We start from the raw sequence: 56126 nt of genomic DNA on the forward strand, positions 1-56126 counted from the left end.
GGCTGTTGAAGCATTACCTGCTGGTGTGTTTCAGCGACTGGCAATTCCCAAAAACGTCAGCATGGTTGGCGACATCTGTCCCATTTTGACCGCTTTGACGAAAGCTGATGATATTGGCGGTGACGGTGCATGGCTTACAGCATTCAAAAAGGCCTCTGGACTGGATGCCACGCTAACGTTATCGCCGATTGAGCTTGCGATGCAAGTCTATCGTGAGTCGCTCTTGCTCTCGCAAGTTGATTGAGGCGGAACATGGTCGTAATTGCTCAATCGCATAGATGTGGGAGGCCGGAATGTGATGTGTCGAAAACTGGGGTTTGCGTCGAAGGCCATACTCCTTCGGAGTCATGCCCCTTTTTTGGCCAAGCAACCGACGATACTCTGGACGATTTCGAAGATGAAGACAATGCAGAATCATCCGACGCTCAGCAATCCGTAGAGCCAACTCGCATTCCTTTGCATTCAGGCGAGGCGCTTACTCCGGCAGAAATAGATCAGTTTTTGCTTTGGAAACCGGCTCGATTTGTCACCATTGTTGGTGAATTCGATAGCGGCAAGACTACCTTGATTTGTTGTCTATATGACAGGTTCTTGCGGGGGAGTTTTGCTGGTCATCTTTTTGCTGGAAGTCGCACGCTGGTTGGGTTAGAGAAAAAGTCACATCACTCGCGAATCGATTCAGGTCGCGTGGCTCCTGATACTTTGCGAACGTCACTTTCAGATGGGCTAACGTATTTTCATTTTTCACTTGTGTCTAGCGAAGATCTGCAGGCGCGGGTTGAATTAATGCTTTCGGATAGAGCAGGTGAGCAATATCAAAAAGCTCGCAATAATTCGGATATCGTGTCCCAATTGATTGAAGTAAAGAAGGCGCAGCATGTTGTCTTGTTGATGGACGGCAGCCGCATCGCTGACCCCATCCATCGTTCTGGCGCAATGCAATCTGTCCGGCAAACCCTTCGTGCATTTCTTGATGGTGGGGCTCTCTTGGATGCTTCTCGAGTTCAGGTGGTTACGACGAAAGTCGACCTACTGGCAGCAGTCCCCGGCAAACAAGTGCTCGATACTCAGCTGGAGCAATTCCGTACCGGGCTCCAAAATGACTTTGGTGGACGCCTTGGCGAACTGTCTTTTTGGGAAATCGCTGCGCGTGACCCACATGGTGGATTTTCTCCCGCCCATGGGGTGGAGCAATTATTGGCAAGTTGGTGTGCTTCCATTACTACGGCCGTAACACGTGTCCCTCTTCGAATCCCCTTGAGTACCGAGTTTGATCGTTTGCTGTCGCGTACACCAATGGGAGACTTAATATGACATCGTTTCAGCATTCGATCATTGGGCTGCCCGGCTCAGGTAAGACCACCTTCTTGGCAGCACTCTGGCATTTGTTGGACGCAAATGAAGTGTCTAGTAAGTTTGTGCTGGATAAATTGGTTGGCGATCATACCCATCTCAATACCATTGTCGAAGCTTGGCGCAGATGCGAAGAGGTTCCGAGAACCTCCATGGCGGCTGAGGTCAAGGTTTCTATTCATGTGAAAGAAACTGCAAGCGGGAAAAAAGCTGTATTGCATTTCCCGGATCTGTCGGGCGAATCGTTTGAGCGTCAGCTGTCCACACGTTCATGCACACCCGATTACGTGGGAGGTTTTGAGGGTTCGGGTGGCATCTTGTTATTCGTTACGGCAGATGGCCCGTCGAATGGAATGACGATTCTCGATATCGCCCCCCTAGTGCCCGGAGAAGTGGTTATAGAAAAACCTGAAGAACATCGTGAGTGGACGCCAGAAATGGTCTCCACGCAGGTGAACCTGGTTGATCTTTTGCAATTTCTACAGCGTTTGCCGTTTCGACCTGGTATCCGTCGAGTTGCGATCGTAGTTTCAGCTTGGGATGTAATTCAAACACCTGATCTTGAACCAGCGTATTGGCTGCAAAGAGAGCTTCCGTTGCTGCATCAATTCCTGTACTCAAATCCCGGTAGTTTTGAATTCCGAATATATGGCGTTTCAGCTCAAGGCGGTGACGTTACCAGTGATCGGAAAAGCGATCTGGTTGTAAAAACGCCTAGTACGCGCATTCGTTGCGTTGGCCCCGAAACTGATCCTCACGATCTGACGAGCCCAATTGCTTGGTTGATGTCCAGTGAATGAGATTGTGAGTAAAACTGACTCCCACATCGAACTTCAACAGTGTCTATTTGGATATCAAGATGGACACCGTTTGCTCGCGTCTTCATTTCGACTGTCCGAAGATGCTGCCTCCATACTTTTGTTGTTGAGTGATCTGGCCCCTGGTCTTAGCTTGCCTGCGCATGGAGGTTACTGGACCGGAATTCCACTTCCCAGCGTGAAATCTTATGCTTTGATGCGTACTTGGCTGGCACCTGAGATGTCTCGGCCTGGATGCGTATGGACGCATGTACTGATTGTCGCCTTTGCAGACATAGCCAGGTTCCCTGATCTCTCCGTTCTTGTTGAGCATGTGACACGGCCACGCGGACCAAGTGGCTTCGATGGGTACAGTACGCCGATCTTACTGACTCCGCAATCAGGCGAATCCACGCCAAAGCGGGATGCTATCGGTTCTAATGCGAGAGATGCCAACCGAGTAATTCGTACGATTTATGGAGATCATGGAACGGGGAAAGTTGTAGCTCCGTTAGGTATTCTTGATGACATGATATTCGCGGTGTGGTCGCAGCAATGGCCACGATTGAGAAGATCTTTTTCATTCCGAACAGCGGCGAGTTCAAGCGATAGTCCGTCCACCACTAAAAGGTTTGATTTGACCGTTCTACTTGGATCTGATCGGGACCAGATCAGCTTGCTTGATGATGACGCCGATGCTATCGAGACATGGGAAATGGCCTGTATTGATGACCTTCTGTTTCCTCATAGCACTGAATTTCGACGATTTCTCTGGCGGTATGGATCGGACGTTCGTCTGGGGCGTAAGCGCTTCAAGTTCTTGGCTAGTGTCTATCTGTCAACGCGGTCCACTCAACTGAGTGGCAAGAACCTGCACAAAATCTTAGTAAACGTAACAAAAGAGTTTTCTTCACTGGAAGATGGAAAAGTGCTCAAAGAGGATCTGGTGGGGCGGAATCAGTATTCATTGCTGCCTTCGACAGATCCCATCGAAATGCTTGCGTTCTATGTGAGGGATCCAATAGCCAGCAAGCTGCCAACCCCATCAGCGGAGGCTTTCGATGCGATTTATTCCGACTGGCCGGATAGATCAGACGAAATTCTTTCTATTGCGGAGGCCGCTGTTGAGCGTGAAACTGAATTGGGGACTAAATTATTAGATCGATTGGCGGCTGTGACCGACACATCTACCTTTCTTTCCTCGACGGCGACTAGACCGAACCTTCGCAACAAGTTTTTGACTTCAAATCCCTCGCTGCTGGACAGCAACGACTTGGTCAAGGTTTCGGGCGCAGAACTATTGAGGCTTCTTGAGTATGTTCCGGATGACGATCACGTGTTGATCGATCGTATTCTTTTACGCTTGCTCGCAGTTGATGAAATTGATATTGCCAGGGAAATGGTTCGGCGTTTCCCAGATTCGGCGATTGGAGCAGTCATTACAGCAATGGAATTATTCCTGACGGGTAGTGGCACGAATGTGCCTCATTCATGGGTAAAAGCGATCAAGGAGAAATCCTCCGCTGTTCTGCATGGCGGCTTTATTGAACGCGCCCGAACGACTTCCGCCCTGTCTTTCTTTGCATCGATGCTTGGCTATGTCCAACCAGAGACATTGCAGGTCGGACCAATGCCCTGGGCGAACGGACTTAAGGTCGCCCATGATGATCTCCGAGGCTCTGACCGACAAAAATTGCTTGTTTTTCTGTTGGAGCTTGCTTTGCACAAACCTGCTCTCGGGTGCGAGTCGCTATTTGAGATTGCGTTTGATTCAATTCACAGCGATTTGCAATATTCAAAGCTCGGTTGGGACCAGACATCCCAATTGTTGCAATATCTACCGAATTTGGGTTGGTTGAAGAATTGGGATAATTGTTTAAGACTCAAAGTTGGAATCGTAGACGCTTACGTAACTTGCAATCTAAGTCTCAAAAGTTTTAAACAACTAACTGCAAATGCCGATCTGTACAAAGATCTCACGGAGTTGGTCAATCGGTCCAAAGATGGACGTAGGTTTTTGAAAAACCTGACTTGATTTGCCAGTTCACCATGACACAGTGCTACGCCCCGTTGGGCGGTACGTGCCTTGATCGAAGCGTTTACCGCCGAAGTTCGGAAGATGCATCAGACGGAACTGGCCAATTTTCTGGCACAAGGGCAGGCGGTTTGCTCCATGGCTGCTCAACCAACGCGTCTTGAAACCATTGGTCTCGAAGATTTGCGTGTTCCGTGACGATGATTTGAAAGCCCGGTACATCCTTCTGCGTGAATTCCAACAATAGTTCGAACAACCTGCGAACTGCCACTAGATCCGCGTCTGCTTCTGTTTTTTGAACGGAACCATCAGCTTCCTTATAGACTTTTTCAGATGGAAAATAAACTTGGGTCGGCTGATCTATGAGAAGGAACTGAGGAATTGGCCGATTGTTGCGTGCAGCAAAGTGATGCAGTGCAAGTAGGGCGGCAAGGTGGTAGGCCAAATGATTCTCGCCACCCCCGGTTCGACTCATTGGTACCGGACGATCAGGACGGTCGATCACCACTGTCAGGTGCGTGAGATCAAATCGGGAAGGAAACTCACTAAACTCCGCCTCAAAGGCGCGGATGTAGTGCGACATCTGCGCTGAAATATTGTTCAAAATGGAAGTCAACCGTTCGTTACTGTCGTCCGCACCGATTTTCTTTTCTAGCTCTTCGACCTTGAACTTCAGGCGCCGTTGCTCAGTTTCGCGGGCCGCCAGTTCCTCATTGGGAACCAAGTTCTCCAAGAATAAACTGATTCGACCCACAACGCGCGCCGCAGCGTTGTTGCGTGTTCCCATTTGCGCAATGACTTCATTTGTCGCAATCGCTGCGGAAAGCTCCATTTCTTTGCTTTTGATCGTGTCGACAAGAAGCTGAACTTTTCCCTGTTGTTCCCCTAAATATGCTTCAAGTTTGGGGCGCTGACCAGCGACGATGTCCATTTCTGCTTCAAGTGATGCCAATTCACTGATGAGAACTTGTGCAATGGGGGACGCCATGGCCAGGTTCACTTCACAGAACGGCCATTGCCATTCACCGGTCTGCGAGTTTTTAGGCAGGGCCTTGATGGAAGACAGTCGATCCTTCTGCTCGGCCGCTTCGCTTTGGAATCCCACCGCTCGCTTGGAAAACTGGCGGGCGGCATCTATTTTTGTTTGAATCGCCCGTCTTTCTTTTCGCATTTGGACCAGTTCTTCTTCCAGGCTCGAAATTCTGAAGCCATCATCTTCCGGAGTCGATGTAGGCTTCCATTGCAATGCAGTACGTAAGGCGTCCACTACGGAATCGGCGCCCACATTCTGATCCGCTTGAGTGATAATGCCGACGGTCTTGGCTTCCGAAAAAAGGCCGATGCCTTTCTGTTGAGATGTGTCAATCGCGTCCCGCGCTTGCTCCAGCAACTTTGCATTGAGCCTCAAGTCTCTCTGCGCCGTTCTGAGTTTTCCTTCCAGTTCGTATCGCAGGCTTGAGGAGACGCCGAGCAGAATAGGCAGTGTGTCGCGAATCGCCTGCGGCTGGAACTGTTCGTTCTGCCGATACAGGAGCTGATCTTTGTTTGCGACAATGCCTTGTTTTTGGAAAAGATAGTAGTACGTATGCTTGATGTTTGCATCGTAGCTAGCCCGGCTATGTTCTATTGCGACATCTGTTTTGTTTTCGGGAATTCCCAATAGCCGCGAAAGAAGGGCTACTACAGCATCGTCATCCGAACTGACCTTCAATTCCTCAAAGGTAGGCACAGCCAGTTGAGCACCCCTACGCAACATGACCGTGCTGCCGCTACTGTTTCCTGCGTTCGGCGTTGGCTTGGCGATGAGGACCTGTTCTTGGGAAAACTGATAAATCACGGCGAACCAGGCCACCTTGTCCCTGATGACTCCTTCAGGGACGTTGAACGTCGAACGACCCATGCAGTATTCAATGATCTCGGACAATGCTGACTTCCCGGTCGACGATCGACCGGTGATGATGTTGATGCCATCAAGTCTGAACTGAAGGTCTCTGCGCTGACCGTCATGGCTGTAGATGTGAATTGATTTTATTTTCATGGCCGTATCCCTAAAGTCGTATATATCGTCACGCGGTCCGCAATACGAGCAAACTCTTTCCCGACGATTCGGGCAACTCGCTGACAGGCAATAGATTCAGTTGTGCCAGTGACGGTCTTGCGAACGCGGCTCGGAACGGTCTTAAGTCGCCCGTCCTGGGTCACCTCAAAGCAGCCCAATTGCATCGAGAATCCAAGCGCCTCAAAGGCGTAGGGCAGTAGATCTTTGGTACGGTCCGCGAACCCAACGAGTAAATGAGGGTTGCTCTCTACTGTCTTGAGAAGATAACTGCGGGGGCTGCCTGATATGATTTCGCGAGAGTCTTTGTGCAGGCATAACGGCAGTACCAGTAGTGCCAAAGAAAAAGGCATGCCGTCTGGATTTTCTTCTTCGAAGCCCTGCAATGACCTGAACAGAACAAGGCCACAGAACGCGGGGTTAAAGAGATTTCTTACTTCGAATGGACGCTGATCCCATCGCTTCATTGGGATGCTCCAAGTAATTCGCCGACACGGTTCAGAAAACGTGGGTGCCAATAAATTCGAGGTAACGGGCGTGCGTTCGCAAGGATATGGAAGCCGCCACGCAGCACATACGATTCAGTTACACGCTCTCGTATTCTTAATGTGCTGATATTGCCGCTTTCCAGGTCTGCCCATCGATAGAGTGCCTTGCCTGCTTCGAGGAGGACCGCATCGGCGCTTTCCTCATCAAGGTCTTCAAAGATCACATCTTTATAGCGGCCCCATTCGTCTATGAGTCGATCTTCGTATTCTTCCATCTCGCCCCCCACGAGTAGGTTTTCGCGGGCCCAGGCCGACCTTTGTTCAAATGCGCGGTAGTAGTCCAGGATGGCATTACGGATTCTGTTGGATGCGACACCGATTTCTCTCAGTTGCACGACAAATAATCTGGGATCGTTTTCCGGATCGATTTCCCCCGTCGGTTCTTTTCCTCGATAAGTGATGGGAAGATTGTCGGATTTGTATTCTTCAGCGAACGCAGAAAGCTTGTCGGAAATTTCGTATCCAAACACGGGCTCTGCGCGTTTTCCCGAAAGCAGATTGATGACGACATCATTCCACCAACCTTCAAGGCGTTCAAATACAGCTGTTCTGAACTCGCGTCGGATGCTCCGCATGTGCTGATCCTTGATGATCCCGGGGACATCGACGATTCGAGGGCCATTGTGAAAAATGACGATGCGAGAAAGAAAATCTTCTTTCTCTCCGTCATTGAGTTTGTTGAACTCCTGGCCTATCGGTTCAATCAGCTTCGATTTGCTTTTCGCGAGTGTTTCTTCCGCGAGCGTCGAAAGGGATGTTATTTCTTCATCTTTTGGAGCGTCCGGAAGGAAATGTCGCAAGAATGAATTGTCCGCAACAGCATCTGTGGTGAATAGAAAAAAACGCAGATTGGATTCACTGCGGTCATCGCGGTTGTAGCGCGCGAGCCAGATTCGGACCGATTTCCAAAAATCGGTAGACAGGTCACTTAGTCGGTCACCAACAGCCTTGTGTTTGAGAGACGCGAGTGTTTTGATGCCACCTTGATCCATAAAATCGAGGTCATCATCTTTCTCGATCAGGATAGAGTTGCTCTCTGGCAACTGCAAAAGTTTGAGCAAGGCGAACCGCCCTTGGTAGATGTACCCAAGTCCCTGTTCACCGGCGGAATACGGATTGGAAGAAGACTCGGTCATTGTCAACCCTCCACAGGGCATATCTGCCAACAGAGCTTCATGCAGTGAGTGCCCATTAAGGTGGGCTCCTGCCGCGGCAATTCTTCACCGGTTTGCGAAAATTCCATCCATCCCCTCCGTTGTCATGAACAGCAAGCCGATCTATGTCGGTCGATTTTTTTCAAGAATAGTAACAAAGTATTTCATGCGTCTTGAAGAAGCGTGGATTCTTTCGGTGGGTTGGCGTTGTCGGAAGGAGCAATAGCCGCGCTCGATATTCTTTCAAGCACCATGGCCTTCAGACCCAGGACATGCATTGCGACATGCGTGCCGCCATGAAAAAGGGTAGATGGTGGGGCCGCAACCAGATCGCGCGCCAGGGTTAGTCGTGGTGCATGGAATGCCGACGGCCCTTGCTGCCGGGCATCACGTAGTTCAGTTAGCGGTCGATGACGTTCAAGCTGACAAACAGCTCCTGCAGTCAGAATGATGTACCACCTTGGGCTCCAGTCTCGGACTGGTTCTGAAAGAGTCTGAATCCCTGGGCCTTTTTCAGTGGCAATTCTCACTTCAAAGCATCTCACAAATCCGGCTGGTTGAAACTCTAAAAATGACGGGTACCCTGAGTTTTCAGGAGGCCTGTATGTGTAAATCTGTATTCGTATTCTTCATCCTGCTTGGCGCGGCGCTGGGCATGTTCGTTGCACTTAACGAGAGCATCGGTCTCAAGATTGTCCTGGGCAGTATTGGTGCCGTGGTGGGTACTGCCGTTGGTGGTTCGCTCGCAGGCATTGGTCGACGGCGTCACCGGCCCATGGTTCACTTCGACGACACGAATGGGTTCACGACTGAGCAGGAAAATCAAATCCGCAACTACTGGCTGGACCGCGGACGACTGACGGCATCGCCGGGCCTGCCTCACCCCGACGACAACGACCCCCACAGTCACGGGTCGTGACTACTTGTCGCGCTTGATCACGTTTTTTACCGCATCTTTGGCGGCGTCCAGCGTCACGTCGGCGTCGCCAATCACCTGCTTGCCGGTCTGCACGAACAGCGACTTTCTGGATTTGAGCGTGCCATCGGGCGTTTTGACGATCTCGGCCTTCGCATCGAAATTGCCAATGGCTCCTGTCGTCTGGCCTTGAAGGTGTTCGTGAGCGCGCTGAATTTCCGCCCTGACCGGTGATGGCCTTGCTGTGGGAGTCTTGCTCGTCGTGGTGCGGGACTTCTGTGCCGCTACCTGTCCGTCGTTGGCCTGACGGGCCGTGTCCAAGCCCGGTGCAAATTTGCCCTCTGCACGTTCCAGCTCGTAGGTCTCACGGATACTTCCAAACGAGGTGGGCAGTGCTGTCCCGTCAGAAAACACCCGTGTGGGCCGCAACCCCTGTCGCGCCAATTCAGACCCCATCATCGTGTGCGCCGCCGCGCTGGTGCCGCCATACTGTTCGGCGTAACGCATGAACATGTCCAGGTTGTGCGGGTCCTGGGCGATGTCGATGGACAAGGTCTCGCCACGCTCGTGCGCCGCGCTCATGCGCTCGGCCAGTCCCTGGCGCTGGACAAACACCGCGTCAGCACGTTCCGCCTGTGAGGTTGCCGTGGCCAGGCGGGACGACATGTCGCGTCCCTCCTTGCTGTCTGACGCAATCACGTTCATCACGCTGCTATCCCGCGAGACCCGGTCGCCAAACTGTTTGAAGGCGGCGAGCTGTTCGGTGGTCATGGTGTTGAGCACCTTCTGCTCATCGCTCAGGATGCCAGATTGGTAGTTTTTCCCGGCGCTGCCCTGGATTTTCGCGCTGAGGGCGGGTGTGGAGAGACCCAGTGAGCCACTGGCACCAAAGGCGATGTGGGCAACCTGGGACTGGGACAGCCCGGTCCGCTGCGATACGCTCTGGGCGATCTGATCGAGGTTGTTGAGGCTTTCGCCCAGTTGTTCAAAACTGCTGGACGCGGTGCCCGTGCTGTTGCGCGTTGAACGCAGCTTGCTGACACCGCGCGTGAAGGCTTCTGTGAGCGTGGCGGAACGTTGCTGCCCTGCGGAGACCGCTTCGCTGCGCGCCGTTTCCGCCTGGTGGCTGGCCTCGGTCAGGTCCTGTTCTGACACCCGCATCGACACCACGCGCGAAGCAAAGCCCTGGTTACGCAGCAGGCTGGCCGCAGTGCGTCCGGTCAGCACGTTGGAAGACAAGGTATTTCCGCTCAAGTCGTTCTGCAAGCTGCCCATGAAGGCCGAGGTGCGATTCGGTGCCAGTTGCAACTGGTCCATGCCCACATTGCCCAGGCTGACGTTGCCAGCTGCGGCGTTACTGGTCGCGCCGGACAACGTGCCCTGCAGTCCCGACAGGCCGCCCACCAGGGCCGTGCCCATGTTCTGCATTCCCTTGAGCGCCGCCCAGGCAATGAAAGGCACGCTGATCGCCAGGTAACCCACCACCGCTTCCCCCGAAATCGCGCGCGAATAAATGGTTGATGCCGTCTGAAGCGCCAGCGCCTTGGTGCCGGTACCGAGATCGGCGGCGGCGGCCAGGTCGTAGGCCGCGTAGATCGACGCCATGTAGTTCAGGATGGCATACAGCGGTGGCCAGAGCTGGATCCAGATCAGGATGGCGGCATAGCCCTTGAATGCCATCATGGTCTCCCTGCCACTGGTAAGCAGGAGCAGCAGCACAAACAGCGGAAACAGGGCGTAGGTCACGGCCTCGACCACATTGCGGAATACCGGCAGCGCCTGTTCAGCCACCTTGCCGTAATTGAGCCAGGACGCATTCTGCTGGGCGACCGCTTGGGCCCGTCCTACCGCCAGCACCATGGCGGCCGGGTCGTTGACTTTCTGACCAACAATCTTGCCCGTGTCCTCGATGGCATTGAGCACCGCGTTTTGCCGGATGATGTCGGCCGCTGTGGATGCGGCATTGGCAATGCTGTTCTTGAGGTAGGCTTGCTGCACCTGGCCCGCGATGGCAGCGGCGGCCGCAGCGCCCGGCAACGTCGGATTGAGCTGGAAGGCGAGGCGCCCCTGAATCCGCGTGATCTGGGCTGGCAGGCGACCATTGAGGTTCAGGTAGACATTCGGGCAGGTATCGATGCTGATGCCGCCAGCGCCTGTCAACGTGCTGAAACGCGCCGGATTGGGGGTTGCCATCAGCAGCCAGACATCGCCGGAACTGGAGAAGGTCGCAGGATCCAACGTGCCGTCGACCAGGTCGTAGGTCGTGCAGTTGTGGATGAAGTTGATGAGGTCGGTCCGAAAGCCCGGATCGGGGAACACCACATTGCCGGTCTCCCGGATCAGCCGGTTGCCGAACATCAGGCCGTTCTGCTGGTAGCTCAGTTCTGCCGGAAGTGCTCCCGGCCCCGGGATCACCTGGAAGGCGGTTTCAAACAATCCCGTCAGAGTGTGGCCGATGGTGCTAGTGAGGCTTCCCAGTACCGCGATGCCGAAGGGCACGTTGTCGACGATCTTGACCGCCGAGCCCCCGGTCTTGTCCACGATGCCTACCGTCACCTTGGGCACGATCAACACGGAGAACACCAGCACCACCGAGCCCAGCCACTTCCAGCCCTGCAGCTTCTCTGGCGCGAAGGCGTAGGCGATCAGGGCGGAGACGAAGCCGCAGAAGGCGACCGCGGCCACGGCAGACAGGTAATCGTTGGAGGCATGGATGGCGGCAGCGGCATTGAACACACCGAACAGGCTGTCCGAATTCTGGTAAGCGTAGATTTCCCACATGATGGTTCACCGGGGTCCATTACCGGGAAAGGTAAGCCGCCTGCTGGCCCAGCATGTCGATCACATGTTGCGGCATGCTGGAACGCAACTGGCGCTCCAACTGCTCCAGATGGCTGGAGACGGCGCGGAAAGATCCCACCTTCTGGTACAGCAGGTTCTTCTCCTGCGACAGCTGCAGCAACATGGCCTGTGCCCGCTGGCGGATATGGTTGGCTTGCTCACGTTGCGTCTGTTGCAAGGTGTAGTCCTTGTCCAGCGCCGCCATGCCGAGCCGCAGATTGCGTTCCAGGAAAACATAAGCGTAGTCGGCGGCGATGACATCCCGGTACTGGCCGATCAGACTGTCCGAGAGGCCGGAACCGGGGATCGTGGCGCCGATGGACAGCATCTTGTAGACCGGCTCGGTGGTCTGGTTGACGAAGCCAACCTCCGGCGAGTTGTTGGGGATGGCGGTGCGCGTGGCGATCTTGTTGGCAATGGACCGCATCATGGTTTCCACCTTCGCCGTGAACGGGGTGTGGGTGTAACCGGTGTTCAGGGTCACTGCATCGCAATTGGTGTAGTCATTGCAGCGCAGCAGGTGCTGCACGACATCGGTGCCGGTGCCAGCGGCCTGTCCGTAGAGCAACTGGCTGATGGATGTGAGGGTGGGCGCAATCGGTTCCGGGTCTCGGTTGGCGTCTTCCGGGTAAAAGATCACGGTGCCGACCAGGCTCATGATCAGTTCGCGCTCGGGGTCGTCCAGGTAGGCACCAGTGTACTGCAGGGCCTTCCAGGTCAGGTTGCCAACGAAGGGGGCCTTGTTGCGGACATTGGCGTCGCCGGAGGACCGGGCTGAGGCCAGGATGCTGGTCCGGTCGGTCGCACAGCGCCGCCGTGCCGCGTCCCGGTCGCTTTCCAGGCCCATCTCGATCGCCAGATCCGCACAGGTTTCCTGCGAGCTGTAGCCGCTCGCTTCAGCGGCAGTGCTGACGATGGCCTTGGCGGTTTCACAGGAATTGATGCGGGCATTGTTGATCCAGGTTTCCAGGCCCTTGGCCCACTTGGTCAGCCCGCCCAGCAGGGGCGATACCGCTTCCAGTGCCAACTGGAAGGCGATGCCCGGCAGCGCCGCCGTGATGTTTTTGAGCATGTTCTTGAACTCGGTGGCGGAGATGTGGCTGAAGCTGCCGCCAAACACGTCGATGCCGCCGCAACCGGCCTTGGCGCTGGGAAACTGGATGGCAGCCAGTTGGTAGACCTTGTTGGGGGAGCGCATCATCAGGTTGCCACCGGTGTAGGTGTTGAAGGTCTGACTGCGGAAAGCTCCCGGCGCGGTGTAGTTGCCGATGGCCCCGAGGTTGTTGAACATGGTGTTCACCTCGGCGTTGAGGTCGCCGGCCAATAGCGGATGCGGAACGATTGCTGTCACGGCCGCCAGGGTGAGGGCGATGGCAGAGGCGCTAGTTCTCTGGAACAGGGTACGGGTCATGGAAGACTCCTACGGAAAAACAGACTGACGGCCCATCTGGCGGGAGGCGCTGGGCAGCATGGCCTCGGCCTGGGGTGTGGCGACCAGAGCGATGCGCTCCAGCAACTGCGCTTCGGACAGCACGCCAAAGCCAATCGGCGTGATTTTTCCGGTGAAGGGCTGGGCCAGGAACACGGCCGGGACCTGAGTCACCTTCAGGGTCGTGGCAATGCCGTTGTCGGCACGCGCGTCCGGAAAACCCGGCATCGGTCCGCCATCCACCCCAATGGCCACGACTTTGATGCTATGACGCGCCTGGAAGGCCGCCAGTGTCGGTGCGAACGCGTGGCAGTAGGGGCAGTCGGCGCGGTAGAAAAAGAACAGCACATGATCCCGGCCCAAGTCGGCGATGGAACGGGAACGATCCGCCAGCTGCTGCTGCTCGAACACCTCCAGCGCCTTCGCCCCGACCGGGCGACCTTGCAGGGTGGGATCAAGCTCCGGCGTCGCCCATGCCACACGCTGGGCCACGTCCGCAAAATACGACGCCCGTTCAACCACCTGGGATTCGAGTTCCATGTAACGGCGCACATTGGCTTCGGTCGGGTGCATGATGGCGATGTTGCGGGTCTCCTCCACGGCTTTTTGCAGGCGTTCGAACGCTGCCAGTTCGGGGGCCTTGGGCGACACGGTTGGTACCGTCGGGGTCAGGGTTTTGGGTGACGTCGCGGGCTTGGCTTCAACGTCTGGTGACGGGTCTTCGTAGAAGTGCCAGCCCCGCCAGGTGTCCGACCAATAGCGCTGCGGGCCGTCCTGGGCGCTGGCGGTCAAGGTACCCAGCATGAGCAGGACCGTCAAAGTCATCAGCTTCAGCCGGGCAAGGGCTGGGTCAGTGTGCCGGTACGTCATGACGGTCCCTTCATAGCAGCGACTTCGGCGGCAAGCCGTCGCGGCAGTAGTTGATGCCAAATTCCATGCTCTGCTTACGCGGGTCCTTGGCACCGGGCAGCAGCACGCCGTCCTGCCAGAACAGCACCTTGAGGCGGCTGCAGCCCGGCTGCTGGTAGCGGCGTTCGGTGGTGACGTCGATGAAGATCGGTGAGGTGGCGCCAAAACGCTGGGTGATCGCATTGGCGACGTCCCCGGTCAGCATGCCGTGCGCTTCGCCGTTGCTGGCCTGGATCGCGGCCAGCAGCACCGGTCGGGCATCGGAGACGGGTGTGCGTGGGGGCATGCTGGGCGGTTCATCGGCAAACGCGGGTATTGCGAATGCTGGCACGGCGAAGGCGGCCATGGCAAGCAGGAACGTGGAGGACTTCATTGGCATTTCCCCTGACCGTAGTAGCAGTTGCTGGCCCGGCTGGCGTTGCCACTCTGGACGGCATTCACGTTGGGCAGCGTGGGCACGATGGACGCATAGAACTCGCTCAGGTCCATGCGTGAAAAATCCATGCTCTGCAACTGGACGATCGAGAAGCCGGAACACTCGGGGCCCTCGGCACTGCCCCAGCCCTTGCCGAACTGCTGGCGTCCCTGTTCATTGATGATGCGGGCCAGCTTGCTGTTGAAACAGCATTTGCCGGTGGTGTTTTCGATGCACGAGACGCAATGGCCGAAGATGCGGATGCAGGAAGAGCAGTAGCTGCCGATGCTGTGGCACAACCCCGCGCCTTCCTTCATCGCGAGTTTCACTTCCCCCCCATTACAGGACATCATTGACATCACGATGTAGATCACAACGGCGATGGCCAGCGACCAGGGATCGAAGGCGATCACCATGCTTTCGCCCGAATACATCACGGCGGAACCTGCGGGCAGGGCGGTGCCGTTGACGGCGACCGTGACGCCATAGCTGGTGAAGGAGCCGCTGAAACCCCCGCTGGTGAGCAGTGCTGAGAGGCCCTGATAGAGAAACTCTCGGTTCTCGGAATTCATCAGGACGTCGTATACCAATCGGGAGCCGGTGCCGAACAGGCTCTGGTTGCTCATGCCCGCGCCCGCTGAATCCGAAGCGCAGCAGTTCTTGAACAAGCGGTCCCGGCAGCTGTTGGCCTCGCCCTTGAACACTTGCATATTGTCGGTGTCCAGATACACGCCCGCTTCCCGCGCGGCTTCCATGAAGGACATGGAGCGGGCGAAGTCGCTGTCGTGCGTGTAGCTGGTGTTGAAGCAGCTCCCCGCGAGGCAGAACACGTTGGCCGGGCAGTTGCTTGCCGTCACGTTGGTGCCCGGTGCCACCGGGCAGGTGTAGCTATTCTCGGTGATCTCGCAGACCCCGGTGGACGCATTCATCTGACGGCAAGCCGTTCCAGCGAGGGTACATCCTGCCGCAATCAGTGGGCCGCACTCGCTCGATCCGGCGCTCTGCGGACAGGACAGCTGCGTTTCATAGCGCCAGCAGGCGCGTGTCACCGCAATGCCATCTACGCTTTTGGTGACCGGTCCGTCGACACAGCGCGCCGCACCGGCCACCGTGCAGCGGGACCCGGTGCCGCTTCCCTGGTTCAGGCTTGGGCATTGGTCATCCCACTGATCTGTTTCAGTCACAGAAGTCCGCGGCCGGTCGTAACTCAGGATCATCTGGGGAATGGCTCCGTAGGCGGGATTGACACGCCAGCCCACGACCGGACGCTGCGACTGGGCACGCCAGTAGACGCCCGCGAGGGTGCCCGTCACGTCATAGCCGTAGTCGGGTGAGTAGCTTGCCGATGGCGCATAGCAGGTGAGCTCGTCGAGATAGCTCACTGTGTAGCTCTCTCCGCTGCTGGTCCAGTTCTGGATATTGTTGCCGCTTTGCGTGCCGGTCGGACAGGCAGCGTAGACCTCCAGGAAGGGGCGTACTTGCGCGCAACTGTAGTCACCCCCGTCACCGCCACTGCCGGTGCAGATCGTCCGGTAGTCGTTGGCCACCATGGCCGTCAGGTGGCAGGCGTCACCGAGGCACTGGTTGTCGACGATCCAGACGCCATTCGGGCCGTCCGCCCAGCCGAAAAAGGTGTTCGGTAGTGCCGCCACTCGGCGCGGAAACACCAGGGGTGTTGTCATGTCGACGTCGAAGAAGGCCTGAGGGACACCGTTGCTGGTGCTGCGGAAATGCTGCTGGGCAATGGATCGGTCCGGCATGCACTGCACGTCCAGCCCGGTGCTGCCCGATCCGGCATGTGCGAACCAGTCGCCCGGTGTGCAGCTTTCGGTTCGTGCCACGGACACACTCAAGGTGCGTGCACACGACTGCTGGGCGCTGCCGCTGTACTGGCGGCAGACGCGGGTTTCCGCGGCGGGGGTGGCGACGCTGCTGACCTGGCAGCCGCTGTAGTAATTCGCGATGTCCTCCAGCGTGGTGGCCGGGTTGCCCGCGATGCGGCGTGCCGCCAGCACCGCCGGGTCATTGGGGGAGACACCATTGCGCGGCGTATTGGCCGAGGACAGCGCGCCGTGCTGAGCCTGACACACCGGGTCGTTGGGCGTCAAGGCGCAGGCGGCGAGCCGGGCGTTGGCTTGGGCCGCCAGGTTGGGCTGACCGTAATAGGTCGATTCAGGTGGCGCCGTCGTGTAGCCGGGCACGACCTCGGTGGCGCGGGGCGTGCTGATCTGGCTGCGCGTTGCCGCATTGGCAGCCTGGCCTGCAGCAGTTCCTTCATCATGCGCTTGGGCCAGTGCGGCGGTTTGCGTTGTGACGAAGCACAACAGGGTGAACCAGGTGACAACAATACGGATGGAGCGGCGCATGTCAGTTCCCCTGTCCCTTGATGCGTCGCAGGAATCCATCCACCACCTTGGCGAACTGCGGTGCCCTGCGTTGCATGTGTTCGAGCGCATAGTCAAGGCTGACATCACCGGTCGTTCGCAGGAAGCCTTCCGGCGGCGCGCAGGTGCCGCTGGCACAGGAGACCGGGCGCGTGCCGTCACGCACCAGCACGAAACTTGGCACCCGCTCGATGGTGAACCGGTCAAAGGCCTGCGGATCGATCTGGATGGCCACCTGGTTCTGGCCGATCAGGCCTTGTACCTGGGCCACGGTTGCGCGCAAGGAGCCGCCGGTAAAACCCCGGATGAATATGGAGGCTTGGGCACGCGCCGCTTGGTCGACCAAGCGCTGGAGTGTGGCCTGCGGCATGGACAGGCTGATGAACACGAACAGGCCCGGTCCGGTCGCGAACCCTTGTGCCTGCGCCATCGCATCCGACTGTGCGCTGTAGCCTTTCGCCAGAGCCTCCAGGTCGATGGGCGCATTGGTTTTGGGTTGGGGCAGGGCGTCGATGTTCGGCTGCGCTGGCACGGGTGCCGCGTTCAGTTCGGCCTCGCTCGGTGCACGGTATTTCTGCCGCGCTCGCGCCATGTCCTGGTCCGTGATGTTGGGCTGCTCGCGGCGGACGCGCTCGAGGTCTGCCTCCGTGATGACGGGCGCCGGTTGGGCCCAGGCGGTGCCGATGCTGACGGCGCTGCTCAGAAGCAGGGCAGTGAGGGCCAGGGAAAGGCGATTGAGAGGGCGGATGAAAAGATCAGAAGCCGACACAGCAGTTCCTTTTTCTGAACAACATGAAGGCGAAGTCTTCGCCCATGACCGGGTATTCCTTGCCGGCACCCCAAATGACCGTGGTGCGCCCAAAGGGCTGGCAGCAGCGCCCGCCTTCCTTCTCGGTGGCGGGAATGGGGTAGGTGAGCTGGGTCTTGTAGGCGGTCTTGTCCATGACCGGCAGAAAATACGGTCCGCACAGGCCCGCGCGCCCATGCCAGCCCCACGAGACCAGTTCGCGGTGCAGCTTGGCCGTCAGTCGTTGGGCCATCAACTCGGCGGTACGCACGCCACCCAGGTGGTAGGGCACATGGCCATCGAGTGGATACAGGCCGCCCTGGCAACCCGCGCACCAGAACATCTCGCGGATACCGAAACCCAAGGATGCCGCCACGCAGTCGGCGGCACAGGCGGCGATGGCGACCGGATTGGCAAACAGCACCGCATCGGGGTTCAGGATCAGCGTCAGCTCGTCGTCGTTCCAGAGTGGGTCGACCTCGGTGAGGTAGGCCAGATCAAACGATCCCCTCTCAAGGCACGGAAAATCCGCCACCACCTCCAGCCAGTACATGACGGGGTTGGTGTAGTAATGCGCCTGGTAAAAACTGCCGCCGTCGCCATCCCCTTCTGGCCGCGTGAACCGAGCGGCTTCGGGCGCCGGAATCCCCGGATCGAGGTTGATACCGCCCAGCGAGGTCAGGCAAAAGGGTTTGCGCACCGCCTCGACGTGCCGAGCCGGCTCCCAGAAACCGATGGACAGGCCGATCACCGGATTGACCCCGCAACTGCACACGGGGCTGCCGGGGTTGTCGATGTCTTCCTGGTCACCGAAGTTGGCGATGCGCGCGCTGCCGATGCTGATGGGCAGAATGCAGGACCAGCAGATGTCGGTGATGGGGTTGGGGAACTTGCCGGTGCAGGTGGCGACGCCTGCGGCCAGCGCGGGGATTGATAGCAGGCCCAAGATAAGGATGAGCAGGGGTACGAGAGCACCCGCGATCCGGTGAAGCAGCCGATTCATTTCGTGACCTCCAACTCGTCAATGCGCAGTCGCTGGCCTTCCTGAGAGACCAGGGCCGGCACTTGGTGGATGCCGAAGCGCCGGGTTAGCAAACCCTGCTGGTCGTAATAGACAGGGATACGCCAGGATTTCATGAGGTCCAGGTAGGAGCCACCGGTCAGGATGGGCTTGACCTTTCCTTGGTAGGTCGCCAGCAATTCACGCGCCCGGTTGACCTGCCGACGGTCGCGTGCGTCAAAGAACAGCAGGTGTTTGGACAGCGACACGATCTCCAGCGGGTTCTTGCGTGTGCCTGCGGGAAACAGCAGTCGGCCCTGGGCGTCCAGGATGTTGCGGTCCAGCGTGAAGCTCGGGTCCATATAGAAAGTCCGTGCGGCCTGTGTGGTCCGGATACCTGCGACGGGCTGCGGGTTGGTGACGGCATCAACGCCACGCGCTTTCGCCGCCTCCTCCAGGCGCTTGAGTTCACCGGTGCGCTCTTTCTCGCGCAGGCGTTGCTCAATCATCTTGAGCAGGTGCGGTTCGCTGATCTCGTAGGTTGGGCCGATGACGCCGAGGTCAGTGGCGTAGGCCCAGGACGTGCCGGTCAGCATGACAAGACCTGTCAACAGAAGGTTAAAAACAAGGCGTGGGCTCATCGCGGCCCCTTGTCCGGGCAGCGCAACTGCTGGACCCAATAGTCGCGTGCGGTGGAGTCTTTCAGATGGCTGGCACGGATCAAACCCATCAGCATAGGGTCTCCCTCGCCCTGCGTTATGGCTCGGCGCAATTCAACCGTGCTTAAGGTGCGCCCGCAACGCTGGTGGAAGGTGGCGAGATAGGCTTTTGTACCTTCTTCAGCGGCGGGCGCGATTTGCTGCAACAGGCCCAGGTAGTCGGCAAGGGGCATGTCGTTGGTGCTCTGCAGGCTGCCACGCGCCGGGCTGGTTTGCGCCCGTGTCGACGAATGGGCAATGAGGGTCAAGGCCGCGATGAGCGCAAGCGTCAAAGGGAGTTTCTGAACAGTGGATGGCATGATTTCTCCTCAGAACAGTGGAAGCACGGTGGCGATCACCTGGTCCGCGCGCACCAGGCCGCTGCTGCGGTAGCGTGAGTCGAAGGAGTCGGGACCCGTGCCCTGCACGTAGTAGTGCCCTGGCGGAATGACGGTGGCCGTGATCGGCGCCAGGGCTCGCTTATCAAAAGCCTGGGTCTTGGCAATACCTACGACTTCGCCGTTGAGCGCGACCGCGCGTCCTTCGACCGTCACCACGTCGCCGGGCAGTCCCCGCACTTGTTTGAAGAAGGGCTGTCCGCGCAGTCCGGGGTAGGTTTCTTGTGCTTGCCCGGAGAAGGAGAACACGATGTAGTCGCCGCGCACAAGGGTGTGCGGGCCGTAGCGGACGAGCGCGACGTGGTAGGGCAGACTGGCTGTCCAGTTGAAAAGCACTGGCAGGCGTGGCGTTGGATCGATGTAGAGCCGGGTGTAAGCCAGGCCCCAGATCACGGCTACCGGCAGGTACAGGTACCAGCGCCGACGCACATGACGCAGGAATTCCGCCGTGTGGCACCGCAGACCCGACCACCTGCTCGCAACAGATCCAGTCGGAAAGCGGGGCAGGGGTCGACGTGTGGATGAGGGTGTCATGGGGCGTCCACCTTCCGGCGCAGCAGGGGTGTCAAGTCAAGCGTGTGCGGCGTTGGCCCGGCGACGGCGCTCTTGAGAATCACCAGGCAGCTGCAATCACGTGGCAATTCCTCCAGCGCCACAGGCAGGCGCTGGGCAAAGGCGCGCGCCATCAGCAGCGCCTTTTGGCGGTCCTCCTCCAAGGTGGTCCTGGTCAGGAGCTGGGTGAACTCGGTTTCCTTGGCCCGGTAGATTTCGGCGACGTCAACCATGCCAATGACCAAGGCGGGGCGGATCACCGTGTGGTCATACAGTGCCAGGCCAGCAGCGACGATGAGTACCGACAGCACGGCACTCACAAGTATTTGGGCGATGGGGTTCTTCATACCGCATGCCCCCGGCGGCGCAGCAACTCGGTGATCGCCTCGTCCACGCTCAGGCCCTGCGCCCGCAACTCGTCAATGGGCGCGTTGTCCTCCAGTTTGTTGGAAAACAGCAGGTGCGTGGCCGGATCGAGGATGTTGCGTGCCACGCCTTCACCGACCGGCGACGAGATGTAAAGCTCGGAGAACACGCCCGCTTCGGTGCGCAGCGAGTTCAACAGGCGTTTCTTGGGCTCGTCCATGGTCAGGCGCCCCTTGCGGTCCAGCATTTCGATCGATTCCGGCTTCTGGCGCAACAGGAACACCCAGTCCGAGCAGTTGAAGGCCGCTTCCATCTGGGCCGAGCCATAGAAGTCATCGGCGCTTTGCGTCGCGGTACCGAGGGCACCGCCGTATTTGCGGGCACGCCGGGCTGCTTCCTCGATCACGGCGGCCTTGACCGGGTCGTCGGCGCCGATGTCACCGAGTTGTTGCTTGAGCTCGTCAATGAACAGCACTTTGCGCCGGTTGCGCGTCAGGTACATCTCGCCGGTGATCTGGTGCAGCAGCAGGATGTTGACCACGGCATGCAGGTCAGGCCGGCGTTTGAGTTCCTCGTTCTCGATGACGATGAAGTCGTTGGAGAAGTCGACGTTGTTGGGCCCTTCGAAGAAGCGCTCGTACTGCCCGCCCCTCGCATAGGGGTTGAGCATGATGGCCAGGTCCTTGATGCGCTGGTCATTGACCATGCCCAGTTCTTCGAGGGTGCCAGTCTTGAAGGCGTCACGCAGTGCCGTGATCCGAAGGTCACGGCCGTATTGCCGGAACAGCTTGAGCACCATCGCCGAGATCGCCTTGTACTGGACCTCCTCCAGCGTGTGCTGCATGGAAGCCATCTTGGCGATGCCGGGCACCAGCATGTCGATGTCTTCATTGATGTCCGTGATGTGGGTGAACGGGTTCAGGCAGATGTCCACGTCGGGTCGAAACTCGATGTAAGTGCCTTTGGCCTTGCGGCACAGCTTCTCGAAGGACCGTCCCAGGTCCAGCATCCAGACCTTGGCCCCAATGGCGCGGTAGGACCAGGCCATCTCGTTCATCAGCACCGACTTGCCGGAGCCCGGCGCGCCGATGATGGCGAAGTTGTAGTTGCCCAGGTCGTTGTCAAAGATGTCCAGCGTCATCAACTGGCCGCGCCGCCCACCAAATACCAGAGCCGGTGTGCGGGTGCCGCGCCATTCCGCGATCAGCGGCGCCATGTGGATGGCGTTGGCCATGGTCTTGCGCGTGACCCGGCGCATCTTGGCCAAATCCCTGTGGAATTTCTCGGTGAGTGTCATTGGCAGGCTGGCCAACAATGCCTGCCGATGCATGTAGGCGTCCGCATTGAGCTGGAAGCCGCGGCCGCGCCAGATGGCGTTCGCCGTTTCATGGGCGGACACGGCTTTCTCAGGTGACGAAAAGATCGCGAGCTGGTGGTACAGGCTGACCAGGCTGCCGCCGGTGTCGATGGCATCCGCCGCCGCGGTCCAGTCCTGCAGCTTCTTGTTGACGTCCGGCATGACGTCGGCCATCTTGCTTTTGGCGTTCTGGGTGGCGCGCACCACGTTGGCCGTGACCACTGACTTGGTGACGTTGGGATCCAGCACATGCACGCCCATGGTCAGCAGAAACGGCGCGCTGTACTGCAGTGCCGGCTGCATCAGGTCGCCAATCAGCGAGCCCATCTGCCACAACGCAAAGCGCTCCGGAAAACTCTTGATCGAGTAAAAGCGCGCCTCCAGCACGTCCGGGCTGTTCTGCTTCCACAGCGTCAGGCCGTTGGGGTGTGGATCCTGGATGGTGTCGAAGTCGACAATCTGGTCGCGGATTTCGCGCCCATCGTCGTAGCGCAGGTCGGGTCCGTCGGTCTGCGAGATGCGGTCCGGGTTGGTGAACAGCGCGCACCAGTTGATCAGGTCGGCGGCGTCACAGACGCGGTTTGGCAGCGAGGCAGAGCGCAGTGTCGAGGCCATCGAGTCGCGCAAGGCCATCAGTTCATCCCGTTTGTTCAGATCCTCGGCGTCGCCCGCGAAGGCGACGCTCAGCATCAAGCGGAAATCGCGGACCGTGTAATGAAAACCCGCTGTCAATGATTGCTGGGCCCCCTGCAGCAGATGGCCGACCCGCTGGCGTGCCAGTTTGCGAAACAGGTTGTCGTTGCGCGCGGGTCGACCCCACTGCTGGGCCTTCTCGGCCTGGTCTTCGTCCTCGACGCGCAGGTTGGCGTACTGGCGCAACTGCGCCCGGACATGGGGCGAGGCGAACAGGTGGAACTGGATGCCGGTGCCGGACGGGCAGTTGGCGTACAGAGAGACCAGCACCTCGGCCATGCGATCGTCGGCACCGGATTGCGGCATCACTTCCAGCATGAAACCCAGGCTGTCGCGGTTCACGAAAATCTTCTCGGCGGCGAGGTAGGCGGAGTAGGGCAGCCAGCTTGCAAACTGTTCGGCCGGGGTGTCGACGGGCTGGCCCAGGTTGAACAGGGGTGCGCGGGAGCGCGGTGACGGGGCGGCGGTCGAGGTTGGGATCATGACGGGTCTCACTGCGTGCGGTTTAAGGAGGATCCCGCGGGCGTGCCCAGCGCTGGGAATTGGCCGTTGCCGAACATGGGGCGAACGGGGGCAGATAGTTCTGCTGGGCTGCTAGATCCCTGAGTCGCATCACCACCGGAAGCGTTCCTTGCCGCCTTGGGTGGTTGGCGTAGCGGGGCATAGGTGTCGCGAATTTGGCGCTGCACGTGGTCGATTAGCCATTGGCCGCTATCGACTTGCACATAGACATAGCCCTGGTCATAGAGGTCCCCATCCGCGTCTTCCCAGGGTTTGGTCCACAGGCGCAGGACACGAGCCTGCGAGCGCAGTGGATTGGTCTCCAGGCTTGGGATCAGCGTGCCGGTGGTTGCGACGGCGGGCGCGGCTGCCAGGGGGGCGTGACGCGGCGCAGTCGATGGCGAGGGTACTGATGGTGTTGTCGAAGCGTCGACGGGCTGCTGCTGACGCTGGCTGGGCAAGTTGTTGTGGAGGGCGTTGGCATAGGTGCCGGACACCGAATCGCAGGCCACACCTTCGGGCGCCTTGCAGGCGTATTTGGCGCTGCCACCCATGCCCGACAGGTTGCTGCAGCCGCTCAGGGCTAGCATGCTTGCCAGTGCGATAGCCCTCAGGCCAGCGTCCCCACTCAGAAGTTGAAACCGTGTGTTCATGGTCGAACCTCTTTCGTGTTTTGCAGCAGGCGTGCCTCTAGCACGCTGCGGTCGACGTACCCTTCAGTGCGACTGCCATCGGCCCAGATCAGGGTCGGTGTGCCCTGCACGGCGAGTTGACGGGCCAGCGCCAGGTTGCGGGCAATGGGGTGGGGGCAGGCGGTGGCCGTGCTCAACAGCGTGCTGTCACCGCGCAGCATCAGGCGCTGCCAAGCTTGTTCACGGTCCGTGGCGCACCAGATCGCAATGGGCTTGGCCTCACCCTGGAACGGCACAAGGAAGGTGTAGACCGTCACGTTGTCAATGCTGGCGAGCTCGGGTTCCAACTGCTTGCAGAAGGCGCAGTTCGGGTCGCTGAAGATGGCAACTTTGCGTTGGCCGTTGCCGCGCACGGTCTTGATCGCGTCCGCCAGCGGCAGCTGATCAAACGACACCGCAGACGGCGAGACGCTGGGGCGAATGGCCTCGTCTGACGGGTTTGATGTTTGAGCCAACTTCGGCCCGGTAATGTCCCGCATCGTTTGCGTGTCAAAGACCCGTCCAAAGATGAAATAGCGCGGATTCCTGGCCGCCACATAGGCGACGTTGCCATTCATCCAGACCTCATAGATGCCCTCGACCGGGGAGCGCGAGATTTCGGTGAAGCGGGTGCCGGGGTGGGCCTTTTTGAGGGTGACCAGCAACCGCACTTCCTCTGCGGTCGAGGCGCGGGCCGGGGCGACGACGCAAAAGAGCGCGGTGGCCAAGACCGTCATGAATGCAGGGGCGAGCATAGAGGCGAGCTTGGGCGCGCGCCAGACATCAATAGTTGCCATCGTCAGGAACCTCCAGGTAGCGGGTTTCAGGGGAAGGGGATGTGTGCGACGGGGGTGTCGCGGCGCTGGCCGTCATGGGCACGTCGATGCGCACGCCCTTGGTGATGACCACGTCGATCTCGCGGCCGGCATCGACTTCGATGACGGGAAAGGTGTTTTCGGCCAGCTTGATGTAGTACTGGGCCAAGCGGTCCAATGCGCGACCGACGCCGGTGCCGACGCCCGCACGGTAGGCATCGGCCCCTTGTGCGCTGGCGACCGTGCCCAGCGCCGAGGTGCTGTACTCCGTGGAGGAGGTGGACAAGCCCTGGCCGATGCCGCTGACCACGCCGGCCAGCAGCGCATTGGCCAGCATCTGGCCTTGCTTGGTCACCAGACGCCCCCGCATGCCGACCTTGCCGTCCTCGCCATAGACGCTGCCCTGGATCTTGACCTCCAGCGTGGCGCCGTCGATGCGCACGCACGACAAACTCTCGGTGCGCAGGTAGGCCCGCTCCGAACTGATGTCACCGTAACCGGCAGCCACGACGAAGCAGTCTCGGTACTCGCCCCGGAAGCGGTTGGGCAGGATGCTGTTGTCCGACAGCCGGATCAAGACCGGGTGGGGATTGGATTGTGATTGCCCCCCGGTGGGTGCATCGAGTCCGCCGAGCAGCGTGCCGCGCATGAAGCTCACAGGCAGGAAGGTCGAGACGGTCCGGGCATCCTTGGGTGAGCTGGCATCCGGTCCCGCTCCGGTCGTGGCGCTGGTGGACTTGTTCCTTTCTGCCAGCGTGATGCGGGTGATACCGGGAGTCGCGGGCACCGCGTTAGGCGAAACCGGAAATGGGTTGCCCTGCATGCCGCCTGGCAGCGCTGCCGCCGGGGATGCCTTGGAGGGCGGTGGCAAAGGAGGCAGGCTCGCGGCCGGTGGCATACCCATAGAAGGTGTGGGCATCATGGGCAGAGCCGGGGGCAGTGAGGTCGGTGGATTGAGCGTCGCCTGCTGGGTCGAAGTCAGCTTCTGCTCCAGGTCGGCGAAGCGCTGCAGGGTCTTGGACTCAAAGGCCTGCCGGTCCTTGTTCAGCCGACCCTGTTCCTCACGCTCGTTCTCGTACTGCGCGAGCTTGCGTCCGGCGGTGCCCACCCATTGGTCGACCGGATTGACCTGGCCGCCGGGCGGCATGATGCCGATGTTGGTGACTGCGCTGGGCAGTCCGGTCGAAGCTTTAGCCTCGCCGCTCTTCGGACGCGATTCCGTGAATGAAAAAACCAGCCACAGCAGGCCGACGCCACCGACCAGAATGGTGGCGAGCATGGCGTACTGGCGCTGACGCGGAGACAGGCGCGACAGCAGGCTACGCAGAATCTGGGATGGGTGGCGTGATGGATTCATGGCGTACCCTCGCGTCGAATCACGTAGACGCTGGTGCTCTCACCGGGGCGCAGCTTGTGTTCCTCGATGGCGATACCGGCGACGTTGCCGCCTTCTCGGTCAAATTCCTGCTCGGCCAGCACCATGTCGTCCTGACTGACGTTTTGCAGCAGGTATTTTTCGCCCAGCAGGCCGCGCCCCTCGTACTGGCGCACCTGGGAAAACCGGGCTTCGACCCAAAGTTGAACGGAGCGATTGGTCTCTTCAACCCGGATGTCCGCCGGAACCCGGTCAGAAGCCATTGCAACCAGCAGAGCCTTCATGGCGCGGATGTGGTTGGGCGACGGGCCGGCCGGGCTCAGCGTGGCTGCGGTGGGTTTGAGCCACCTGGGTGTCTTGTCGCGGATGACGATGGTGTCGGCGGGCGTGTCCGAGCGGCGCAGCAGCAGGGTGTAGGTGGCGGTCGCGGAGGAGATGAACAGGTTGATGGGTTTGGTCGATTCACCTGCCGGACGGAGGTAGATCTCACCCTTGTCGCGGTCGCATTCCAGGACCACATCACCGGCCGGGTTGGCCACCGGGGTGATCGGGCCGCTTGGGCTTGTTCCGGCAGGCATGCCAGGCAATGCCGAAAGAACCTGAGTAGCGCCGCAATGGCTTGAATGGATGTTGCCAAACACGTCGGTGATGGGCGAGCCTTCGATGCGGATACGGGTGGGTTCCTTGAGCGACAGGATGGCTTCGACTGAAACACCATCACTGGCTTCGATGAGCTGCAGCGCTTGGGCGGGCGGAACGCCCCACGCCGCAGCGAGGGCCGCAGCAATGGCGGCTGAGGTCATCAGCCTGCGTGCGAGACGGACGGGACGTGGCGGCCGCTGGCCACGGCGGATGGCCGGGCTATGGATTTGCATGAGGGATCTCCTTGAAGGTCTTGAGGTGCATGCGTGCGCCCGAATAGCTGAACTCGACCAGGTAGGCCTTGGCCTCGTTGGCCGTCTCGAAACCATTGACGAGGGTGCGCAGGCGGCCCCGCACGACGACGTTTTGCGCGTCCTCGCTGGGCACCAACTGCTGGGGTGCAAAGACCGTGGTGGCATTGATGCGTTTGAGGCGTTCGGCTTCCACCTCTTGCCGGGTCTTGAGTGCACCGTACTGGTCCGATTCGACGTAGCCCAGCAGCATGTCTTTCTTCCAGTCGATGCTCGATGGCGTGACGTCCAGGACCAGCCAAGCCATGAAACTGGCCATCTGCTCCAGGTACTCGCTGCTGGCCTTGTCGCGGATGACCCAGAAGCTCTTGTTGATGGAGGGCGGCACGATCACCGTGCGTACCGTGCCCAGCAGGTTGAGGATGACCAGCAGGGCGATGATCTGACCAACGGCCAGTGCACCCACAGTCAGGCCCAGGCTGCGGTTGCGTCGGCGCATCTCCTTGATGTCGCTGTTGAGGCGTCCGAAATCCATGAGAGGTCTCCTTGCGCTTAGCCGACCATGCGGCGAATGTGGGACGGCGGCGTGGCGCGCATCGCCGTCACGGGATTGGCCGGCAGGTGCCAGTACAGCCAGTGGACGGCGAAGGCCGGATGGCGGTCGGCTTTGAGGCGCGCAATCCAGCGCGACAGGAAAATGCCCGCCGCCATGCAGGCGGCAAAGGACAGCTTGCTGCCGGACAGGTAGCCGACGAAGAAAAAAAACAGGACAGGGGCGGCGACATCGACGTCCCAGAATCCGATTTTCCATTGATCGTCGAGACGACGCGGGATGTAGGTGTTGGCTTGCATGCGGGCCTCCGTGGGGTGTCCAGCGGCTCAGATGACCGCGCCCATGATGGCCCCGGCGATCACCAGACCCACGGCTGCGAAGATCGCCAGCCCGACATAGAACAGGACGGGCCCAAAATTGCGCAAGGCCGAGAGCGAGATCAGCGCGACCACGAAACCGACAAAGCCAACAAGGGCCTTGATGCCGGGTCCCAGCGCAGAGATCTGGGTCAGGGCCGAGGTGAGCGGGCCGGTGATGCCGGTGAAGCCGACCAGGTCCAGGGCATAGCCCGGCAAGGCCAGGCCGAGCCCCAGGACGGTCAAGGCGAAGGCGAGCAGCATCGGCTTGCGGGCTGACGATGGAGGCGAAAATGATGAAACAGAAGCGGCGAGAGTGGCTGTAGTCATGAGAACCTCTAGAAATGTGTTAACTGAAAACGCTTGGTTTAAGAAAAGACGGGTGGCAAGGCGGGTGGGAGCGCAAGAGCTCTGCGGGTCGTTTGCAGGTGGAATCCGGAAACGAGGGTGGGTCGTTTCCTTGGGTCAGGGTTGCGGGTCATGGCGGTTGCTCCCCATCGCGGTTGAAGAAGACGTCGACGCGGCGGTTGAGGCTGCGGCCACTTTCCGTGTCGTTGGGCGCGACATAGCAGCAAGATCCCTGGGCATCGAGTTCTAAAACAGATGTCAGATCGGGATGTCGGGTACGCAGGTAGCTGTGGACGGTGCGCGCACGGACTGCAGCCAGCCACTCGTTGACGCTGGCAGGTCCAATGCTGTCGGTGCGGCCCGAGATGACGATGTGTTTGGCATCGGGTGCCGAAGCCACGGCATGGTCCAAAACGACCTTGTCTGCAGCGCTCAGTGACGCATCGCCGAACCTGAAATGCACGGTCACGGTCTTGCTGAGGGACGTCGCTGTTGGCCTGGTTGGAGAAGGCGATCCTGTCGTTGTGCCAAGAGACGCAGGCATGATTTCTTCTCCGGCGCTCAGGGTGGATGCCGCGGCGGTCGGTCGGGGTTCTGGCAGCGCTGCATGCGGAAGTAACGGTGCCAGCGTTTTGGGCGTCACAGTCGGACAGGCTGGAGGCGTGCACAGACCGAATTCGGCGTGGCGTCCGAAATTCATCTGGGCCAGGTGTGACGCGGGCTGGGCGGTTTGCGCGAGCGAACTTGTCTGCTGCTGGCGGTGCTGCATAAGACCGCAAGACGCAGCGAGCAGGGCGGCGCAGAGTGGCAGGACCCAGCGGACCGCGCTGGCGAAGGAACGGGAGGGGGATTGCTTCATGGGGACACCCGAACGGCAAGTTGCATGGGAATGGTGCTTGGTGTCTGTGTCGGCTGGCGGTGAGTCGCTGCAGTCGCAGCTGTGGTGAGCGGCTGTCGCGATGGCAGATGCCGATACACCCGCCACGCGTACTTGGCGCGTGCCTGGGTGCAGGCGTCACCCTTGAGTTGTGAACACGCTGCGTTGTAGGCACCGACCGCGTCCCACGACGCACCCCGACGAGAAAAACTGTCGGCCAGCAGCCAGGCGCCCACATGGAGGTTGGTGCAGGGGTCGTACAGATCGGGTTCCCGGATGCCGTAGCGGGAGAGCGTGCGCAGATGCCCGCTGTTGATTTGCATCAGACCGATGTCGTAGGAACCGGTACGTTGCAGGTGCGAGCGGTTGACCGCCTGGGGGTTCAGGTTCGATTCAGTCCGGGCAATGGCGTACAGCAGTTCGACTGGCACACCGTAGCGTTGTGATGCTTCACCCCAGCAGGCCAGTGCCCAGCTGGGCATAAATGCCAACCAAGCGGAAACAACCCATATCCCGAAAACCGACAAACGCATGAGGCCCCCTTTGACGAGGATTGATATAAGCCGCGGACAAGCGGGCCATAGGTCTGGGCTGCCTGTGGTGCTCAGGCGGTCTGGGTCGGGTTCGGGTCAGGCCGGGCATGGTGCCAGGCTGGGTACGGTAGAAGCGGGTTGAAAGCGGGTGGCCGTCAGTTGAGGCGGGTGGTGATCGATTCGGTCGGGAGCGATTCAGATTTCAGGCGAGCTAAACCGTTTCTCGTGTTGTGCGCGCTCAGCCATGTTGTGGCGCGCCTGCTGAAGGACGCTGGTGCCGGACTCGTCCTGTTCACGGCACAGGGCCACGCAGGCCGTCGTCAATTGATCGAGTTGAAACTTGGGGTTCGGATGGCGGTTGGCGGGTGAGCGCTGCACTGCAAGCAGGAGCGCGTACTGCTGACGCCACATGGATTCGCGCCGACGCGGGGTCTGGGGTGCGCGCAGCACCAGTTGGGTGCCCAGGAAGCGGAAGATGTGTACGGGTGCCTCCTCGTGCGTGAAGACCAGCGACACGCAGGCGGCGATCAGGTCGGGGAAGCGGAAGGTCGGCGAGACGTTGTTTTCGCTGCGCAGAAGTTGATAGAGCCAGACATGTTCCTCGAGCCATAGGCGCGTCTCGATGGTGTTCTGGTGGTCGTGTGCCGATGGCGTTGACATCGTTGCACGTTCGCGAGTCGTTGGCAGGGTGGAGAGCATGGCGTCCTATCTCGGTTCAGATGCTGCGGGTTGCTCTTGCGAGCGCATGACTGAAGAGTAAGGCGCGTTGGCGGGAATGTCGCCGGGGAATGATGGCTATGTGAGGGGGATTTCGGGATCGCAAGGGTGGAGATGACTACCCGGCAGTGCGGGCATCACTCAACATCTCAACATCTCAACATCTCAGCAACTCAAAGAAGCGGCAGCATCCCCTTCACCGCGGACCCCGAACGCCCACCGAGTTCGGGGCAGCGCTGCTTTATGCAGCCACGGGTGGCTGAACATCCGCCAGTTTGAAGCTGCCGGTCGGCCCAGCCACGATGCGACCCGTATCAAGCAACTTTTTGATCGCCGCGGTCATGGACCCCAAAGGAATGCCCGTCTCATTGGCCGCCGTCGTTTGGTTCAACTCCGTGAATTCATTGGAATTGAGCAGGCTTGCCAAATGGGTCATCAGTTTGGCAGCATTACCAACCAGTTCTTGCGAATTTGTAGAGAGGCTGGCGACCTTAGCTGCCTTGACTGGCTTCACCACTTTTTTTGTTTTGACCGTTTTGACTGTTGCGGCCACGATGGGGCTCTGCGTCGATTTTGCTGCGCTGGTCTTTGGCGTCTTCTTCTTTGACTTGATCACCACGTCAGTGGGTGCCAGGTCACTTGGTGCGGCCACACTGGGTTCCGTGGAACGGGTGGGCGCTGCTGACACAGGCGTCACTGGTTTGGATTTTTGCTTGGCTTTTTTAGCTGGGGCCGTGGCGGCTGTCGGTGTCACCGCTTCTGGGCTGACCGCCACTTTCTTGGCAGCACGTGTCGGTGTGGCGAGGGCCGGGGTTCGTACCACGCTGGGTTGGTCTTCGCCGGTCAGTTCAATGGCGACTTGAAAAATCTTTTTGATCTCTGCTTCGATCCCGGCCATGGTTTTCGACAGGCGTGCCACCGTCTTCCAGTCTTCAATCAAAGCGTCATTGCCCAGGTTGTACGGGTTGGCAGCCATCGCTGTATGGACGCGTTCAGCATATTCCTTGACGGCACTTTTGAGTTTTTCATCAGCCGTGAATGCCGCAGCGCCTGTTTTTTGAATGGCTGACAGTGTCGAGCTAGAGAGTGACATGGGTAGGATCCTATTTATAGAATGAATGGAGAAGTGGCAAACGAGAGGCGTGTTGTGTGGTTTGGTGCGAGATCAGGATGTAGGACAGACAAGATCAAGTCAGGCAGCCATCGCTGGGCTTGCATTTTACAGTCGGCGGACTTGACAGGACGCATCTGGCGCGTCATCTGAGTTCATGCCGTTGACGCTTGCTGCCAGATAAGTAGATTTTCCAGGCTGGCGGTGTAGGCGCCGGGTAGGCATTGTCATGCTTGAGTCGACTCAAGCCCGCTTATGAAAACACCCCAAGGCCCGCCCGAGCAGCACGCTGATCACCAACGGCACACAAGGCAACACCAGTGGAGGCAGCGTGATCGGCACTACAAACCCAACGACCGTCGCGCACAGGGTGATGATTGCCAGGCAGGCATAGACGGCGAACATCTCCGGATCGTGCTGCACGAATTCCTTGGCCTTGATCAGCCGTACGAACCAGCCGTCGGCCGCAGTTGCCAGCGCGAATGCGACCAGCCACGGCAGCCATTCGAGGAGGGTGGCGAGCCGATAGCTGCCCAGCAGTAGCAGGGCGTCGACGGAGCGAAAGTAGGGGTTGTTGAACAAGCGCTGGTTCACAGAGGCCATTTCCTGCGCTACGGCGTTGTTCACACCCGTGGTCGACGGTGCATCGGCCGCCTTGGGAATGGGCGTGACGTCGGCGGCAGCGTCCTGCATGCGGACGGCGCGGGCCAGGATGCGGGTCGCTGGGTCGGTGCCCCAGAACGCGGTCGCGGCTTCGTGTTCGATGCGAATCTGTGCCACAAAGCGTTGCGGTGGGTGAGTCGACGGGATGTACAGCAGCAGAATCAGCAGGATCACCAGGGAGAGCACGGCGGTGGCGCGGATCATGGGGTGGCTTTCAGTGTCACTGGCACTCGGTCAGCATCCGGATCAAGGATGGGGAAGCGCCCTTTGATGATGCGTCCCCCTGAGACGGAGGCGAAGTACTGCAGATTGGGCAGCTTGCCCAGCACGTCGACGGGCACCATCTCCTCAAAGCTTTCGGCGATCTGGGTCGAATAGTTCGACGAAAAGTCCCCCAGATGGGCATCTGCGCCATGGCCCAGGCCGACGCGCATGGTGTGAATGGCGGTCTTGCCAAAGGTTTCCACGACGAAATCCTGCGTCGGTCGGTCTTTGGTGCGCATGGCGATCAGGTTATTGAGGTTGCCCAGCGCCATGCGTGCCGCGTCCTCGCTGCCCAGCCGTTTGGCCAGATCCGCCAAGGTTTGCATCGCACAGGTGGTGAAGATGCCACCCTCGGCACCTTTGTTCAGGATTTCGATCAGTGGCTGGTTGATGACATTGGCGACTTCATCGACAAACAGCGAAATGCGCCGATACCCGCCCAGGTTGTAGCGCATGCCAGCCCGTGCTGCCAGGTCGGCCAGCGCCAGTGCCCCAATGGCGGAAGCCACGGATGGATCCGGCAGGGAATCCAGGCACATGTACAGCACATGACCCGCGCGCTCGATTTTCTCGAAGTTCATGATCGGGCGGGTATCGTCCGCATCAAACGGGTCAGGCGAGAGACTGGGACCCAGATCACCCGAGGTCAGCATGGACAGGACGGGCAACAGATTGGCCGTGATCTTCTGGTAATGCTCGCGGTTATGCCGGAAAGTGCGCACTTGGGCGTCGATGACCTTGCTACGCTGGCTTTGCGTGATCTGGTGTTCGTAGTAAGCAACAAAGGCCATCAGGTCGGCGCTGGCGGCCTCGGAGGGCTTTCTCATGTTGCCGCGGTGCGCGTCGTGCAACAGCTTCTTCATCTCGGGCAGTTCGCGCCAACTGCCGCCCAGGGTTTTGTCATAGAAGCGCCGCAGCGATCCTTCCAACACCGGTTCGATCCCGCCCTCGATGTACTTGGTCAGTTTGACCAAGTTGGGACGCTCCTCAATCTCAATGAGACCCTGCACGACCACATTCACCGCATCCCAGCCAAAGGCCGAGAATGCGCCTCCGGTGTCGGGTGGCATGACCGACTGGATGCGCGAGGCGAGTTCGGTGGGTTTTTGCCAGTTGAAGGTGAAGTCAATCCGGATGCCGGTCTCCGGAAACGCCGGATGGAATTCCAGGAAAGTGTCTGGCTCGCGGTAATCCTCGCAGGCACGCTGGGCGACACGTTTGAGCCGGCGGCTGTTCTTCGGGTCAATGACGATCACCACGTCACCACGCCGGATCGCCTGCGTGATCAGGGTGGCGAGGGCCACGCCTTTGCCGGACTGGGTGGTGCCGACCAGCAGGGTTCCGCCCTCGAAGTTCTGCAGCGGGCGGTACAGGGGTATTTCTCTGGGTTCGACCCCATGGATGTAGGGCAGACCAATCTCGGAATCGGGTTGAGGGTTCACGTCGTAGCCCAACCAGGTCAGCAATCGAGGTGAAACAGAAAATTCGCGGTAGTCGATCTTGGCGAGTTCATACAGGCGCTGCGAATGCACAGGTCGCCATTCAAAGCCAAAGCCCAGGAACACCTCGTCCGGCTTGGCGCAGAGTGGTGCGAGCGCCTGGGTCGTGAGAACCTGGATACCGCGTCCGGACAACGATGCCCTCAGGATCAGGGTGCGCAGTGCCTGCGTGAGGCGCATCAATGCCATGAGAAGGCATATCAGTGACAGAGGCAAAGCCAAGGTTCTGGGTAGCTGCCCGGTGACCCCTACGATGACAAACCAAGCCAGGGCGAATAGCCAGACCATGCCAGCACGGGCTTCATAGGCAGGTCGCCAGGGCATTTCATAGCGTCGAAGCAGCATGTCAGTGCTCCCCTGCATCTTGCAAGGTGAATCCGGCAAGATCGAATCCCGCTATGAAGCGGGGATCAAGCACAACGCCTAGCGTTGGTATGCCGTTGAAGGCGTGGGTGTAGGTAGGCGGCCCACCGGATGACGTGGGAACGAGCATACCCACGTCGGCCAAGGCACGCAAGGCCATGGAGGGCTGAAGACCACGTCGTTCGAATTCGCTGAGCGGCACGAAGAAGCCGTGGGCGATAGTGCCGCCGTGCGCCGGGCCCGCGCCTTCGTTCAGCGTCAGGACGATGGCCGTCAGCGCATCCCGCACCGCTGGATTGAGGCGCATGGGGGCCTGCAGTGTGAATGAGATCGGCGGTGTGGCAGGTGGGGGCTCCTCATGGGGCGGAGGAACTCGCGGTTTCTGGGGCTGTTCGCCAGCGGGCTTTATGGCGGGAGGCGAAGCCGCAGAGGGAATCAAGGACAGCTGTTCCCCGGGTCGTCCGGATCGTGACACCGTCATCGTGGGAGGCGACGGATCCGACTCCCCAGGGCGGCGCACGAGTTTCAGGTCCAGCGCTTCGGGCGACGGGTCGATTCCTGCGAACAGGATGGCCGCAGACGTTAGTTTGACGGCTTCCAGCACGGTCTTGGCACTGGGCGGATAAATGGTCCAGGTCGAATGCGCTGCGTCCTGGGCTTCGAATACCTCTGCAGCCAGCAGCAATTCCAGCATGGTCTCGGCGGCCTTGGGGATGCCCGGCAACTGGTCGGCTTCAAGCAATTTGCGAACATCCTCTGCGGCGTTCGGCCACAGCAGGAAAAGTCCATCCTGGCCGAACCAGACCCGCGATTTGTCGTGGTTGCACACCCAGGCGGAATGGCTGCTGACGAGTCGCCGGAGCGCATCCACGAGATAGCGCTCCAAATGTGAACCAAACTGGGGCGATCCGTAGCGGTCCGTGTTGGCTGTCAGGTTGCGGTCGATGACCAGGGCCAGTGAGCGGCGCACCAGGTCGTCCAGGACATTGTGATCCCGGTAAAGCGGCATGCCCCCGATGCTGGCCATCAGGTGTGGCACGATGAGGGTGTTGTCCTCCGACAGGTATCGCAGTACTTCAGGCGGGACCACATGCGGCAGCGCAAAGATGCCCAGGCCACGCGTCTCCATGGCGTGCGGACGCCAGCTCAGGAAATAGCGCGTGGCGCCGCGTGCTGCCAGCCAGTCGGCCAGCGGCTGCAAATAGCCCGACCACACCTCACCGCTTGGCTCCGTGATGATCAGGTGGCTGAGCACCCGATGCACTTCACAGCACAGGCCAGCGATGAAGGTGGCATGGCGCCAGCGCGGTTCGAGCAGACGGCGCGTCGTGATGGTCGAACGTCCCGAAAAGATGTGGGCGTCGGTGCCCTGCAGGCTGAAGAAGCCAGCCTCCAGACCGAGTCGCAGCAGGCCACCAGGGGCGTTGAAGTAGTTGTTTGCTGTTGCAGGCAGCAAATGCACGTAGGCTGCGTAGCGGCGGATCAGTGCCAGCACGTCAGTCTCGAAGCTCTCCCGGTCGACGCCGTAGCAGAGCTTGATGCGTCCAATGATGTCGGCGTTGGCGGCCAGCACCTCATCGATCGATAGCGCTGCAAAACCGGGGTCGGCAGAAGAAAACGTGCTCGTCGAAGAAGGGTTGACCATCGCTGTTGCTCCGCAGGACCATGCGCCATTCTTCTGTTATCTGTCCCCTGTGTCCCCCGGAAATGAAGATATTGGGGCCTCGCAATCGCCATCAGCGTCACGTTCTTTCTTCTGTCGCATCATCATTTCCTGTTGAAATACTGCCGGATAAGGCAGGGGACGCACGGGAAACGAGGTTTGCACGCGCGGGTCGTTGCCGTAGCGCTGGACCAGCTTGCAGAACGGGCAAGCGTCCGATCTCGGAACCGTGCCCAGAGCGGTCAGGAACTCGCTGGTGCAAGAGGGGCAGGTCACGACCGAGAAACTGGGTGACTTCGCAATCCAGATGCCGTCCGTGTGCGATGCCAGATCAAAAGCCCGGTCAAAACTGATGCGGTGTGGTGCCTGACACACCGTTCGGTAGTGTCGGTAGGCCCCTACCAACGCGTCGTCAGGACCGAAACCCGCTTGCCGGAGACGACGGTAAGTGGTCGCGAAGATAGAGGCATCGGTGCGAAACAGCAAATTGGCGCTGTGGTACCACTCGGGGGAGTCTGGCGGTCTGCCACGTGGTATGGCGTTCGGATCGGCAAAGAACAACCGTTGTATCTCGCGAGGGGGTAGTCCAGTCATGCTGTGAATCGTGCGTACACGGGCACCCAATTCTGCACAGTCCTTGGCAAGCCTGACAATTCGTAGATGGCGATCAGCGCGGGTGGGCATAAATACCTCCGCGTTAATTTCCGTCGGCAGGCCTAGGCGCGCGAACTGTAGCCAAAGGTCCTGCCAGAGGCAGCGGTGTCTGAAGCAGGCTGAGCAGATCGTGACGTGGCGGAAACAAGGTTGTGGGTCCCACATTGGCGACGATGGCCCAGATTTGGTCGGTTCTCAGGTTACCCAGCAACTCGGCCTGCGCGGTGTCGAGCGCAAACTTGCAGCAGGTCGCGACTTTGTCCTGCTGTATGCCGATTTTGATGGCGGTGAGTACGCTCAGGTTGATGTACTGGACATCAGAGAGATGCACATGGCTCATGTTCCTTCCCTTCCGTGCACCCTGTAGGCGCATCGAGTTGTGACAGATTGATAATTGTTTTCCAGCTCAGGGTTGAACTGGATTGTTCTTTGACAGAATTCAGCATAAGCTGTTCAAAGGAAAATTTATTTCAGCACTTGCTGTTGCCACCTGCAAGTCACCCGATTCTTGGTGCTTTTCCCATTGTGTCGGAAAATTTGCAGGGCCTGGTTGATGGCTGGTTTTTGCACCGGAAAGGACGTCGATATGAGCAAGAACGGCTCCCTCGTTGGTACTCTGTCCGAGAGGAAAACGCTAAGAAAACGCGTATCCAAAGTGCGAGGCCCGTCTGTGGTGAGCAGTCAACCGGAGGTTCCGCAATCACTTTCAAAAACCGACTTCAGGGCACATCTGATTGCCAGGCTGGATCAGGCAGAGGTGCCTGCCCACAAGCGCATGATGTACGTGGCAGGGTTGACTGGGCGCGCGGTTCAGACCGTGAGCCGCTGGTTTGATATCAGGCAACCCGGTCTGCCCGATCTGGAGTCGTACGCACGATTGTGTGAGGGACTCCGTTGTAACGCTGACTGGATGCTTGGGCTATCAGCGACAGCAGGCCTGCTGTCTGAAATGCATGCCGTTGGCGCAAACGCAGGTCAAGGTTGGATGGGAGAGCTTCTGGCTGAACTCGGGAGCGACTTTCATCGTTGCGAGCCGATGCGCATGTCGGGGGATGAGATGACACCCAGGATTCGAGATGGCGATCACATGTTTGTGCTTCGGGACATCGGCAAGGTATCAGGCAATGGCATTTATGTAATCGAGTGGAAGGACCGACTGGTGGTTCGCCATGTTGAAAACCGTATTGGTCAAGGGGTCGTGCTGAGCTGCGAGAACCCGGCCTACGCAGAATGCGTGGTGAAGGATGCTTCAGCCGCACAGCGCATGGGCTTGCGTGTTGTGGGCAAGGTGCAAGGGATTGTTCGTGCCGTTCACTTTTGGGCGCATTGAAGGGAAGGATGTTGGCCCCCGCAGGCCAGTTCCGTGAGTTTACTGAAATGGAAAGAAGCCACCGAGGCAGATGCCCCGGCGGTTCCACTCCTTGCACAGCCCACGCAGCCCGAAGGCTGATGGGCGAGAACCCAAGCTGTTGCGAGCCCACTGAACGGGTCAGATGGCTTGCGCCAGTCCTTTCCATTCCTCAGCCGGCAACTCGATCAGCTTGCCGCCCAGCACTTCGAATTCGGTCGCCCGATCATAGTCATCCACTTCCTGTGAGAAGTGGGTGACGGCATTCACAAGCCCGTAGCCCGAAAGGTCGCCTTCCGTGATCAGATGCCGCAGAACGCCTAAACGTTCGGTATCCGTCAGGTCATAGCGACTGGCCAGAACCTCTACGGTTTTGACCGGATCACCGGCGAGCGGAATATGCAAAGTCTTTTGCATCTTTTGCGCGATCTGGCGGAAGGTCGCCTCAGACACCGCTGCCTGCACCACGTCGCGAACCTTCAGGAAAAATGCCTTGTCGTCGGCACGCAGGGTGTCATCTCGGTACACCGTGATGCCATCGTCTTCGGCGCCCAGCGCCCGTCCGACATGGGTCTTGCGCAGCGAGCGATCCCATGCGATCAGGCCGTTGCGGCACACCAGACGGTATAGCAGCGGCTGCACCGACAGTGTTCCCTGGCCCACTTCAGAGTTGGTGATCACCACGCCGGCTTGCACGATATCGCCCGGGGCCATCTCATACTTTAGGCGTGGTGTTACCACTTTCAGGTACATGCGCGTGTCCGTCAACTCCACCGATTCGAATTTCACCTCGGGTAGTTGCTGCAGGATAGGCAGCACACTTTCGGCGAGGTCGAAGTTGTCGAGTCGACGGTAGCGATCTGACAGCACGGCCCGGACTTGGCCGTCCAGCGTGCGGATCATGCGTCGATCATCTTCGCTCTGCAGCCAGGTGTTCACATTGCGGTCCAGCAGAACCGGTTGCTCGTGCCGCATCCGCTCGAAATAGGCGTAGGGGATCTTAAGCTTTTCTGCCAACTGACGCCGCGCCAGGGGCGTGATGCCGTACCTGGCGGGGCCACCGCTTTCTTCGATGACGAGGCGGGTCGCCCCTTCATCGTTGGTGTCGTGCCGCAGCAATTGTGACGACACCACCAGATCTTTTTTCGAGCTCAACTGGCGCTCCAGTTCCTGGGCCAGGCTCACAAGAGAACGTCCATTTTTCATAGCAATCTCCAATCAGTAAGAAAAACGGGGACGGCATCACCTCTTTGGGGCATGCGCATCCCCACGAGGGTCGATGACGAATCGGAGAATCCGATCCACGAAGGGCGTGAAATGAATCACGCCAGAACTCCAGGGCTGTCTTTGCTGTGCACGGGGCACAACCTGGTCTGACAGCTACCAGTGGGGGAAACCTGAGGAACCTTTTCACCGTCACCGCACCAGTGGCGCGCAGTGATGCTGAAAAGGCGGGTGCGGCCTTTCGGCCACACCCCCATAAAACCTATGAAGAAAGCACGGTGTTCTCCACCCGCGTGCGCCACACATCAGCCCAGTCCGTTCCGGCTTGCCTGGGCAGGAAGACCTGCACCAGCCGGGGGCCGGTTCGCCGTTCTTCTTTCTTCAGCCGACGTGCCAGTGCGAAGGCAAAGGTCTGACCGTCAAAGTCCGCGTTGGCGTCGTTGTCGCCATAGATACAGACCCGCCGCACGGAGTCAGGCAACCACAGCTTCTCCAGGTTGCCGGCATTGAGCCCGGCCCACACTGGTTTGCCGGTTGCCAGGTGGACGGCGATACCGGTTTCAATGCCTTCGCTGAGCGCAAGCTCCTCGGTGGCCTCGAACAGACGCACTGCTGCGCCGTTGATTCCGGCTGACAGAACTTTCTTCGCATCGCGTGCCATGGCCTTCTGCCCGTCCTTGAGGTAGGTTCGGTGCAAGGTGACGGCATGGCCGTCGGGACCCTGGATGCAAGCCAGCATGGCGCCGTATTCGGCCACCTTGCGCGACTTGCCGCCAGCATCCTTCTCGAAGTACCCCAGCGCCGGGTGGAAACGCAGCACCTTCGGGTAGGCCGGCAGTGCCAGTCCCCGTCCGCGCAGATAGCGATCCACTTCATCACCGGCGGTCACCGGCACGGCTTCATCCCAGATCCGTTTGGCAAGTGTTTTCATGCGCTCGGCCGATGGCTCGATCGAGATGGCCTTCAGGGCGGGAAGGACCGTGCCGACGCAACACTCGACTTCCCGCAGAGCGGTAGCAAAATCGATCCCCTTCACCGCCTGTAGCAGCTTGAAGCCACCGCCCGGGCCGCAACTGCGGCAGTGGTAGTTGCCCTCGCCGAATTTGTCGGTGTACTGGAAGCGGTCGGTGCCGCCGCACAGCGGGCAGGGGAGATTGCACTTTTTGAGAATGCGCTCGTCCACTTGCAGGCAGCCCAGAATCTCGGTCCAGCGCCCATGCGCGCGACGTTTGACGTCGTCGACGCGGGCGGCGTACTCAGCGTTATGCATGGCTCACCCCACCAGTTCAATCGAGTGACTGGGTGCTGATCCCGTGCCGACGTTTAACTGGAAGGTCTTGCCATGCAGCAGCGGGTACTTGCCGAGTTTCAGTGTCTGCATCAGTGAATCCAGCGTTTGAACCGGATCGACGGACCGCAGGTGACTAATCAGATCGGCCAGCGTGCTGCGGTCGGCATCCAGGTCGCTCTCAAGGAACTGGCCGTTTTCGTCCGTAAAGGACGAGGCCTGACGTACCGGCTCCCCCGAGGTTTCGCCAGCAGGGATGTACAAGGTGTCGCCATGGTAGATGCCAGCATCGGTGATCTCCACCGTTTCGCCACCGACCTTGATCCGTACCGCTCCGCACAGGATGACGGTTGGCCAGACCCAACGTCCCTCCAGGACCGTGCGGTGCTGTTCTGACAGCGCCTCGACAGTCAACGCTTCGAATTCGAAGTAGCGCACGTGGTGATGTACCCAGTGATCGGCGTGCAAGCCATTCCAACCGAACACCAGATAGTCCCTGGCCCTGGCCAGCATCCAGCGGCCAGCGTTGTCGTCGCTCAGCCAATCGAGGTCGACCAGGGTCACCGCACCGCTTTCGATGGCTTCGCGTGTCGGTGCGGTCGTCACTGGCTGCACGTAGTCACGGTGGCTGGCGTTGTCCAGAATCGGGTAGCCGACGATGGCGTCAAACAACTCGCATGGCAGCACATCAAGGTCATTGAGCAGGTCGACATGTCCCCAGGCCCGCATCGCGGCGTAGTAGATTTCGACGAAGCGATCAGGCGAGAGCTGGGCCTTGGCGACTTCCAGTATTCGGCGCCAGCCCTCCTTCAACTCGGCCTCAATGCGTTTGCGCTGAACGTCCTCGTCGATCAGCTTGTCGCGGTCCGGCAGGCGAGCCACGAACTGGCGCGAATCCAGGTGCACGACGTTGACATCTCCCAGCAGGTGGTAGCTCGTGTTCAGGACACAAAACCCTTGCAGGAACACCATCGTGTGGTGGCTGTGTTTGCCATCGTGCTTGCCCGTGAGATGGACTGTCCCCATCGGGCTTGGCATCGTCGCGAGGTGTGCTTCGGCCAAGCGCCGTTCCAGCGCTTGGCCATTGAACAGCACCGGCACCGGGAAACCCAGGCACAAAGTCGCGATGCGTGCCCCCAGGTCGGGCAGGTCAACCCCGTGCAGTTCGATCCGCGTTCCGGCGATGGCGTCGGATTCCCCGACCTGCATCACCTCAATGGGCGACTTGGCCAGCGCGGCGCTGGTGTCGAAGTCGACCCATTGGCAGCCAGAAGTCACGACACAGCGCGAAGTGGCATAAAGGCATTTGGAGAAACCCACCCCAAAGGGGCGTTCCTCGGCGCAGGTGGACGCGTCCCAGCCGGACTCGTTGAAGCTCAGGAGCTTCTGGAAATCGTCGATGCCACGGCCGTCGTCGGTGACGAGCAGAACCTTGGAGACCGCGTCGTGGCGGATTCCAATTTGCGTCGCACCGGCTCTGCGGGCGTTTTGCAACAGCTCGGAAATGAGTGTGAAGCGATCGGTGAAGGCGTAGCGCTGGTTGCGCAGCGTGCCTTCCTCGTTGATTCGAACCTGTATCTGCATGAAATTCTCCTTGAATGCAGGCGGAAACTGCCCCAGGCGGGATAGGCCCGCCATGGGGAAATAGACGGTCAGCCGGGACGGCGAACCAATGGGGTGAACAGGTGCCTCGCGCGCAGGGCCTCGACCACGCTGTGATCGAGAAACTCCCAGGGCAGCAGGTGTTGGGAACTCAGGGCCTGCCCGTGTGTGTCAAGCCGCTCGACTTTGGAGCCCATCGGGTGCCACTGCACCCGGTAGCTCAGGCGGTCGGCACCGGCGATGACGAATGTGACCGGGTTTGCCAGTGAGCACTTCGCTTTCCTTCACCAGGAACTCGATGTGCTCCGGTGCCCGGACGTTCAGCAGCGGCATGTCGTTGCCGGGAATGGCTACATGGGTTGGCATGGTGGATTCCTCAGTAGATGATGGGCTGGCAAAGCTCAATCGCTTCTGGCGCAGGGCCTGAAGCGGGATCTGACAGGTCGTCGTGCTGGGGGTCGGACCCCAGATGACGAACCTGCGTTGCAGAATTGCCGGTCGGCGAGGGGTTCGTCGGCCAGCAGTCGGTGGATGCCGAGTGTCGCAAGTGCTGCTGGGTTTCTTCCAGCAGTACGGCGTCTTCGTCATCCATGTGTCCCGTGATGCCGTAGGCGAAAAATATCGCCAGCAGGCACAGGGCGTCCTTGAGGGTGGACATGGTCTACTCCTAAAAATGACCAGGCTTGCGGATCTATAGGTAAACCTGTAGGGTGGGGAGGGTCAGGCGAACAGGTCGTCCTGCACCGACAGCCGCTTGAGCTGCTCGTTAATCCACTGGGGGTTTTTGAGCAGTCGTGCCTCTGCCCACTCGGGGTTTCGGATGACGGCTTCACGCACCCAGACCGGGTAGCGCTCCAGCGTGGCTGAGAGCCAGGCTTTCAGGCTGTTCTGGATGCGATCACGGACTTCCTGCGCATCGACCAGACCGCAGTAGGCGATAGGGGACAGTGGGCTACAGCCGACGACGCGCAGGCAATTCACGAAAGAAAAGGGCTGCCGGTCTTTCTCGCGCTCGGTGAAAATCCAGCGCAGGGTGTCGAACTTCTCTTCCAGCGGCTTGTCCGGGTCAGCCAGGTGGCCGATCTCCTGCAACAGGCGCCAATGCAGGAAGACGATGTCTTCTTCGCTCCATTCGACCGGTGATGCATCATCGTCCAGCGGGTCATCGATGGTGCCTTGATCGGAAATAGCTGCGGGTCGCAGGTGCGAGGCCGCTGCAAAAGGTTGGAATACAAACCCCGCAGAAGCAGGGTGGAGTGCAGGGGGAAATGCGCTCGGGTTCAGCATGGTTGCCTCCAGGAAAAATGCGAAGGCAACGCGCATCAGGGGTGAGGGCGAATGCCCGCACGGGGTGATGAATTGCCAGTACAAAACCGGCGGCTATGGGAAAAGGACTCCAGGGCTGGCTTGAAAGCGATACGAACCGCCTTGATCGGTGTGCCAGCGACCGATCGAAGAAAGCTTTCGGGGGGAGGGCGCGGAGGAAACAGAGCACCTCCATCTCGCCGTCACCTCGGAAGCCGCTTCGACGGCATCACAGCATGGACATCTTTGGCGATGCGACTACAAGTTATGCCCCTTCAACCCACAAGGCGAGAGGGTGCACCTGTCAATTACAAACTCCAGGGCTTGCCGTGTTTGAATGCAGGGCTAGCTGCTGCATGATGCTAAGGTAGCGGCACCGAAATGCAGGGTCAAGCCCCAAACACCGCAAAACCGATGCTGATTCCGAAAAGGTGCCCAAGTGACAAGCATTGCGCGTGGTGAATGCAGGCGAGGGTGCGGATGATCGCTTGCAACATGGCATTCAGAGGAGCTTGAGCATGTCTGATATTCAAATCGTGAAGATGGATGAGGGTGGCGTCAACGCGCGCATTCTAGCCAAGGAGACCAAGGCCGATTTTCGTCGCATCGAGGCGGCCAGCCTGAAGATGCGGGCTCGTTTTACCAGCGCAGAGGGCAAACGCTTCTTTGTGCGGCTGTTCAGTACGCTTCAGCTCAATACCCACTTTATTTCGGTAATTGCCCGGACTCGGCTGGATCACGAAGACGTTGCCAAGGTGGAGACAGCCATTCGGACTCAGATGGATGCCGTGAATGAGAGTCTCAACAAAGCCATTGATGGTGCCGAAGTGTTGTTCAAAATGCACGGCGTGACCAGCGTGGCGACCTACGATACGGTTCCGCTTGAGGTCGATGTGGGAGTCATGTCGTCCGCCGGTCGGCGTTACCTGGAAGTGTTGGGGAAGCTTGATCAACTCATGCCACTGTTGCAAACCTTGGAGATCCATGAGGTCATCACGGCGCAGGCGGTGGACATCCAGCGGGCCGGTCTGAAACGCCAGGTGCGAAATGTTGCCAATGGGGCGCGGAATTTTGCAATGGGGCTGCGGCGACGGATGAATGCGTTGGGGAATCGGGATGACGAGGGTACCGAGCGCGTGTCGGGCGGCGCAGGGCGCGACGTAGCCGAAGGCCCGAACACTGAGGTCGTAACAGGCGATGACGCGGAAGTCGGCGCGGACGCACGCAATGGGATTGATTTTGTAGAGCAAAATACCAAAGGAGAGTCGTGACTGCCTATGTGTGGTTCCGGTGAGCGGTCCAACCGCCACATGTAATGATCCGACCTCTACCGCGTTTTAGGGGGTAAGACACTTTTTTGTATGGTCATAGCCCGTTAACGGATATAAATCCACATCGGGGCCTCACCGGTGGCGGTCTAAAGCCGTGCGTCTGGTGTCTCCCCCGTTGTTCACACAACGGCGTCGCAGTCGATACCTGCCTTCTCCCAAATAATTTGAGCGCCATTCCGGTCTCCATCCTACGCAAGCGGATTGAATCATTTGAATTTCCATACGCACTTTTCCTGATGCGAAAAGTGAAGTTTTGTCTCTATTTTCATACCGCATGACCGGAACGCCTGCGGTGTCACGACGAGTTCAGCGTTTCTATCGGCGTGCGCAATCCTGACCTAGTGCGGCCGCGACAGTGTGGGTCAAACCTTTATCGGCGTATGCCGTGACGAGGCCAGATCATGCCCAAGCAACCTTCAATTTCATCCTTCCCTACGGCGACGTTTTCTATCCCGTCGCTAGCGCCCACATTGCCTGAGACCGGCTTTCTACGGCAGCCGCAGGTGCTGGCGTTTGTACCGATCTCAAAGTCCACTTTATGGCGGCGTATCCAATCTCGGTCCTTCCCGGCGCCGGTGAAACTTTCCGTTCGCGTTACAGTGTGGCGAGCAGAGGACGTCCGGCGCTGGATTGCGGAGCAGGGAGGAGGATCGGCAGATGGCGCACGAAGCGGATGACCCCCATTTGGGTAGATGGCTGCTGCAGGGCTTGCAACCATGGTCATTGGACAAGGCTGTCAGTTTGAGATATGGTGCCGAATACTCAAGATGGCATCGCGGTTAGCTGTCAGCCTATGTGCGACCAGAAATCCGTCAGCGGCGACTATCGTCATTTTGGGAAAGCCTCAAGTCTTGCTCCCGATCAAGATAGCTGCTTCCGATGTGCCAGCGAACGTGTGCCATTCGTGATAGCAGATCGCAGACCTTAATTGTTTTTGAAAACATGGTTCTTCATCAATTTCACTGTGATTTTCTGCTCGCTGCGGGACAATCCAGTGCTTCAAAATTACCAGCTTGAACATGAAAGACACCGCGCTGTATGAGCAACTTCTTGGGCTGAAGGCACCTTGGTCGGTCAAGAAGGTAGATCTTTCTTTGGCAGACCAGCGTGTGGTGGTCGAAGTTGTTTTGAAGAAAGGTAAGGTGTGGGCGGACCCCACTGATGCGACCAAGAGAGCGCACATCAATGGTTGGAGCGAGCGCCAGTGGCGTCATCTGGATACATGCCAGTTTGAGACGGTCATCAAGGCGCGTATTCCCCAACTCAAATTCAGTGACGGCACGGTCGAAGAGTTGACGGTGCCCTGGGCGGAGCGCTACAGCCGGGTCACCACCTTGATGGCGGGGTTTGTTATCAAACTGCTTGAGGCCTGTCCCACCACGCAAGCAGTCTGTACGCTCACCCGACTGTCCTGGAGCACGGTCAATGCCATCATGGTCAGCGCCGTGGAGCGAGGCATGCTGCGGCGTACGGAGGAAGAGATTGCGTACCTTGGAATCGATGAGAAGAGTTCTGAGAAGGGGCACACCTATGCCAGCATCCTGACCGACATCGACCGCTCGCGGGTACTTGACTTGGTGCCAGAGCGAAAGCTTGAAGCGGCCGTTGGTTTGTTGGAGACGCTCACGCCGGCGCAACGCCTGTCGGTCAAGGCGGTGGCCATGGATATGTGGCCTGCGTACATGAGTGCAACCAGGCAAAGCATGCCGCAGGCGGACATCGTGCACGACAAGTTTCACATCTCCAAGTACCTCGGCGAGGCGGTGGATGCGGTGAGAAAGCAGGAACACCGCAAATTGTCCCAAGCGGGCACATCCCCGTTGGCAGGCAGCAAATGGGCATGGCTGAAAAAGTATCCCGACGGCCGTAGCGCCGAGGCCATCGCGTTTCGGGCCTTGAACCAGCTCAACCTGAAAACCAGCAGAGCTTGGTGCATCAAGGAAAACTTCAGCCAGTTCTGGAGCTACAGCTACAAGGGTGCTGCCAGACGCTTCTTCAAGGCCTGGTCGAACAACGCGATGCGCAGCAAGTTGGAGCCAGTCAAAAAGGTAGTCAAGATGCTCAGGCGCCACGAAGACGGGCTGCTCAACTTCAGTAAACACAGAATCAGCAACGCCTGTGCAGAAGGTTTCAACAGTGCCATCCAACTCATCAAGGCAAATGCCCGTGGGTTCCGTAACTTCACCAACTACCGGGCAAGGATTCTGTTTCATTGTGGCAGGTTGAACTTGGCGATGGCCTAGGAAAAATTCACAGTGAATTCAACGAAGCTCCGAAAACATAAATAGTTTTCTTCTCAATTTCGAAAAGTTTGGTGCCACTCGACCAGCGGCCGCTGTTGATGTGGCTGCGCTCCGTTTCCCCTGGGTTGGCATTCTCGCCGCTGCAAGGCAGCACGCGGTGATCATTGTGGTCGTCTCGCCAACCAACGTTCGATATGCGCTGTCTAGAAAGGAAATGGCCAATACCGAAACCCCCCATGTTTTCTGGCGATTTACCCTAGCAGCCTTACGCAAAGCGTTTCAGCATAGAAACATGTCAGGAGCACGGGTTTAGTATGAACGAAAACATCAAGCTACATGGTCGAGATCAACGCGCTGATAGTGCAAATGAGTCGGTGACACAATCTGTCGAAATGCTCAAGGCGGTGATCAGTGGCGTGACGTACGAGGTTGTCGCTGCCCAGTTCGGCAAGTCGCGTACCGCCGTAGAGCGGCGGATCAAAGCGATAGCGGCCCAGTTAACCAAGGTAGTGGGCATCCAGGGTCTCAACGAGGAAGGCGCGGCCTTCGTCCGCCGTCTGCGAATACACCGAGAGGCGATCTTGATCGCGCTGGAGTCCTTCAAGCCAGCGGCACCCTTCGGTCCCCGGCAGACACGTATCGTCTCCCACGGGGAAATCGTTCAGGCAGCGCAGCGCATTAGGGGCCGCAGCAGTCGGCCGTGGCACGATCTCGCCCTGTTTTACATGTTGTTTGCCACAGGTGCCCGGCCATTGGAAATCGCGCGACTGGAAGTGCGAGACTACCTTGATTCGGACGGCAACGTTCGCCAGGAATCCAAGATACGGGCCGACGTGGCCATCACAGGAAAGATCAGACCCTTGCATTTCAGCAGTACCAAGCTTGACGAGGTGCTGGCGCAGTACCTGCAGGAGCGGCTGGCACTGAAGCTGGGTATATGCACAGCGGATGCTTATCGGGGTCTCGATCCTGATAGCCGTTTGTTCCTCTCGGCCGCAGGCGAAGGTTTCAAGATCACGCCCTATGGCAAAGAAGGACAGCGGCGCTTTCTGTGCCGTCCCATTCTGGAAACTTACGGCAAGCTGTTCAGGTATTCCGAACTGGAGGGCGTGACTGCACTATCGGTGCGACGCACCGTTATCTCTCGGCTGTATGAGCGTGGTGCCGACGAAAGCCAGGTCGGTCTTTTGCTGGGGATCAGTGAGCGTAGCGCAGTGAGGGAGTTGTTTTCCAGGCACAAACCGACCATTGCGGTTCTGGTTGACGAACTGATCTGAGGTGCCGGGTTTACTTGACGCCGAAATCCCGCCACATTTTGCTCTGTATTTATTGATGCTCTCCGGGCCGGGCGGCACAGCATGGTTGATTGGGAGCTTGTTAACTCACGACCGGCACGGCCGACAGGCGTGCCAATGAACGACGATTCATGGTTTAACTTCGCTTATTTTGAACAGACGTTTTGTTTACCTCGTTTTCTTCCTGTGGATTGCCATCGAAGATGGTACTGCGGCGGCGCTGAAGGTAGGCATCGCGGGTGAATGCGTATTTGTCGAGCGCAGCATGTTCCAGTATCGCAGTGGCTTTCAGCAATTCCGACCGGGTGTCAATGGCTCTCCCCACGGTCAAGGTGTTGCGCGTAGGGACATGCGCGATGTTGCCAACGATATCGCCCTGCATGTCCACAGGAAGTGCCACCGTCTCGCGCAGGCTGGAAGGTCCCAGCAAGGGCAGGGCAAGATAGGGACCGGGCGCGACCCCCCACCCCAATAACCCAGGGTATGACCGAAACCTTGGTGTGCTTCTCGATCCGCATCTCGCTAGCCACGTCCAGCACGCCCCCCACACCAAAGAAGGTATTGACGCCAAAACGGGCAAGGCTGTCTGCCGCCGCCTCGCCTTTGAGTTGCAGGGCGTTGTTCACAAACGGCCACGCATCTTCCAGATTGCCAAAAAAATTACCCACCCCGCGACGCACTTGCGCCGGCAGGACATCACGATAGGCGGTGGCCACGGGCTTGAGCACCGCCTTATCCACAGCGTCGTTGAACGGGAAGACGCCACGATTGAAGGGCTCAAGTGGATCGCGCGGATTGGCCGTGGGCCTGCTGGGACAGCCGGAGAGTGGACCAGTGGCGCGCCCGTTTCACCGATCGCCGTATCGCGCGGCTGTCCGGCGATGTGCACTGCTTCCGTGCGTGGAGTGCTGATGCATGTCACGGTTAGTCCCGTGGCTCGTTTCTTTCTGCCCCGTCATTTACCGGCTACAAGAGTTCGTCGTCGTGCTCGCCAATGAACGGTGCGGGGCCTGGGCGATCGGTCACTGTCCGGCTAAATCTCGGCGCCGGTGACGGTTGGAGCACGCCGTCGCGCTCAAAGAAGGTGCCGCGCGCGCTGTTGTGCGGGTGGCGTGCCGCCTCTTCGAGCGTCAGCACCGGTGCAAAGCACACGTCGCTTCCCTCCAGCAAGGCACACCAGTGCGCGCTGGGCTGGCTGCGGAAGATGTCGGTGACCTGGCGCTTGAGCGCCGGCCAGGCGGCCGGATCGCGTTGCCGTTGAAATTCGGGGTCGGTGATGCCGAGTTTTTCAAGAAACAGCGTATAAAACTGCGGCTCGAGCGCGGCGATCGAAATCCACTTGCCATCGGCGCACTCGTAGGTGTCGTAAAAATGCGCGCCACCGTCGAGCAAGTTGGCCTGCCGTTCGTTCTTCCACATTCCCAGCGCCTTGATGTCGCAGACGATGGAGGTGAGCAGGGCGGCACCGTCGGTGATGGCTGCATCGACCACCTGGCCGCGGCCGGAGCTGCGCGCTTCGAGCAAGGCGCAAACGATGCCGAAGGCGAGCATCATGCCGCCGCCGCCCAGGTCGCCGAGCATGGCCGGCGGGGCCACCGGCCCGCCTGCCGTGCGGCCGATCAGGCTGAGCGCTCCCGACAGTGCGATGTAGTTGATGTCGTGCCCGGCGGCCTGCGCCAGCGGGCCGTCCTGGCCCCAACCGGTCATGCGGCCATAGACCAGGCGCGGGTGGCGTGCCAGCAGCACGTCCGGGCCCAGGCCCAGCCGCTCCATCACGCCCGGGCGAAAGCCCTCGATGATGGCGTCGGCGCCGTCGACCAGCTCCAGCACCCGCTGCACGTCTTCGGGTGATTTCAGGTCGACCGCGATCGAACGCCGGCCGCGGTGCAGCACACTGCGCCGGCCGGCGGACAGGAAGGCGCCCTGTCCGCGGTCCTTGCCCTTGTCGGCCTTGCGGTCCAGGCGGATCACGTCGGCGCCCATGTCGGACAGCATCATCGCGCAGAACGGTCCGGGGCCGATGCCGCCGAACTCGATCACTTTCAAACCTTGCAAAGGACCACTCATTTGTCGTTACTCCTGAAATTGAATTAAAACCGCAAGCCAGCCGTTGGATACCCAGCCTGCGGTGCCTGACCTCATGCACTTTCTCATTGTCACGCAGCGCCTGACTATGCGTTCATGAGTTTTGAGCCATTTTTAAGCTGGGGGAATCTTTCTCGACGATGAAGGCCGAGATGACTTTGGCGCCATGGTGACGGTTGTGGGCGGGATGCCGAATCAAGCGCAAAACAGGGAGCGTAAATACTTCTTGCAAACCTGTCAAGCGTTAGATAGACTGGCGGCACTGTCGTTTTTGCCCATATCAATGGTAGTTTGGCCATTGGCGGCAAGACGATTTACCTGCGTTCACAGACGCTTCAACTTAAGGAGTTCATCATGAGTCACAAAGTCATCGTCGCCGGCGTAGGCATGATCCCGTTCACCAAGCCGGGCACCAGCGAGCCCTACCACGTGATGGGCGAGAAGGCCACGCGCCAGGCGCTGGCCGATGCCGGTGTGGACTACAGCCTGATCCAGCAGGCCTATGTGGGTTATGTGTATGGCGACTCCACCTGCGGCCAGCGCGCGCTCTACCCGGTGGGCATGAGCGGCATTCCCATCGTCAACGTCAACAACAACTGTTCCACCGGGTCGACGGCGCTGTTCCTGGCGCGCCAGGCGGTGGAAAGCGGCGCGGTCGATTGCGTGCTGGCGCTGGGCTTCGAGCAGATGGCCGCCGGGGCCATCAAGGCCCAGTTTACTGACCGGCCCACCCCTTTCGAAGAATTTGATCGCGCCACTGCCGAGCTGGTCGGGCACCCGGAAATTCCGTTGGCCATCCGCTACTTCGGCGGTGCCGGCAAGGCCCACATGGACAAGTACGGCACCCAGCTGTCGACCTTTGCCAGCATCCGCGCCAAGGCCAGCCGCCATGCGGCGAACAACCCGCTGGCGCTGTTCCGCAAGGAGGTCTCGGTTGATGACGTGATGAACGCACCGGTGCTGTGGGAGGGTGTGATGACCCGCCTGATGGCTTGCCCGCCGACCTGCGGCGCCGCTGCTGCGGTGATCTGCTCCGAAGCCTTCGCCAAAAAGCACGGGCTCGATACGCGCGTTTCGATTGCCGCCCAGGCGATGACGACCGATTTCCCCAGCACTTTCGAATCGCACGACATGATGCGCGTGGTCGGCTTCGACATGGCGCGCGAGGCGGCGCAGCAGGTGTACCAGCAGGCCGGTATCGGCCCGCAGGACGTGAACGTGGTCGAGCTGCATGATTGCTTCGCGCAGAACGAGTTGATCACCTACGAGGCGCTGGGCCTGTGTCCGGAGGGCGGCGCCGAGAAATTCGTGCTCGATGGCGACAACACCTACGGCGGCAAGGTGGTCACCAATCCGTCCGGCGGCCTGTTGTCCAAGGGCCATCCGCTGGGCGCCACCGGTCTGGCGCAGTGCTATGAGCTGACGCACCAGTTGCGCGGAACGGCGGACAAACGCCAGGTCAAGGGTGCGCGCGTGGCCTTGCAGCACAACCTCGGGCTGGGCGGCGCCTGCGTCGTCACGCTTTACCGGGCCGCGTGAGCGCAGGCGTGGACCTGGACAACAGGAGTTGCAAGTCATGATTGACAAAAAACACATCGGCTATGCGCCACCGCCCACCCTGTGGGAGGTGGAAAAAGGGCGCATCCGCTTTTTCGCCGAGGTGATCGGGGCCACCGACCCGATCTACACCGACGAAGCCGCTGCCCGTGCTGCGGGCTACCGCAACGTCGTCGCCCCGCCGACCTTCATCTTTGGTGCCGAGGGCGATTCGGGCGCGTTGATGACGCTGATCGACACGCTCGAGATCGACCTCGGCAAGGTACTGCACGGCGAGCAGCGCTTTGACTACCACGCGCCGGTGTGCGCCGGCGACACGCTGCGCCTGGAGTCCAAGGTCAGCGATATTTATGACAAAAAGGGCGGGGCGCTCGAGTTCGTGGTCAAGGACACCCGGGTCACCAACCAGTTGGGCGAGCATGTGGCCGACCTGCACGCGGTGATCGTCGTGCGCCACGCCTGAAGGAATATTCATGAACGTTCAAGTAAAAATGATGGAGGTCGGTGACGACATGCCCGTGCTGGAATTGCCGCCCATCACCCGCACCACCCTGGCCCTGTTTGCCGGCGCCTCAGGCGACCACAACCCGATCCACATCGACATCGACTTCGCCCACGGCGCGGGCATGAAGGACGTGTTCGCGCACGGCATGCTGTCGATGGCCTACCTCGGGCGCGCGCTCACCGAATGGGTGCCGCAACGCCAGATTCTGAGCTATGGCGTGCGCTTCGCGGCCCTGACCCAGCTCGGCGACCGCGTGCGCTGCAGTGGCAAGGTGGTCGAAAAGCTAGAGCATGCAGGCCGGCCCTGTGTGCGCGTTCAAATCAGCGCGACGAAAGCGACAGGCGAAATCACGCTGGCCGGCGAGGCGTTGCTTGCCTTGAACTGAGGCCCGCCGTTTGGCGGCCCGACTTTTTATTTCTTTCCTTTTAATCAACAAGCAAGGACACCCATCATGAAAAAACTCGAAGGCAAAGTGGCCATCGTCTCCGGATCGGGTCGCGGCATTGGTCGCGCCATTGCCATGAAGCTCGCCAGCGAAGGCGCCAAAGTGGTCGTCAACGACCTCGACGCCGCCCCGGCCGAGCAGACCGTGGCCGATATCAAGAAGGCCGGCGGCCAGGCGCTGGCCTGTGCCGGCAGCGTCACCGCTGACGGCTTTGCCGACAAGTTCGTCAAGACCGCCATCGACGGCTTTGGCGGCCTGGACATCATCATCAACAACGCCGGCTACACCTGGGACAACGTGATCCAGAAAATGACCGACGAGCAGTGGAACGCGATCATCGACGTGCACCTGACTGCGCCGTTCAAGATCCTGCGCGCCGCGGCCGACTTCTTGCGTGCCGCCTCCAAAAAAGAGGCCGAGGCCGGGCAGGAAGTGTTCCGCAAGGTGGTCAACATCTCGTCGATTGCGGGCCTGGGCGGCAATGCGGGCCAGGTCAACTACTCGGCCGCCAAGGCCGGTGCCGTGGGCCTGACGCTGGCGCTGGCCAAGGAATGGGGTCGCTACAAGGTCAACGTCAACTGCGTGGCTTTCGGCATGATCAAGACACGGCTGACCGAAGCCCCCGCCAGCGGCGACGCGTCGATCGACGTCGAGGGCCGCAAGATCAAGGTCGGCGTCAACCCCGATCTGCTGGCGATGATGGAGCGCAGCATCCCCCTGGGCCGCGCAGGCACGCCGGACGAGGCGGCTGGCTCGGTCTACCTGCTGTGCACGCCGGAGTCCAACTACGTCAGCGGCCAGACCCTGGTGTGCGGCGGCGGCATGATGATCTGAAGCGCAACAGTGTCACCGGGATTCACCAACGTATCAGCAGCGGCATGAGCAAGGCAAGAGACGGTTTATCAGGAGACAAAGACATGAGTGAAGCGAAAACGGTTGTGCATGAGGCGGGGAGCGGCGCTGCCGCGGTCAAGGGCGCGCCCTTGGCGCAAAGAAGGCAGGCCCTGGCGCAGCGAATCCCGGTGTGGTCGCGGCTGACCATTGGCGACTGGTTCGACCGTCTGGCCACCGAGTTCGCAGGCCGGGAGCATATCGTCACGCTGGAGCGGCGCTATACCTACGCCCAATCGCGCCAGCTGGTGGACCGGCTGGCCAAGAGCCTGATCAGGCTCGGCGTCAAGCGCCGGGAGCATGTGGCGATGTTGTTTCCGACGGTGCCGGAAATGGCGCTGCTGCAGCTTGCGGTGGCGAAAATCGGTGCGGTCAGCGTGCCGCTGAACGAACGCCTGGGGGTGGTTGAACTCGAATACCAGGTGCGGCAATCGGACAGCGTCTACCTGATTGCGATGGATAAGTTTGCTGACCGCAACTACATCGAAAAGATCAGCGCCATCCTGCCGGAAATGCGCGGCGCCGCAGGCGACTGGCGCGCAGAGCGGTTTGCGGCGCTGCGCGGCGTCGTCATCAAGTCGCCGGGCGGCGCGCGCCATGCGGGCGCGCTGGACTGGGAGGACTTCCTGCGGTTGGGTGAAAGCGTCTCCGACGCGGCGCTGCGCGAGCGCCAGCAGGCCTCGCGCTACCCGGACGAAGTGGTGTTGATCTGCTACACCTCCGGCACCACGGGCAGCCCCAAGGGCGTGATGATTACCCACGACATGCTGATGCGCAGCGCCTACAGCGCCGCATTCAGTCAGGGTTTCGTCGACGGTGAGCGGCTTGCCAGTCCGCTGCCCCTGCATCACATATTCAGCTATGTCGAAGGCTTTCTGGCCACGCTGTTCGTCGGCGGCGCGTACATACCGCAGGCGCTGTTCGATGCCGGCGAGTTCTTGGCGCTGCTGGCGGCGAGCAAGGCGACCCGCATCGCCAGTGTCCCGACGATTGCCATCGCGCTGTTGACCCATCCTGATCTGAAGCAGCATGACCTCGGCGCATTGCGCAGCATGATCAATGCAGCGGCCGCGACGCCGCTGTGGGTCTGGGAGGCGCTGCGGCGCGACCTGGGCATCAGTGAGATGAACACCGGCTGGGGCATGACCGAAGTCTCGGCCGCTGCCATGTACACGCCCTTCGGTGCGTCGCTGCAGGTCATCACCGAAACCGTCGGCCAGGAAAAGCCGGGGGGCGTCGCTGGCCAGGAGGAGTTTTCCGGCGCGCTGGTGGAGTTCAAGCTGATCGACCCGGTGACCAAGGAGGACTTGCCGCCGGACGTGACCGAAGGTGAACTTGCGGTGCGCGGCAACATTGTCACGCGTGGCTACTACAACAAGCCGGTCGAAACCGGCGAGGCGATCGACAAGGACGGCTGGCTGCGCACCGGCGATGTTTTCAAGCGGCGCGACGACGGGTTTTACGAGATCACCGGCCGCGCCAAGGACTTGTACAAGATCGGCGGCGAGCAGGTCGCTCCCAAGGAGATCGAGGAGATCATCTGCGGCCACGAAACGGTCAACCAGGTCTACATTTGCGGCGTGCCGGACGAACGCATGGGCGAAGTGGGCGCCGCATTCGTCCAGTTCAAGGCGGGGCAGGACTGCACCCAGGCCGAGCTGGTGGCCTTTGTTGAAAGTCGGGTCGCGCGTTTCAAGATACCGAAGTACTGGATGTTTGTTGAAGCGTTTCCGATGACCGCGACGGGCAAGGTGCAGAAATTCATGCTGCGACAGATCGCAACCGAAAAATTCGGGCTCGCTCAAAATCGCAGCCGCAGCGCCAACTGACCGCTTCCCGCGATCACCACACGAAAGGACAGCCCATGAACCAAGCCCCCAGCGCAGCTGAATTTGCCTTGCAGGGAAATTTGAGCCGGCGCGTCAACGTCGGCGACATGCTGACACGCAGCGCCGCGCGCACGCCGCACAAAATAGCGCTGGTCGAAGGGCCGCGCCGCCTGAGCTACCGGGAATTGAACGAATGGGTGAACCGCTCGGCCCACGGGCTTGTTGCGCTGGGTTACCGCCCCGGCGATGCGCTCGGCCTGATGTCGGGCAACTGCATCGAGTTTCTCGTCACCTACTACGCCTGCGCCAAGATTGGCGTCGTCTGCACGCCGCTGAACCTGTTCTGGCGCCAGGGCGAACTCAGCTATGTGCTTGGCCATGCGCAGGTGCGCGGCGTGGTGGCGCAGCAGCGTTGGCTGGGCGAGCTGGCGCTGGTCCTGGGGGACTTGCCCGGCGTGCGCGAGGTGATTGCGATCGAAGGCCCGGTGCCCGCGGACGCGGGCCTGCCGCAGCGCATCGAGTCGCTGTCGCTGCAGCAGCTCGGGGCCGGCCAGCCTGCCACCGAGCCGGAAGTTCTGGTGGACGACCGGGCGGCGCTGTCCTACCTCTATACCAGCGGCACCACCTCGGCACC

At 59.8% G+C, this 56126-nt stretch carries 56 protein-coding genes (2 of these 56 only partly in view); 16 read left to right on the forward strand and 40 right to left on the reverse strand.

Translation table 11 applies throughout. The annotated features are described in order from the left end of the window. The 4 genes in view from C5P05_RS18645 to C5P05_RS18650 are tightly spaced (at most 56 nt apart) and all read left to right on the forward strand, a layout consistent with a single transcriptional unit that may run on beyond the window. Positions 1-244, forward strand: partial view of a GTPase-associated system all-helical protein GASH gene (locus C5P05_RS18645; RefSeq protein ID WP_114971318.1) — the 3' end only. The gene continues 839 nt to the left of window position 1, outside the view; only the last 244 of its 1083 coding nucleotides appear in the window; the start codon falls outside the window, past its left edge; its stop codon occupies positions 242-244. A gap of 56 nt (positions 245-300) precedes the next feature. Continuing rightward, a complete protein-coding gene (locus C5P05_RS33765; protein ID WP_157979383.1) occupies positions 301-1314 on the forward strand; it encodes a TRAFAC clade GTPase domain-containing protein in 1014 nt (337 codons plus the stop codon). Beyond that, on the forward strand, positions 1311-2153 hold the full coding sequence (locus C5P05_RS33770) for a TRAFAC clade GTPase domain-containing protein (RefSeq protein WP_157979384.1): 843 nt from the start codon (positions 1311-1313) through the stop codon (positions 2151-2153). The genes C5P05_RS33765 and C5P05_RS33770 overlap by 4 nt, the downstream gene beginning before the upstream one ends. A gap of 4 nt (positions 2154-2157) precedes the next feature. Further along, entirely contained in the window at positions 2158-4185 is a 2028-nt protein-coding gene (locus C5P05_RS18650) for a hypothetical protein (RefSeq protein WP_157979385.1), read from the forward strand. A gap of 64 nt (positions 4186-4249) precedes the next feature. On the opposite strand, the gene C5P05_RS18655 is transcribed toward C5P05_RS18650, so the two are convergent. Genes C5P05_RS18655 through C5P05_RS18665 form a run of 3 tightly spaced genes read right to left on the reverse strand, consistent with a single transcriptional unit; the run spans position 4250 to position 7925 of the window. Further along, positions 4250-6223 carry a DUF3732 domain-containing protein gene (locus C5P05_RS18655; protein WP_114971320.1) on the reverse strand — a complete coding sequence of 658 codons (1974 nt, stop codon included), beginning with the start codon at positions 6221-6223 and terminating at the stop codon, positions 4250-4252. Further along, positions 6220-6708, reverse strand: coding sequence for a three component ABC system middle component (locus C5P05_RS18660; RefSeq protein ID WP_114971321.1), 489 nt, complete (start codon positions 6706-6708; stop codon positions 6220-6222). The genes C5P05_RS18655 and C5P05_RS18660 overlap by 4 nt, the downstream gene beginning before the upstream one ends. Then, the gene (locus C5P05_RS18665) at positions 6705-7925 is read right to left on the reverse strand and encodes an ABC-three component system protein (protein ID WP_114971322.1); all 1221 of its coding nucleotides are present in this window, start codon (positions 7923-7925) and stop codon (positions 6705-6707) included. Before C5P05_RS18665 ends, C5P05_RS18660 begins: the two co-directional genes overlap by 4 nt. Before the next feature lie 622 nt (positions 7926-8547). Between C5P05_RS18665 and C5P05_RS18670 the strand changes: the two genes are divergently transcribed. After that, a complete protein-coding gene (locus tag C5P05_RS18670) occupies positions 8548-8862 on the forward strand; it encodes a hypothetical protein (RefSeq protein ID WP_157979386.1) in 315 nt (104 codons plus the stop codon). Here the strand turns inward: C5P05_RS18670 and C5P05_RS18675 are convergent, their stop codons facing one another. The 28 genes from C5P05_RS18675 to C5P05_RS18810 all read right to left on the reverse strand — a co-directional run bounded on the left by C5P05_RS18675 (position 8863) and on the right by C5P05_RS18810 (position 36884). Then, on the reverse strand, positions 8863-11640 hold the full coding sequence (locus tag C5P05_RS18675; RefSeq protein WP_114971324.1) for a conjugal transfer protein TraG N-terminal domain-containing protein: 2778 nt from the start codon (positions 11638-11640) through the stop codon (positions 8863-8865). 19 nt (positions 11641-11659) lie between these two features. Further along, entirely contained in the window at positions 11660-13111 is a 1452-nt protein-coding gene (locus C5P05_RS18680) for a conjugal transfer protein TraH (RefSeq protein ID WP_114971325.1), read from the reverse strand. Between the two features lie 9 nt (positions 13112-13120). After that, positions 13121-13954 carry a conjugal transfer protein TraF gene (gene traF, locus C5P05_RS18685; protein WP_232834569.1) on the reverse strand — a complete coding sequence of 278 codons (834 nt, stop codon included), beginning with the start codon at positions 13952-13954 and terminating at the stop codon, positions 13121-13123. A gap of 55 nt (positions 13955-14009) precedes the next feature. After that, the gene (locus C5P05_RS18690) at positions 14010-14411 is read right to left on the reverse strand and encodes a hypothetical protein (protein ID WP_232834570.1); all 402 of its coding nucleotides are present in this window, start codon (positions 14409-14411) and stop codon (positions 14010-14012) included. Then, entirely contained in the window at positions 14408-16819 is a 2412-nt protein-coding gene (gene traN / locus C5P05_RS18695) for a type-F conjugative transfer system mating-pair stabilization protein TraN (protein ID WP_114971327.1), read from the reverse strand. Before traN ends, C5P05_RS18690 begins: the two co-directional genes overlap by 4 nt. A 1-nt stretch (position 16820) precedes the next feature. Beyond that, entirely contained in the window at positions 16821-17606 is a 786-nt protein-coding gene (gene trbC / locus C5P05_RS18700) for a type-F conjugative transfer system pilin assembly protein TrbC (RefSeq protein ID WP_114971328.1), read from the reverse strand. Beyond that, entirely contained in the window at positions 17593-18627 is a 1035-nt protein-coding gene (locus tag C5P05_RS34610; RefSeq protein WP_114971329.1) for a TraU family protein, read from the reverse strand. Before C5P05_RS34610 ends, trbC begins: the two co-directional genes overlap by 14 nt. Then, a complete protein-coding gene (gene traW, locus C5P05_RS18710) occupies positions 18624-19265 on the reverse strand; it encodes a type-F conjugative transfer system protein TraW (RefSeq protein ID WP_114971330.1) in 642 nt (213 codons plus the stop codon). Before traW ends, C5P05_RS34610 begins: the two co-directional genes overlap by 4 nt. After that, entirely contained in the window at positions 19262-19642 is a 381-nt protein-coding gene (locus tag C5P05_RS18715; RefSeq protein WP_114971331.1) for a hypothetical protein, read from the reverse strand. The genes traW and C5P05_RS18715 overlap by 4 nt, the downstream gene beginning before the upstream one ends. 9 nt (positions 19643-19651) lie before the next feature. Then, the gene (gene traF, locus C5P05_RS18720; RefSeq protein WP_114971332.1) at positions 19652-20254 is read right to left on the reverse strand and encodes a conjugative transfer signal peptidase TraF; all 603 of its coding nucleotides are present in this window, start codon (positions 20252-20254) and stop codon (positions 19652-19654) included. Further along, the gene (locus C5P05_RS18725) at positions 20251-20619 is read right to left on the reverse strand and encodes a hypothetical protein (protein ID WP_114971333.1); all 369 of its coding nucleotides are present in this window, start codon (positions 20617-20619) and stop codon (positions 20251-20253) included. The genes traF (C5P05_RS18720) and C5P05_RS18725 overlap by 4 nt, the downstream gene beginning before the upstream one ends. After that, on the reverse strand, positions 20616-23171 hold the full coding sequence (gene traC, locus C5P05_RS18730) for a type IV secretion system protein TraC (protein WP_114971334.1): 2556 nt from the start codon (positions 23169-23171) through the stop codon (positions 20616-20618). The genes C5P05_RS18725 and traC overlap by 4 nt, the downstream gene beginning before the upstream one ends. An 8-nt stretch (positions 23172-23179) precedes the next feature. Then, positions 23180-23842, reverse strand: coding sequence for a type IV conjugative transfer system lipoprotein TraV (gene traV, locus C5P05_RS18735; protein ID WP_114971335.1), 663 nt, complete (start codon positions 23840-23842; stop codon positions 23180-23182). After that, positions 23839-24657, reverse strand: coding sequence for a DsbC family protein (locus C5P05_RS18740; RefSeq protein ID WP_114971336.1), 819 nt, complete (start codon positions 24655-24657; stop codon positions 23839-23841). Before C5P05_RS18740 ends, traV begins: the two co-directional genes overlap by 4 nt. Continuing rightward, positions 24644-26032, reverse strand: a complete 1389-nt coding sequence (locus C5P05_RS18745) for a TrbI/VirB10 family protein (protein WP_114971337.1) — start codon at positions 26030-26032, stop codon at positions 24644-24646. The genes C5P05_RS18740 and C5P05_RS18745 overlap by 14 nt, the downstream gene beginning before the upstream one ends. Next, the gene (locus tag C5P05_RS18750) at positions 26029-26925 is read right to left on the reverse strand and encodes a type-F conjugative transfer system secretin TraK (protein WP_114971338.1); all 897 of its coding nucleotides are present in this window, start codon (positions 26923-26925) and stop codon (positions 26029-26031) included. The genes C5P05_RS18745 and C5P05_RS18750 overlap by 4 nt, the downstream gene beginning before the upstream one ends. Continuing rightward, positions 26912-27478: a type IV conjugative transfer system protein TraE gene (traE, locus tag C5P05_RS18755; protein ID WP_114971339.1), complete on the reverse strand. Its 567-nt coding sequence runs from the start codon at positions 27476-27478 to the stop codon at positions 26912-26914. Before traE ends, C5P05_RS18750 begins: the two co-directional genes overlap by 14 nt. A gap of 17 nt (positions 27479-27495) precedes the next feature. After that, positions 27496-27795, reverse strand: a complete 300-nt coding sequence (gene traL / locus C5P05_RS18760; RefSeq protein WP_114971340.1) for a type IV conjugative transfer system protein TraL — start codon at positions 27793-27795, stop codon at positions 27496-27498. Between the two features lie 27 nt (positions 27796-27822). Further along, positions 27823-28182: a hypothetical protein gene (locus tag C5P05_RS18765; protein ID WP_114971341.1), complete on the reverse strand. Its 360-nt coding sequence runs from the start codon at positions 28180-28182 to the stop codon at positions 27823-27825. Positions 28183-28330: 148 nt separating this feature from the next. Continuing rightward, entirely contained in the window at positions 28331-29059 is a 729-nt protein-coding gene (locus C5P05_RS18770; RefSeq protein ID WP_114971342.1) for an OmpA family protein, read from the reverse strand. Further along, positions 29056-29559: a lytic transglycosylase domain-containing protein gene (locus tag C5P05_RS18775; protein WP_232834571.1), complete on the reverse strand. Its 504-nt coding sequence runs from the start codon at positions 29557-29559 to the stop codon at positions 29056-29058. Before C5P05_RS18775 ends, C5P05_RS18770 begins: the two co-directional genes overlap by 4 nt. A gap of 246 nt (positions 29560-29805) precedes the next feature. Further along, positions 29806-30309: a hypothetical protein gene (locus tag C5P05_RS18780; protein WP_114971344.1), complete on the reverse strand. Its 504-nt coding sequence runs from the start codon at positions 30307-30309 to the stop codon at positions 29806-29808. Between the two features lie 259 nt (positions 30310-30568). After that, the gene (locus C5P05_RS18785; RefSeq protein ID WP_114971345.1) at positions 30569-31420 is read right to left on the reverse strand and encodes a hypothetical protein; all 852 of its coding nucleotides are present in this window, start codon (positions 31418-31420) and stop codon (positions 30569-30571) included. 261 nt (positions 31421-31681) lie between these two features. Beyond that, positions 31682-32305, reverse strand: a complete 624-nt coding sequence (locus C5P05_RS18790) for a DUF4400 domain-containing protein (protein ID WP_114971346.1) — start codon at positions 32303-32305, stop codon at positions 31682-31684. Further along, positions 32302-34209, reverse strand: a complete 1908-nt coding sequence (traD, locus tag C5P05_RS18795) for a conjugative transfer system coupling protein TraD (protein WP_114971347.1) — start codon at positions 34207-34209, stop codon at positions 32302-32304. Before traD ends, C5P05_RS18790 begins: the two co-directional genes overlap by 4 nt. Position 34210: 1 nt before the next feature. Continuing rightward, the gene (gene mobH / locus C5P05_RS18800; protein ID WP_114971348.1) at positions 34211-35872 is read right to left on the reverse strand and encodes a MobH family relaxase; all 1662 of its coding nucleotides are present in this window, start codon (positions 35870-35872) and stop codon (positions 34211-34213) included. A 36-nt stretch (positions 35873-35908) separates the two neighbouring features. Continuing rightward, positions 35909-36574 (reverse strand): FlhC family transcriptional regulator, encoded by a 666-nt coding sequence (locus C5P05_RS18805; RefSeq protein WP_157979387.1) that lies wholly within the window; start codon positions 36572-36574, stop codon positions 35909-35911. Between the two features lie 13 nt (positions 36575-36587). Beyond that, positions 36588-36884: a hypothetical protein gene (locus tag C5P05_RS18810; RefSeq protein WP_114971418.1), complete on the reverse strand. Its 297-nt coding sequence runs from the start codon at positions 36882-36884 to the stop codon at positions 36588-36590. 246 nt (positions 36885-37130) lie between these two features. Here C5P05_RS18810 and C5P05_RS18815 point away from each other — a divergent pair, with 246 nt between their 5' ends. Then, entirely contained in the window at positions 37131-37874 is a 744-nt protein-coding gene (locus C5P05_RS18815) for a S24 family peptidase (RefSeq protein ID WP_157979388.1), read from the forward strand. Positions 37875-38033: 159 nt separating this feature from the next. Here C5P05_RS18815 and C5P05_RS18820 read toward each other — a convergent pair whose 3' ends face one another. The 6 genes from C5P05_RS18820 to C5P05_RS18845 all read right to left on the reverse strand — a co-directional run bounded on the left by C5P05_RS18820 (position 38034) and on the right by C5P05_RS18845 (position 43293). Further along, positions 38034-39098, reverse strand: coding sequence for a DUF932 domain-containing protein (locus C5P05_RS18820; RefSeq protein WP_114971351.1), 1065 nt, complete (start codon positions 39096-39098; stop codon positions 38034-38036). A 280-nt stretch (positions 39099-39378) separates the two neighbouring features. Then, positions 39379-40386: a DUF7146 domain-containing protein gene (locus C5P05_RS18825; RefSeq protein ID WP_114971352.1), complete on the reverse strand. Its 1008-nt coding sequence runs from the start codon at positions 40384-40386 to the stop codon at positions 39379-39381. Between the two features lie 3 nt (positions 40387-40389). Next, on the reverse strand, positions 40390-41988 hold the full coding sequence (locus C5P05_RS18830; protein WP_114971353.1) for an ATP-binding protein: 1599 nt from the start codon (positions 41986-41988) through the stop codon (positions 40390-40392). 189 nt (positions 41989-42177) lie between these two features. Further along, the gene (locus C5P05_RS34615; RefSeq protein ID WP_232834572.1) at positions 42178-42372 is read right to left on the reverse strand and encodes a hypothetical protein; all 195 of its coding nucleotides are present in this window, start codon (positions 42370-42372) and stop codon (positions 42178-42180) included. Positions 42373-42382: 10 nt separating this feature from the next. Further along, positions 42383-42664 carry a hypothetical protein gene (locus C5P05_RS18840; protein WP_114971354.1) on the reverse strand — a complete coding sequence of 94 codons (282 nt, stop codon included), beginning with the start codon at positions 42662-42664 and terminating at the stop codon, positions 42383-42385. Between the two features lie 62 nt (positions 42665-42726). After that, positions 42727-43293: a hypothetical protein gene (locus tag C5P05_RS18845; RefSeq protein WP_114971419.1), complete on the reverse strand. Its 567-nt coding sequence runs from the start codon at positions 43291-43293 to the stop codon at positions 42727-42729. 536 nt (positions 43294-43829) lie between these two features. On the opposite strand from C5P05_RS18845, the gene C5P05_RS18850 reads away from it, so the two are divergent. The 4 genes from C5P05_RS18850 to C5P05_RS18865 all read left to right on the forward strand — a co-directional run bounded on the left by C5P05_RS18850 (position 43830) and on the right by C5P05_RS18865 (position 48162). Next, complete coding sequence (locus C5P05_RS18850) at positions 43830-44582, forward strand: AcaB family transcriptional regulator (RefSeq protein WP_114971355.1); 753 nt, start codon at positions 43830-43832, stop codon at positions 44580-44582. A gap of 461 nt (positions 44583-45043) precedes the next feature. After that, positions 45044-45319, forward strand: a complete 276-nt coding sequence (locus C5P05_RS18855) for a helix-turn-helix transcriptional regulator (protein WP_114971356.1) — start codon at positions 45044-45046, stop codon at positions 45317-45319. A gap of 342 nt (positions 45320-45661) precedes the next feature. Further along, positions 45662-46885, forward strand: coding sequence for an ISL3 family transposase (locus C5P05_RS18860; protein WP_114971357.1), 1224 nt, complete (start codon positions 45662-45664; stop codon positions 46883-46885). 314 nt (positions 46886-47199) lie between these two features. Then, a complete protein-coding gene (locus C5P05_RS18865) occupies positions 47200-48162 on the forward strand; it encodes a site-specific integrase (protein WP_232834573.1) in 963 nt (320 codons plus the stop codon). 154 nt (positions 48163-48316) lie between these two features. Here the strand turns inward: C5P05_RS18865 and C5P05_RS35130 are convergent, their stop codons facing one another. From C5P05_RS35130 to C5P05_RS18875, 3 genes are all read right to left on the reverse strand, one after another. After that, positions 48317-48607 (reverse strand): MlaA family lipoprotein, encoded by a 291-nt coding sequence (locus C5P05_RS35130; RefSeq protein WP_332871358.1) that lies wholly within the window; start codon positions 48605-48607, stop codon positions 48317-48319. Then, positions 48489-48920 (reverse strand): MlaA family lipoprotein, encoded by a 432-nt coding sequence (locus tag C5P05_RS35135; RefSeq protein WP_332871357.1) that lies wholly within the window; start codon positions 48918-48920, stop codon positions 48489-48491. Before C5P05_RS35135 ends, C5P05_RS35130 begins: the two co-directional genes overlap by 119 nt. A 226-nt stretch (positions 48921-49146) precedes the next feature. After that, the gene (locus C5P05_RS18875; protein ID WP_114971358.1) at positions 49147-50247 is read right to left on the reverse strand and encodes a CaiB/BaiF CoA transferase family protein; all 1101 of its coding nucleotides are present in this window, start codon (positions 50245-50247) and stop codon (positions 49147-49149) included. Between the two features lie 372 nt (positions 50248-50619). Between C5P05_RS18875 and C5P05_RS18880 the strand changes: the two genes are divergently transcribed. The 6 genes from C5P05_RS18880 to C5P05_RS18905 all read left to right on the forward strand — a co-directional run. Next, positions 50620-51804: a lipid-transfer protein gene (locus C5P05_RS18880; protein WP_114971421.1), complete on the forward strand. Its 1185-nt coding sequence runs from the start codon at positions 50620-50622 to the stop codon at positions 51802-51804. A 37-nt stretch (positions 51805-51841) separates the two neighbouring features. Further along, positions 51842-52285 carry a MaoC family dehydratase N-terminal domain-containing protein gene (locus C5P05_RS18885; protein WP_114971359.1) on the forward strand — a complete coding sequence of 148 codons (444 nt, stop codon included), beginning with the start codon at positions 51842-51844 and terminating at the stop codon, positions 52283-52285. 10 nt (positions 52286-52295) lie between these two features. Further along, positions 52296-52712: a MaoC family dehydratase gene (locus C5P05_RS18890; protein WP_114971360.1), complete on the forward strand. Its 417-nt coding sequence runs from the start codon at positions 52296-52298 to the stop codon at positions 52710-52712. A 66-nt stretch (positions 52713-52778) separates the two neighbouring features. Then, complete coding sequence (locus tag C5P05_RS18895) at positions 52779-53606, forward strand: SDR family NAD(P)-dependent oxidoreductase (RefSeq protein WP_198674780.1); 828 nt, start codon at positions 52779-52781, stop codon at positions 53604-53606. Positions 53607-53689: 83 nt separating this feature from the next. Then, positions 53690-55492, forward strand: a complete 1803-nt coding sequence (locus C5P05_RS18900) for an AMP-binding protein (RefSeq protein WP_198674781.1) — start codon at positions 53690-53692, stop codon at positions 55490-55492. A 35-nt stretch (positions 55493-55527) separates the two neighbouring features. Further along, positions 55528-56126, forward strand: partial view of an AMP-binding protein gene (locus C5P05_RS18905; protein ID WP_114971363.1) — the 5' end (the start) only. Its footprint extends 1015 nt past the window's final position; only the first 599 of its 1614 coding nucleotides appear in the window; its start codon is at positions 55528-55530; the stop codon falls past the right edge of the window.

It is taken from the genome of Rhodoferax ferrireducens, assembly GCF_003347515.1.
Lineage (GTDB): Bacteria > Pseudomonadota > Gammaproteobacteria > Burkholderiales > Burkholderiaceae_C > Rhodoferax.

What these genes read in the sequence shown, in the direction of transcription:
- C5P05_RS33770 (WP_157979384.1), top strand. Translation starts at nt 1,311, where the DNA reads ATGACATCGTTTCAGCATTCGATCATTGGGCTGCCCGGCTCAGGTAAG.
- C5P05_RS18655 (WP_114971320.1), bottom strand. Translation starts at nt 6,223, where the DNA reads ATGAAAATAAAATCAATTCACATCTACAGCCATGACGGTCAGCGCAGA.
- C5P05_RS18660 (WP_114971321.1), bottom strand. Translation starts at nt 6,708, where the DNA reads ATGAAGCGATGGGATCAGCGTCCATTCGAAGTAAGAAATCTCTTTAAC.
- C5P05_RS18665 (WP_114971322.1), bottom strand. Translation starts at nt 7,925, where the DNA reads ATGACCGAGTCTTCTTCCAATCCGTATTCCGCCGGTGAACAGGGACTT.
- C5P05_RS18670 (WP_157979386.1), top strand. Translation starts at nt 8,548, where the DNA reads ATGTGTAAATCTGTATTCGTATTCTTCATCCTGCTTGGCGCGGCGCTG.
- C5P05_RS18675 (WP_114971324.1), bottom strand. Translation starts at nt 11,640, where the DNA reads ATGTGGGAAATCTACGCTTACCAGAATTCGGACAGCCTGTTCGGTGTG.
- C5P05_RS18680 (WP_114971325.1), bottom strand. Translation starts at nt 13,111, where the DNA reads ATGACCCGTACCCTGTTCCAGAGAACTAGCGCCTCTGCCATCGCCCTC.
- traF (WP_232834569.1), bottom strand. Translation starts at nt 13,954, where the DNA reads ATGACTTTGACGGTCCTGCTCATGCTGGGTACCTTGACCGCCAGCGCC.
- C5P05_RS18690 (WP_232834570.1), bottom strand. Translation starts at nt 14,411, where the DNA reads ATGAAGTCCTCCACGTTCCTGCTTGCCATGGCCGCCTTCGCCGTGCCA.
- traN (WP_114971327.1), bottom strand. Translation starts at nt 16,819, where the DNA reads ATGCGCCGCTCCATCCGTATTGTTGTCACCTGGTTCACCCTGTTGTGC.
- C5P05_RS34610 (WP_114971329.1), bottom strand. Translation starts at nt 18,627, where the DNA reads ATGAATCGGCTGCTTCACCGGATCGCGGGTGCTCTCGTACCCCTGCTC.
- traW (WP_114971330.1), bottom strand. Translation starts at nt 19,265, where the DNA reads ATGAGCCCACGCCTTGTTTTTAACCTTCTGTTGACAGGTCTTGTCATG.
- C5P05_RS18715 (WP_114971331.1), bottom strand. Translation starts at nt 19,642, where the DNA reads ATGCCATCCACTGTTCAGAAACTCCCTTTGACGCTTGCGCTCATCGCG.
- traF (WP_114971332.1), bottom strand. Translation starts at nt 20,254, where the DNA reads ATGACACCCTCATCCACACGTCGACCCCTGCCCCGCTTTCCGACTGGA.
- C5P05_RS18725 (WP_114971333.1), bottom strand. Translation starts at nt 20,619, where the DNA reads ATGAAGAACCCCATCGCCCAAATACTTGTGAGTGCCGTGCTGTCGGTA.
- traC (WP_114971334.1), bottom strand. Translation starts at nt 23,171, where the DNA reads ATGATCCCAACCTCGACCGCCGCCCCGTCACCGCGCTCCCGCGCACCC.
- traV (WP_114971335.1), bottom strand. Translation starts at nt 23,842, where the DNA reads ATGAACACACGGTTTCAACTTCTGAGTGGGGACGCTGGCCTGAGGGCT.
- C5P05_RS18740 (WP_114971336.1), bottom strand. Translation starts at nt 24,657, where the DNA reads ATGGCAACTATTGATGTCTGGCGCGCGCCCAAGCTCGCCTCTATGCTC.
- C5P05_RS18745 (WP_114971337.1), bottom strand. Translation starts at nt 26,032, where the DNA reads ATGAATCCATCACGCCACCCATCCCAGATTCTGCGTAGCCTGCTGTCG.
- C5P05_RS18750 (WP_114971338.1), bottom strand. Translation starts at nt 26,925, where the DNA reads ATGCAAATCCATAGCCCGGCCATCCGCCGTGGCCAGCGGCCGCCACGT.
- traE (WP_114971339.1), bottom strand. Translation starts at nt 27,478, where the DNA reads ATGGATTTCGGACGCCTCAACAGCGACATCAAGGAGATGCGCCGACGC.
- traL (WP_114971340.1), bottom strand. Translation starts at nt 27,795, where the DNA reads ATGCAAGCCAACACCTACATCCCGCGTCGTCTCGACGATCAATGGAAA.
- C5P05_RS18765 (WP_114971341.1), bottom strand. Translation starts at nt 28,182, where the DNA reads ATGACTACAGCCACTCTCGCCGCTTCTGTTTCATCATTTTCGCCTCCA.
- C5P05_RS18770 (WP_114971342.1), bottom strand. Translation starts at nt 29,059, where the DNA reads ATGAAGCAATCCCCCTCCCGTTCCTTCGCCAGCGCGGTCCGCTGGGTC.
- C5P05_RS18775 (WP_232834571.1), bottom strand. Translation starts at nt 29,559, where the DNA reads ATGCCCAGCTGGGCACTGGCCTGCTGGGGTGAAGCATCACAACGCTAC.
- C5P05_RS18780 (WP_114971344.1), bottom strand. Translation starts at nt 30,309, where the DNA reads ATGCTCTCCACCCTGCCAACGACTCGCGAACGTGCAACGATGTCAACG.
- C5P05_RS18785 (WP_114971345.1), bottom strand. Translation starts at nt 31,420, where the DNA reads ATGTCACTCTCTAGCTCGACACTGTCAGCCATTCAAAAAACAGGCGCT.
- C5P05_RS18790 (WP_114971346.1), bottom strand. Translation starts at nt 32,305, where the DNA reads ATGATCCGCGCCACCGCCGTGCTCTCCCTGGTGATCCTGCTGATTCTG.
- traD (WP_114971347.1), bottom strand. Translation starts at nt 34,209, where the DNA reads ATGCTGCTTCGACGCTATGAAATGCCCTGGCGACCTGCCTATGAAGCC.
- mobH (WP_114971348.1), bottom strand. Translation starts at nt 35,872, where the DNA reads ATGGTCAACCCTTCTTCGACGAGCACGTTTTCTTCTGCCGACCCCGGT.
- C5P05_RS18805 (WP_157979387.1), bottom strand. Translation starts at nt 36,574, where the DNA reads ATGCCCACCCGCGCTGATCGCCATCTACGAATTGTCAGGCTTGCCAAG.
- C5P05_RS18810 (WP_114971418.1), bottom strand. Translation starts at nt 36,884, where the DNA reads ATGAGCCATGTGCATCTCTCTGATGTCCAGTACATCAACCTGAGCGTA.
- C5P05_RS18815 (WP_157979388.1), top strand. Translation starts at nt 37,131, where the DNA reads ATGAGCAAGAACGGCTCCCTCGTTGGTACTCTGTCCGAGAGGAAAACG.
- C5P05_RS18820 (WP_114971351.1), bottom strand. Translation starts at nt 39,098, where the DNA reads ATGAAAAATGGACGTTCTCTTGTGAGCCTGGCCCAGGAACTGGAGCGC.
- C5P05_RS18825 (WP_114971352.1), bottom strand. Translation starts at nt 40,386, where the DNA reads ATGCATAACGCTGAGTACGCCGCCCGCGTCGACGACGTCAAACGTCGC.
- C5P05_RS18830 (WP_114971353.1), bottom strand. Translation starts at nt 41,988, where the DNA reads ATGCAGATACAGGTTCGAATCAACGAGGAAGGCACGCTGCGCAACCAG.
- C5P05_RS34615 (WP_232834572.1), bottom strand. Translation starts at nt 42,372, where the DNA reads ATGCCAACCCATGTAGCCATTCCCGGCAACGACATGCCGCTGCTGAAC.
- C5P05_RS18840 (WP_114971354.1), bottom strand. Translation starts at nt 42,664, where the DNA reads ATGTCCACCCTCAAGGACGCCCTGTGCCTGCTGGCGATATTTTTCGCC.
- C5P05_RS18845 (WP_114971419.1), bottom strand. Translation starts at nt 43,293, where the DNA reads ATGCTGAACCCGAGCGCATTTCCCCCTGCACTCCACCCTGCTTCTGCG.
- C5P05_RS18850 (WP_114971355.1), top strand. Translation starts at nt 43,830, where the DNA reads ATGTCTGATATTCAAATCGTGAAGATGGATGAGGGTGGCGTCAACGCG.
- C5P05_RS18855 (WP_114971356.1), top strand. Translation starts at nt 45,044, where the DNA reads ATGCCCAAGCAACCTTCAATTTCATCCTTCCCTACGGCGACGTTTTCT.
- C5P05_RS18860 (WP_114971357.1), top strand. Translation starts at nt 45,662, where the DNA reads ATGAAAGACACCGCGCTGTATGAGCAACTTCTTGGGCTGAAGGCACCT.
- C5P05_RS18865 (WP_232834573.1), top strand. Translation starts at nt 47,200, where the DNA reads ATGAACGAAAACATCAAGCTACATGGTCGAGATCAACGCGCTGATAGT.
- C5P05_RS18875 (WP_114971358.1), bottom strand. Translation starts at nt 50,247, where the DNA reads ATGAGTGGTCCTTTGCAAGGTTTGAAAGTGATCGAGTTCGGCGGCATC.
- C5P05_RS18880 (WP_114971421.1), top strand. Translation starts at nt 50,620, where the DNA reads ATGAGTCACAAAGTCATCGTCGCCGGCGTAGGCATGATCCCGTTCACC.
- C5P05_RS18885 (WP_114971359.1), top strand. Translation starts at nt 51,842, where the DNA reads ATGATTGACAAAAAACACATCGGCTATGCGCCACCGCCCACCCTGTGG.
- C5P05_RS18890 (WP_114971360.1), top strand. Translation starts at nt 52,296, where the DNA reads ATGAACGTTCAAGTAAAAATGATGGAGGTCGGTGACGACATGCCCGTG.
- C5P05_RS18895 (WP_198674780.1), top strand. Translation starts at nt 52,779, where the DNA reads ATGAAAAAACTCGAAGGCAAAGTGGCCATCGTCTCCGGATCGGGTCGC.
- C5P05_RS18900 (WP_198674781.1), top strand. Translation starts at nt 53,690, where the DNA reads ATGAGTGAAGCGAAAACGGTTGTGCATGAGGCGGGGAGCGGCGCTGCC.